This window comes from Micromonospora cremea (genome assembly GCF_900143515.1).
GTDB lineage: Bacteria > Actinomycetota > Actinomycetes > Mycobacteriales > Micromonosporaceae > Micromonospora > Micromonospora cremea.
Window position 1 is genome coordinate 1,655,084 of sequence record NZ_FSQT01000002.1, and the last position, 55,635, is coordinate 1,710,718.

The window sequence follows — 55,635 nt, forward strand, 5'->3', positions numbered from 1 at the left end:
GACCTCGGCTTCCACCACCGGGAGGTGCTGGGCCGGCTGGGCACCACCATCTCGCTGGGAGTGCTGCTCGGCGGGCCGGCCGGCTCCGGAAAGTCGGCGCTGGTCCGGGCGGTCGCGGCCCGGGTCGGTGCCCGCGTCCACCCGCTCTGGGCACCCGAGGTGGCCGCGCTGGCCAACCAGGCCGCCGCCGACCGGCTGCGTGCCGTGGCGGCGGCGGTCCGCGCCGACGGGCCGGCGGTGCTGCTGGTCACCGATGTGGAGGCGATCGCCCCGGCGGATGAGCCCGGCCCGGTGGCGACGGTGTTCCGCCAGGTGCTCGCGGAGACCGTCCGGTCGGGTGCCGCCGTGGTGTGCACCACCGGCCGGCCGGAGGCGGTCGACCCGGCGCTGCGCGCGCCGGACCTGCTGTCGCTGCGGATCAGCATCCCGCTACCCGACCCGGCGCTGCGCCGCGAGCAGCTCACCGTGCTGACCCGGCAGGTGCCGCTGGCCGACGACGTCCGGCTCGACGAGGTGGCCGGGCGTACCCCCGGGTTCGTCGCGGCGGACCTGGCGGCGCTGGTCCGGGAGGCTGGGGTACGCGCCGCGCTGCGCCAGAAGTCGGCCGAGACGCCGACCGTGTCGATGGCCGACTTCACCGCCGCCCTGGAGGTGGTCCGGCCGACCACGATGGCCGCCTCCACGCTGGAGCTGGCCTCGGTGACGCTGGACGACGTGGGTGACCTGGTCGAGGTCAAGCAGACGCTGAGCGAGTCGGTGCTCTGGCCGCTGACCTACCCGGACACCTTCGCCCGGCTCGGCGTGCAGCCGCCGCGCGGTGTGCTGCTCTACGGGCCGCCGGGCTGCGGCAAGACGTATCTGGTCACCGCGCTGGCCGGCTCGGGTCGGGCGAACGTGCTCTCGGTGAAGGGCGCGGAGCTGCTCTCCAAGTGGGTGGGTGAGAGCGAACGCGCGGTCCGTGAGCTGTTCCGCCGGGCCCGGGAGGCAGCCCCGACGTTGATCTTCCTGGACGAGGTGGACGCGCTGGCGCCGGTCCGTGGCCAGACCAGCGACGGCGGGACCACGGACCGGGTGGTCGCCGCGCTGCTCACCGAGCTGGACGGGGTGGAGACGCTGCGCAACGTGGTGGTGGTCGGCGCGACGAACCGACCGGACCTGGTCGACCCGGCGCTGCTGCGGCCGGGACGGCTGGAGCGGCTGGTCTACGTGCCGCCGCCGGACGGAGCGGCCCGCGCGGACATCCTGCGGGCCGCGTCCCGGCACGTGCCGCTCGCGCCGGACGTCGACCTGGCCGCACTCGGCGAGGAGTTGGACCGGTTCTCCGCGGCCGACTGCGCGGCGCTGCTCCGGGAGGCGGCGCTGGCCGCGATGCGTGAGTCGTTGGCCGCGGCCACGGTCACCGCCGCGCACATCGCCACAGCGCGGCGCCGGGTCCGTCCGTCGTTGGACCCGGCTCAGGTCGCCTGGCTGGCCCGGTACGCCGCCGATCGAGGGTGATCAGATCAAACTGACCCGGGAGTCAACCTTTCGTCGTACCCAGGGTGTTCCTAGGACGTCACATCCTCAGTGGAGACATCCACGACGAGTCAGGCGGTGTTCCTTGCGCAAGCTGCTCTCGCTTCTCTTCGTTCCCCTGGTGGCGGCGGCCACCCTCACCACGGTCGGTGCACCGGCAACCGCCCATCCGGCAAAGCCGTTTCCGGCCCGGATCGCCCTGCCCAACGGGTTCACCCCCGAGGGTTTGACGATCGGCCGGGGCACCACCGTGTACGTGACCTCCATTTTGGACGGAGCGGTGTGGCGCGGTGACTTACGTACCGGGCGTGGTTCGGTGCTGATCCCGGCCGTGCCGGGCAAGGACAAGGCCGGCCTGAAGCTCGACCCGCAGGGCCGGCTGTGGACCGCCGACTTCTCCGGTGGCGGCGCCAGCGTCTACGACGCCGAGACCGGCGCCCAACTGGCCCACTACCAGTTCACCGACGAGCCGGGCAGCTACGTCAACGACCTCGTGATCACCAAGCGCGCGGTCTACTTCACCGACTCGGGCCGGCAGGTGCTGTACGTGGTGCCGCTGGGCCACGGTGGCCGGCTGCCAGCCGCCACGGCCTTCCGGGTGCTGCCGCTCAGCGGACCGGCTGCGACGCTGGACGCCTACCACAACGGGATCGTGGCACTGCCCGACGGCGACCTGCTGGTCGCACAGATGCTGCCCGGCCGGCTGGTACGCATCGACCCGCGCACCGGCGGCAGCCGCCTCGTCGACCTCGGTGGCTACTCCGTGGAGCGGGCCGACGGTCTGGTGCTGCGCGGCCACACCCTCTACGTGATCCGCAACCTCACCAATGTCATCGCGGTGGTCCGGATGAACAGCGGCTACACCGCCGGGGTGGTGCAGCGGGAGATCACCGGCCCGCAGCTGCGGTCGCCGGCCACCGGTGACCTGCTCGGCTCGGCGTTGTACGTGGTGAACGGTCGCTTCGACGTGGAGTCCACGCCGGACACCGACTACGACATCGTCCGCGTGCCGGCCTGATCCCAGCGGCCGGCGGCAGCCCCCTTCCGGGGTTGCCGCCGGCCGTCAGTCGGTGGGGAGCAGCGGACCGAGTGGGCCGAGGTCCAGATTGAGGTCCTCGGGTGCCAGGCCGAAGTGCTCGCGCAGCCCGACCATCTGCTCCTCCAGCGCCATCAGCGTCACCCCGATCCGCTCGATCTGCTCCTCGGTCAGGTCACCGAGGTCGACCCGGCGCAGCGCCTGCCGCTCCATCAACTGCCGCAGCAACTCCACGATCGTGAGCACCAGGCTGGCCAGCCCTCGCTCGACCGAGTCGCGGTCCACCGCGATCCGGCGGTCCAGCGGGGTGACCCGGGGCGGCCGCCACGACTCCGCGCCCAGCGCAGCGGCCAGCTCCGTCGCCTCGTCCCGCCCGGTCATCCGGCGTCCTCCGGCGGGGCCAGCGCGCCGACCGAGGCGACCAGCGCGCGCAGCGAGATCCGGACGAGGTCCACGTCGGCGATGGCCAGGGTGAGGTCGCCGCTGATCACGACCCCGGTGGCGAGCACCCTGTCGAGCAGGTCCACCAGGGCCACCGGCCGGTAGGCCAGCGGATCGTCCGCGCTGCTCGGCGCGAGCGCGGTGGTCACCAGGGCTCCCGTACGGTGTGCGCCGGCTCCGGCCGTTCCGTGACGAAGGAGTACGCCGGCCACGGCCCGGTCAGCTCCAGCCGGATCTCCGGATGCCGGCTGCCCAACGCGGCGACCAGGTCGGTGAAGCCGGGCAGCGCCGCGAGGTCCACCAGGTACGCCCCGTTGAGCACCATCGGGGTGGACGCCCCGGAGAGCCGCCGGTCCTGCGGCGCGTGCCGCCGGCCGGCCACGGCCAGCTCGCACAACGCGGCGTGCACCGTGTCCGCCGCCGCGCTCGCCGCCTGCTGGCCCTCCTCCCGGGCGGTCAACTGTGCCCGGCGCCGCCGCAGGTACGCCGTCCCCACGCCGCCCGCCCCGACCGGCTCGGCGCTCGTACGGGCCGCGCCCGGCACCAGGAAGCCCTTCACGCCCCACTCGCCGCGTCCGGTGAGGCGGTCCAGGGTGGCGACCAGCTCGCCCCGGCACGCGGCGAGGGACCCGGCCACCCGCTCGTCGTCGGTGTGCACGGTGGCGAGCCGGGCCGGCACCACCGGTCCCCGACGGGCCAGCGCCTCGACCACGCCGTGGTGCGCCCGGGCCGCCCGCTCCAACCACGCCAGGTCCTCCAGGTTGCGGCGCAGCGGCTGCTCGCCGTACTCGTCCAGCGGCGCGGTGCTGACCACGGCGACCAGGCCGGAGGCGGACACCGCCCGGACCGGGGCGCCGTCCATCCCGGCGATCGCCGCCAGCGCCGCCGGATCGGCGTCCCGGACCACGCCGTGCAGCCAGGCCCCGGCCGTCGGGGCGGGCCGGTCAGCGGCTACCTCAGCCGTCGAACTCATTCCACTCCTCCAGTTCGGCGTCCCGGCGACGCGCCCGGGCCGCCACCCGGGGCCGGCGCTCCGCCTCGACCTGCTCCGGGTCACGCGGTCCCGGCTCCACCGGGGGCCGGGCCCGCGAGCTGAGCCACGGGTCGTGCTCCCACCAGTCGATGCCGATCTGCCGCGCGGTGTCGACCGACGCGATGACCAGCCGCAGTTTCAGCGTCAGCAGCTCGATGTCGAGCAGGCTGACCCGGATGTCACCGGCGATCACGATGCCCCGGTCGAGGACCCGCTCCAGGATGTCGCCCAGGTTGGCCGGCTCGTGGCCGGCGGGCAGAACCTGGCCGGAGTTCTGCACGACCGACGGAGCCTGCGGTCTGGTCATCTCAGCCCACCTCGCCCTTTCCGCGCTGGTAGCGACGCACCCGCCGGTAGCCCAGCAGTCCCCCCTCGATGTCGAGTTCGACCTCGTAGAGGCCGAGCAGATCGGTCGAGGCGGGAATCCGGTGGTCCTCGACCACCTCGACCCCGATCAGCCAGCCGTCGTCGGTGGCCTGAAGCGAGGTGGTCCCGACCGGGTCCCGACCGGTCAGCTCGACGACCTGGCGCAGTCCTTCCCGGGCCGCCTCCGCGGCCGACACCGGCTCGACGTACTCCTCCTCGTCGTACTGGTCTGCGTCGCCGCTCTCCGGCTCCCGCCGGCGGGCGCGTTCGTCGCCTTGGATTGCCACCCCGCTCACCTTCCCCGCCGCCGGTCCGGGTCACCCGGCCGGTCCGCACGCCGTCGCTGGCCGGTCTCCCGCAGCCTCCGGGCGCGGGCCGGGCGGTTCCCCGCCCGGCCCGCGTCCGGGGCAGCACTACGAGCGGCGCCGCCACCCGTGCCGGTCAACCGGTCCAGGACCTGCTGCTGTCTCAGGTCACGCTCCTGCGAGGTGATGTCGCCAGCGGCCGCCGCCGCGTCCAACTCCTCCAGCTCACGCCGAATGTTGGCCGGGTCGTACCGCTGTGCCTCCGCCTCCCGCGCGATCACCTTCACCACCGCGGTCAGCCCTCGCATCGGGGCGTACGGCAGCGTCAGCAGCCCCCAGAGGATGTCCATGCGTCACTCCACCAGCTGATGCGCGCTGACGAAGTCGTACGGGGCGAGCGGCCCGAGCAACCGCATTCGGATCACGTCCCGCCGCTGCTCGGCGAACTCCTCCACCGCCTCGACGAACTCCTCCTCGCGGTCGACGTCGACCAGGAAGGCGGCGTTCACCGCGTCCAGTTCGTTGCTCGGCGGGCGCGGTGCGTTCGAAACCGACAGCGGAACGAGCGTGTCGATCAGCTGCCGGCTCTCCGCCTCCCGGCGCAGCTCAACCGCCTGGCTGATCATCTCGCCAAGTCGGATCCGCTGCTCCCGGGTGGCCGCCTCGGACAGTCCCCGCACCTGGTCGGCGAGGTCCGCGGCGGCCGGGCTCCCGGCGAGAATCTCGGCGATCAACTCCTGCTCGTCGTAGCGGCCGTGCACCGTGTACTGGATCCGATCCTCCAACTCGTCGAGCGCCGCCGCGAACCGGTCATGGTGCGCGTCGAGCAGGTCGGCCACCGCGTCCGGCCCGGTGACGACCGTGCCGAACCGCACCGGGAGCACCGGCGCCACTGCCGCCGTCCCGTCCAGCAGTTGCTGGTACGCGGTCAGGTCCGCCGGCCGGCCCAACGCTTCCTCCAGCCCAACCTCGCTGACCAGCGCGGCGAGCCGGCCCTGCCGGACCACGTCCACCTCGCCCGGCGGGTCGCCGACACCGACGGCATCCGGGGTCGGCTCCACGTCGGAGGGGACGATGCCGTAGACGAAGAGCCCGATCTCGTCGGCCATCTCAGCGCTCCTCGTCCCGCCGTCGGCGCGGTCGAGGCCGGTCCCGGTCCCGGTCCGAGCCGAGCTCGCCGACCGCGTCCTTCACCGCACCACCGATCGCCCCGACGGTCTTGCCGAGACCGGCGGCGGCCTTGCCGGCGCCAACGGCTCCCGAGGCGCCGCCGACCAGGTCCGGGAGCCCCTTCTGCTTCTTGGGCGTGATGTCGAGCCGATCCACCGCCTCAGCGAACCGCAGGTACGTTTCGACGCTGGCGACGACGATCCGGGCGTTGATCTCCAGAAGTTGGATGCCGACCACGGCGACCGAAACCTGGGCGTCGATCACCACGCCCTTGTCCAGCACGGTCTCCACGACGTCGGCCAGCCCGGAGGACGAGCCACCTCGCTCCAAGGCGCTGCCGGCCTGGGCACCGCTCGTCGCGACGCTCATTCGCCCCGCTCCTCTCGCCGACGGCGGACCACCGGGCGCCGAGGCGCCTCCGGGGCACGCCGGGCGGCCGGGCTTGGACGCTGCGGCTCATCGCGCGGCTGCGAACGACGGGCGCGCTCGGGTGCCCGACGACGCGGCGGCGGCTGTTCCTCCTCCGGCTCCTCGTCCTCGTACTCCTCGTCGTACTCGTCCTCGTACTCGTCGTACTCCTGCTCCGGAGGGCGACGCCGTTCCGGCGGCCGGCGGCGGCCCCGCTCGGGCTGGCGGGCGCGCCGCTCCTGCTCGGGCTCCTCCTGCTCCTCCGGCGCCGGCCCTTCCCGCCCCCGCTGTTCCTGCTGCTCGCGCTGTTCCTGCTCCTCGCGCAGGGCGGTCTCGTGGTCCTTGACCACCTGGGAGTCGCGGATCTCGCCGCGCCAGCCTTCGACCGAGTCGGGGTCGAGCGCGGTCTGGGTCATCACGTGCCGGACGAAGTGCTTCAACTCCAGCCGCGCCCGGCGGCCCTGGGCCCGCCAGAGGTTGCCGGTGTGCTCGAAGAGCCCCTGCGGGTGGTACTCCAGCACCACCAGGATGCGGGTCAGGTCGGGGGTGATCTCGTGGAAGCTGACGGTGCCGTCGACCGAGCCCTTCTCACCCTTGGACCGCCAGTGGATGAGCCCGTCCGGCACCTGCCGGACGATGGTGGACTCCCAGGTGCGATGCGACCAGAAGACCCGCGCCTTCCAGGTCATCTTCTCGTCGGAGTCGTTCTCGGCCTGCTCGACCTTCTTCATGAAGCTCGGGAAGTCGCCGAACTGCGTCCACTGGTTGTACGCGGCCCGCACCGGCACGCCGACCTCGATCGTCTCGACGATGTTGGTGACCTTCAGCTTCTTGCCGCCCTTGCCGCCGCCCTTTCCGCTAACGCGGCCCAGAGCCGACATCACCTTCTCCTTACCGCCGGCCATCCCGGCATGAACCATCGCCTTCACCGGTGAGTGACCCTCGGCGAGCTTCTGCGCGCCGGTCGCGGCGGCGATCAGACCGGGTCCGCCGCCCTGGCGCGCGTACTCACTGAGCCGGCCGGTCGCGCCGGTGATCCGCTCGTTCACCACCGTCATCGCCCGCTCGCCGATCGCCTCGGCCAGGTTGCGAACCTCGTCGGCCAACTGGCCGCGGAGCTTGTCACCAAGTCCGCCCGGGTTGGTGTTTCCCGCCATGGTCACCGCCCCCGCCGCTGACCGGCCGCCGCGTCGTCCCGGCCGGTCTGGTTCGCCGTGTCGCGGTCGTCGTCGCGACCCGCGTCGTCCTCGCGGCCCGTGTCGTCGCCGGCACCGCTCTGGTCTCCGGAACGGCGGCGCAGCGCGTCGGCCGAGCCGCGCAGCCGACCGGTGAGCGCGTCGACGCTGCTGCCGGCCGCCGCGCTGGCGGCGGCCCGGCCCGCGTTCACCAGTGGCCCGCCGAGCTGGCTCAGGTTGCTCAGATGGGGGGACGAGTGCAGCACGTCGCTGCCGCGCTTCAGCAGCCCGCCGGGGGCCCGACTGGCCCGACCGGCGGCGACCGCGGCGGCCAGGGTGAGTGCGGTACGCAGCTTGCGGCGGCGGCCCAGCAGGTAGCCGAAGCCCACCGCCAGCCCGATTCGTGTTCCGGTCTTCATCAGTTCTCCTTCGTTCCCCGGAGGTCCGGACGCCTGGCGATGGGGCCAGAAGGGGCTACCGGGGAATAGCGCGAAGCATGCCTTCGGTCAGACGTCCCGTATCTGCGGACCCGGCGGGCAGTACCCGGCGGCATTCCGCCGAAACCATTCCGGCAATTTCCGGATGCGTCCGCGCACGCCAACAGGAAATGCGGGAATGGACGCCCCAATACGGACGTTCAGGCGGCAAACACCAGGCAGAACGACAGAGAAGGCGAAACTTCAGAATCGTTTCAGAGTGCTGGTGGCGTCGAATCGAGGCAGATTTCGGCACGCACCTTGCCGGCGTCCTCGCGCAGTTTCGCACCGCACTTCTTCAGTACGCCGACCGCGGCGACGTTGTCCGCGGTCGTGTCCGCCACCACGGCCCGCATGCCCGCCCGGGCGGCGGCGTTCAGCAACTCGCGCAGGGCGGTCACGCCGATCCCCTGCCCGCGTGCCGACCGGCCGAGCCACATGCCGGCCTCGACTGTGCCGGGCTCGTCACAGCGTGTCATCCGGACCATGCCCACCACCTCGCCGCCGACGAGGATCGCGTACATCTGGGAACGGGTCGGGCCGTCCAGGCCGCCGAAGCTCGCCCGGTGAAAGTCCCGGAACGCCTCCCGGCGGGCGAGCGACCAGCCGGCGGGAGCCTCGACCGGAGGCATCACATCACCCGGCTCGGCCTCGGCAGCCGCTACGGAGAGCAATGGCTCCAAGTTCTGCTCGTCCACCGGCTCCAACCGGACCGCACCCGCCACGTGCCGCAGTCTGCCGCCCTCATCGGTCGAAGTCCACCCCATTGGGCATCCACTGGCGGTCCGGCTACCGGTACCGACCGGTCGGACCGCCCCCAGCGTTCCACCTCACGCTCTGTTGCCACCCGGCCGAATCGCGGGGGCCTCAGGTCGCCGGTTCGAACTCGCAGAACACCACCGAGGCGTCGTCGGTGGGCTTGTGCCGGCGCAGCCGGTCGGGATGGTCGCGCTCGGCCTCCCGGACCCGGTCGAGCAACGCGCCCGGCCCGTCGGCGCCCAGCATGTCCAGCAGGCCCGCCCAGTCGGTCAGCCCGAACTGGTCGACAGCACTGGATGCGCCGTCGCTGAGCAGCGCCGCCCGGCGCAGCGCCCCCGGCCCCCGCCGGGGCAACGTCCCGGTCACCGCGTGGAAGGCCGCGTCCGGATCAGCCGCCGCCACCCAGTAGCCGTGCGTGCGGTTCATCCGTTCCCGCTGGACGCCCACGGCGTGCCGGAAGCGGGTCACCGGGTCCCCGCCGGCCGGCACCGTGGCGACCGTCCGGCGCAGCTCGGCCACCGCCGCCTCCAGCCGGTCGTCGGTCACCACGCTGACCTGGCCGGTGTCCAACACCAGCGGGCTGTCGCAGAGCACCAGATAGTCCACCTTGTCGCCGCACTCACGCAGCAGGCAGACGGTGCTGGACGGCGTACCGGGATGATCAAGGTCGCACTGCTCGCCATGGTCGGCGCGGACGGCGAGAATGGCCGCGGCCAGGTTGCTGGTCAGCCTGGCGGACGGACGTGCCGCCTCGGCCACGCCGATCCGGGCGGCCAGGTGCCGGACGTACCACTCCGGCCCGTGCACACAGCCGGTGTCGAAGCCCTCCGGCACGGTGGCGCCGTCCAGAACGCCGACCAGCGGGCCGAACCGGAAGACCATGTCCTCGTTGACCAGCCGGCCCGGGGCTGGCGCGGACGCGGAGCGTACCCGCATCATCGGCGCCTGCCCCGCCCGGCCGGCTCAGCGCTGCCGGAGATCGTCAGCGGCCGCATGCGCCTGCCCCTGCATCTGCCCGGCGGCCGAACGGCCCTGGTCGCGTACCGCGGACACCCCCTGCCCGGCGGTGGACCGCACCGACTGCGCCGCCTGCTGCGCGGGCTCCCGCAGGTTGTCCTGCATCTGGTGGCCGATCTGGCTCGCCTGCCCGCGCAGCTGGTCGGAGTGCTCGCTCACCATGCCCCGAGCGCGGCCGGCGAGTTGCCTCTCCCGCCCGCTCGGCGGGAGCAGCGAGGCGGCCAGCAACCCGACACCGAAAGCGACCAGACCGGCGGCCAGCGGGTTGCCCTGCGCCTGCTCCCGGGACTGCCGCCCCAGTGAGCGAGCCTCGTCCCGCACGGAGCCCACGGCCCCCCGGGACTGCTGTCCGAACGACCGGCTCTCGTCGCGCACCGAGCCGGCGACGTGCGACATCCGCTGGCTGGCCTCCTGCCCCATGTGGCTCGTGCTGCCCATCACCTTCTCCTTCGCTCGGGCGAACGCGCCGCGGGCCTGCCCGACGCGCTCACCCGCGATCCGACGCGGGTTGACCTTGTCGGTCAGTGCGTCGACGTCACTGCTCAACTCGTTGCGGGTGGTCTCGATCTCCCGCCGGATCCGATCCGGATCACTGGACATGATCTCTTCCCTCCCGACTCGTTCACCGACCGCGCAGCGCGTTTGGCACTTCCCGGGCGGTCTGCTTCGACCGGGGCAGCACCGCACGCGCCCGCTGCAGCTGGTTCCGGGCGTTGATGAAGAGGCCACCGGCCACGACCGCCCAGATCACCGCGACGATCAGCGCCGCCCAGCCCTGGTCCATCGTGTTGGACAGCCCCCACCACACCGCGTACGACACGAACAGGACGGCCAGGAACCCGGCCAGACCCGCCCCGCCGAACATGCCGCCGGCCTTGCCGGCCTGGCTCGCCTCCTCGCGGAGCTCGGCCTTGGCCAGCTCGACCTCCTTGCGCATCAGCGTGGAGAGGTCCCGGGTGACGTCACCCAGCAGGTCGCCGACCGAGGCCTGGGCCCGCTCCTTCTCCGGGGCGCTCACGGTGCCACCCCGCCTGGCAGGTCCGGCTCCGGCCGACCGGCCGGCGAGATGTTCTGCGCCCGAGCCGCACCGGTGTACGGCTGTTCGGGCTGGTAGGGCGCGTTGAACCCCCGGTCGTAGGGCTCCGGTCCGCCCCCGTCCGGATGCCCGTATTCGGCCGCCTGGCCGCCTGGCATCCCTGCGCCGCCAGCGCTGGTCAGACCACGGGTGAGTCGCCCGACCAGCAGTCCGGCCAACGCCGCGCCGGCCAGGAACATCCCGGGGTTGCGTCGGGCGTACGTGCGTACCTCGTCCAGTACGTCCCCCGGCTCCCGTCCGTCCAGCCAGCCGGCGGCCCGTTGCGCGGCGTCCCCCGCTCGGCGGACCGCCTGGCCGGCCAGCCCGGAGTCACCGTCCCGCTCGGCCATCGAGTTGAGCCCCTGGCCTAGGTCGCGCAGCCCGTCGACAGCCCGCTGCTGTTGCGACCGTGCCTGCTCACGCAGCTGGCCGGTGGCCTCCCCGGTCAGGTTCCGGGCCTGCTGGCGCGCTTCCGCGGCCACCTGGCCGCCCTGCTCGGCGGCGGCGTGGGCCACCTGTCCACCGGCCTGCGTGGCCTGCTGTCCGACCCGGGACGCCTCCTGCCGAGCCTGCTGTGCGGTGCCGGTCGCACCCTGTGGTGGCCGGCTCGGGTTGTTACCCGTCATAGCCCGCTCCCTCCGTCGGCCCGGAGCCGCATGGCAGCGACCCGGGACGCACCCCGCCTACCCGCCGAATCTGGCGCCATGCTTCTGCCGGCCTGGACGGACCGGGCACCGGGGACGCCGCTCCCGGCGGTTGGCGGCCCGGCGGCCGACAACCCGACAATCAGGAGTCGGGGCAGGGTGGGCGGGCGATGGCGTCAGCGGCGGCGATTGCGGGCGCGCGACGAGCGGAGCCGGCGGAGCCGACCGATCAGCACGGGGTCGGCGGCGAGCGCCGCCGGGTTGTCGAGCAGCGCGTTGAGCAGTTGGTAGTACCGGGTCGAGGAGACCCCGAAGGTGTCCCGAACGGCCTGCTCCTTGGCACCCGCGTGCCGCCACCACTGCTGCTCGAAGGCGAGGATGGCCCGTTCCCGTTCGGTCAGCCCCGCCGCCGGCGCGGTGGCTTCGGCATCGGCCCCGGCGGCCGGCGCGGGGTCAGCGGTGCTCTCCACGGGCGGCACCGGTCGGGGTGTCGGGACCGTCGGCCCGCCACCGACCGCCACGTCGCCCGGACGAGCGTCGGTGGACGGCTCGGGGGAGGCCGGGGTGGCGTCGGCGGGCATGGCGCTCAGCCTAGCCAGGGTCGGCCCGGGTCGCAGCAGCCGGCGCAGCCGGCCCCGCACCGCCGGGAAACCCGACGGCCGGACCGGCCGCACCGCGCCGCGTCGGTCAGGAGATGTCCCGCCGTCGCATCGCCCAGAGTGCCGCGCCGAGGATCACCACCAGCCCGACGGAGAGCAGCACAGAGGACTGCTGCCAGGTGATGTCCAGCGTGTCCGGCTTGCACTCGCCGTAGTAGGTGGCGTTGTTGCAGGAGTTCCAGTCCTGCAGGGTGATCTTCTTCTGCATCCAGGCCGCCACGTACGTGGGCAGCAGCCATGCCTCGGCGAACCGCACGCTCGCCATCGACAGCAGGATGCCGAGGCCGAACTGCCCGACCACCATCACCGCCACCACGCCGCCGAGGGCCATCGCGGTGTGCCGACCCAGCGAGGCCAGCGCGAAACCGATGGCTGTGACCACCAGTACCAGCGCCACGCCGCGCAGCCCGGTGAGGGCGAACGACTGCCATGCGCCGGACGTCATCTTCTCGGTGCTGCCCCGGAAGGTGGCGATCGCCCAGAACCCGGCGAACCAGAGCACCGCCGCGGGCAGCGTCACCGCCAGAATGCCGGTGAGCAGCGCGGCCAGTTTGGTGAGCAGGACGGTGAGCCGCTTCGGCCGCCAGAGCAGCAGGTTCATCATGCCGCCGGTGCTCCACTCGGCGCCGACGAAGGACGCGCCGACCACGAACCCGACCAGGGCGAGGATCGCCGCGAACGGGATCAGCGTCTCGTCGAACGTCTGCCGGAAGTTGAACGTCGAGGGCAGGAACCACTCCGCCTGGATCGACTCCCGGGGCGGCGCCGTGATCATTGAGCAGTCGTCGGGGTAGCGGCCGTCGTTCGGCGTACCGGCGGCCTTGGCCTGCTCGCAGTTGACGCGTTCCTGCTCGCTCCAGCGCACCTGCTCCTGGTACTGCTGGTCGGCCTGGCGCTCGGCCCGGGCCAGCTGGCTCGCGTCGATCTTCTGGTTGGTGAAGAACACCCCGACCACCACCGCGGCCAGCACCAGCAGGCCGAGCAGTGACATGTAGCGGGTGAAGCGCCGCTTGGCCAGCCGGCGCAGCTCCGTACGATAGAGGCTCACGCGCCCCACCCTCCCCCGGTGGCGCCGGGCTGCCCCGTCCCACCGACCTTCGTGGACTCGTCGACCTGCCGGTGCTGGCCGGGGACCGGCGCGGTGGCGGTCAGTTCGAGGAAGACGCTCTCCAGGTCGACGGCGACCGGGGCCAGCTCGCTGACGTAGAGGTCGTTCTCGGCGAGCAGCCGGGTCACCGTGGCCGGCTTGTCGACACCGGCCAGCATCAGGTGGTCCGGGTGGCCGGTGACCCGGATCCCGGCCCGGGTGAGCGCGTCGGTGGCCGCGGGCAGGTCGCTGACCGCCTCCAGCCGGACCCGGACCGCGCCGGACGAGTGCTGGGCGAGCACCTCGTCGACCGGGCCGAAGGCGACCCGCCGGCCCAGCGAGATGATCGTGACCGAGTCGCAGATCAGCTGGATCTCGCCGAGGATGTGGCTGGACAGCACCACGGTCATCCCCGATTCGGCGAGCGTCCGCATCAGCGTGCGCATCTCCCGGATGCCGCCCGGGTCGAGGCCGTTGGCCGGCTCGTCGAGGATGAGCAGCTTCGGGTTCTTCAGCAGGGCGGAGGCGACGGCCAGCCGCTGCTTCATGCCCAGCGAGTACGTCTTCACCCGCTCGCCGGCCCGGTCGCGTAGACCGACCAGCTCCAGCACCTCGTCGACCCGACCGGCCGGCACCTCGCCCGCCCCGGCCAGCAGGGACAGCGTGTCCCGGGCGGAGAAGTGCGGGAAGAACTGCGGGCTCTCCACGATCGCGCCGACCTGACCGGCGACGGTGGGCAGCGCGCCGGGCACCTCGTGCCCGAGCAGCGCCATCCGGCCGCCATCGGGCCGGATCAGGCCGAGCAGCGTGCGCAGCGTGGTGGTCTTGCCGGACCCGTTGGGGCCCAGGAAGCCGTGCACCTGCCCGGCGTCGACCCGCATGTCGAAGCCGTCGAGCGCGTTGCGGGTGCCGCGTCGACGACTCTTGTACGTCTTACGTAGACCTTCGATCTCCAGGACAGCTGGCAAGCTGCACCTCCCCCGATGGTGGGCGTGACAGCCGACACCATACGCGGTATGCAGGCACGCGCAATACGCGGTATGCATCGACGCGCCGGGCGATGCGTTTCATCGACCGAGAGTGACGGGTCAGGCGCAGACGACCTGCACACCGGCGGCGCGGAAGGCCTCCACGACCTCGGGGGCGGCGCCGGAGTCCGTCACCAGCGTCTCGACCCGGTCGACGGGGCAGATCCGGGCGAACGCGTGACCGCCCAACTTGGACGAGTCCGCGATGATCACCACCCGCTTGGCGCGAGCCACCATCAGGTTGTTCATCGCCGCCTCTCCCTCGTGGTGGGCGGCGGCACCGAGCTGCGGGTCGATCGCGTCCACGCCGAGCAGCGCGACGTCCAGGGTCACCTCACGCAGCAGCGCCCCGCCCAGGGGACCGACCAGCTCGAACGACTTCGGGCGCACCACGCCGCCGGCCACCACGACCTTCATCCGTGATCGGACCAGCAGCTCGTTCGCGATGTTCAGCGCGTTGGTCACCACGGTGAGCTGGGCACCCTCGGCACTGGTGTTCAGGTCCGGCCGGACGGCCAGGGCGCGGGCCACCTCGGTGCTGGTGGTGCCGCCGTTCAGGCCCACCACCGTGCCGGGCGTGACGAGCGCCGCGGCGGCGGCGCCGATCCGCTGCTTCTCCGCCGAGTGCTTGGCCGTCTTGTAGCGCAGCGGCAGGTCGTAGGAGACCCCGTTGGCGACCGCGCCACCCCGGGTCCTGGTGATCATCTGCTGCTGGGCGAGCTGGTCGAAGTCGCGTCGGATGGTGGCCTGGGAGACGTCCAGCCGCTCAGCGGCCGCCTCGACGCTGACCCGGCCGTTGTCGGTCAGCATCTCGAGCAGGGCGTTCCATCTGGCGTACCGGTCCACCGCGGGGGCCCCTCCCAGTGACTGCACGGACGGTGATTGATTGCGTGCACACTAGTGCGCGAAACTAGGGTGGCGCAAAAGACCGGCCTGCGCGATCGGCCGGTCGGTTGCCACGACCACCCGGGTTCACGCAGAATGACGCGCGAAATACGGGTGTAACGAGCCGTATTGCGCACCGGCCGGCCCTGCGAGGAGTTCCCATGGCGTACGTGGACGCGGAGATCGCGAGTCAACCCGACTGCTGGCGGGAGGCAGCCGAGCTGGCCGGCGCCGTGCGCGGTGACCTGCCGCGCCCCGGTGAGCGGGTCGCCGTCGTCGGTTGCGGCACGTCGTGGTTCATGGCGATGGCGTACGCCGCCCGCCGCGAGCAGGCCGGCCAGGGCGAAACCGACGCGTTCCAGGCGTCCGAGTTCCCCACCGGCCGCCACTACGACCGGCTGATCGCCATCACCCGCTCCGGCACGACCACCGAGGTGCTGGAGCTGCTCATCGCGCTACGCGGGCGGGTGCCCAGCACCGTCATCGTCGGCGACCCGGCGTCCCCGGCGGTCGACCTCGCCACCGCCGCGGTGACCATGCCCTTCGCCGACGAGCGCTCGGTGGTGCAGACCCGCTTCGCGACCACCGCTCTGGCCCTGCTCCGGGCCCACCTCGGCGACCCGGTGACCGCGCTCGCCGCCGACGCCGAGGTGGCGGTGCGCGCCCCGCTGCCGATCGACCCCGCAACCATCGGGCAGGTCACCTTCCTCGGTCGGGGGTGGACGGTCGGGCTGGCCCAGGAGGCCGCGCTGAAGTGCCGCGAGGCGGCCACCTTCTGGGCCGAGGCGTACCCGGCGATGGACTACCGGCACGGGCCCATCTCGATCGCCGCGCCCGGCCGGCTGGTCTGGGCGTTCGGCGAGCTGCCCGACGGGCTGCCCGAGGACGTGGCCGCCACCGGTGCGGCCTTCGTACACAGCCGCACCCACGGCTGCCGCACGGTGCTGGGCAGTTGGGCCGCCGGTCGTACCCCGGTCGACCCGATGGCCGACCTGATCCTGGCCCAGCGCTTCGCGGTCGCGCTGGCCACCAGCCGGGGCCTCGACCCGGACGCACCCCGACACCTGACCCGGTCGGTGGTGCTGGCGTGAGCGACGCCGTGCCCGTCGACCAGGTGGTCGTCGCGCTGGACGTCGGCGGCACCGGCATGAAGTGCGCCCTGGTCCGGCCGGACGGCGTCGCGGTACGCACCGAGCGGCACCCCACCAACGCCGCGCGCGGCCCGGCCGCCGTGGTCGGCACCATCCTGGACGTCGCCGAAGGGCTGGCCGACAAGGCCCGCGCCGACGGGCTCACCCCCGTCGCGCTCGGCATCGCCGTGCCCGGAGTGGTGGACGAGGCGCGCGGGGTCGCGGTCTGGTCGGCGAACGTGGGCTTCCGGGACGTACCGCTGCGGGACCTGGCGGTGGCGCGGCTCGGCCTGCCCACGGCGCTCGGCCACGACGTGCGGGTCGGCGGTCTCGCCGAGGCCCGACTCGGTGCCGGGCGCGGCACCGGGCACGTCCTCTTCGTGGCGATCGGCACCGGCATCGCCGCCGCGCACGTTGTCGACGGCACGGCCGCCGTCGGCGCACACGGCGCCGCCGGGGAGATCGGCCACATCCTGGTCCGTCCCGGCGGGCCACGCTGCGGCTGCGGCCGGCCCGGCTGCCTGGAGGCGGTCGCCTCGGCCGCCGCAATCGGCCGCCGCTATGCCGAGCTGGCCGACGAGTCACCCGACGGGCCGGTGACGGCGGCCGAGGTGGCCGAGCGGGCCGCAGCCGGCGAGCCGCTCGCCGGCCGCGTCTGGCAGGAGGCGGTCGAGGCACTCGCCGACGGCCTGGCCTCCGGGCAGGCGCTGTTCGACGTGGCGACGATCGTGCTCGGCGGCGGACTGGCCCAGGCCGGGGACCGGCTGCTCGTCCCCCTGCGGGCAGCGCTGCACGAGCGGATGACCTTCCACCGGGAGCCGCGGCTGGTCGCGGCGGCCCTCGGCGACGAGGCCGGTTGCCTCGGCGCCGCCCTGCTCGCCCTGGACGCCGCGCGCGTCCCTGACCATCAGGAGAAGCAATGACCGTACGGGTGAACGGCCGAGTGGTGACCCCGAACGGTGTCATCCGGCAGGGCTGCGTCGAGTGGGACGGCGACCGGATCACCGCGGTGGCGGAGTATCCGTCGGTCCGCGACGGGCACTGGATCCTGCCCGGCTTCGTCGACATGCACACGCACGGCGGTGGCGGGCACACCTTCACCACCGGAGACGCCGACCAGGCCCGGGCTGCCGCCGGCTTCCACCTGGCGCACGGCACCACGACCCTGCTGGCCAGCCTGGTCAGCGCGCCCTTCGCGCTGATGCGCGCCGCCACCGAGGCGTTCGCCCCGCTGGTCGATGAGGGCGTGCTGGCGGGCATCCACTTCGAGGGTCCCTATCTCTCCGCCGTCCGCTGTGGGGCGCAGAACCCGGAGTACCTGCGCGACCCGTCCACCGACGAACTGGCCGAGCTGATCGAGCTGGGTGGGGGCGCGATCCGGATGGTCACCCTCGCCCCGGAGCGCGACGGCGCGCTGGAAGCGATCAAGCTGCTCACCGCCCAGCGGGTGGTGGCCGCGGTCGGCCACACCGACGCCACGTACGACCAGACCCGCGCCGCGGTCGCCGCGGGTGCGAGCGTCGGCACGCACCTGTTCAACGGCATGCGCCCGGTGCACCACCGTGAGCCCGGCCCGGTGATCGCCCTGCTCGACGCGCCCACCGTGGTCTGTGAGCTGGTCGCCGACGGGGTGCACCTGCACGACGGCATGCTCACCTTCGCCACCGCGACCGCCGGCCCGGACCGCGCCGCCCTGATCACCGACGCGATGGCTGCCGCCGGAATGGCCGACGGCGAGTACGAGTTGGGCGGCCAGGCCGTCACGGTGGCCGACGGGGTGGCCCGGCTGGCCCGTGACGGCTCGATCGCCGGTAGCACCCTGACCATGGACGCCGCACTGCGGCACGCCGTGGACGCCGGCATCCCCATGGCGGACGCGGCCCGGATGGTAGCCACCACCCCGGCCCGCGCCATCGGGCTGGGCGATCGGGTCGGCGCCCTCCAGGTCGGCCTCCGCGCCGACCTGGTGGTGCTGGACGAGGACCTGAACGTGGTCCGGGTGCTCCGCGGCGGCTCCTGGATCGAGTAACGGCGGCCGCTCGGGCGGCCGCCAACCCGGCTGTGCTGTTGCGGGCTGTCGTGTTCGGCTGTCGGCTGCGGCGGCGGGTCGTCCGGCACCGGCGGGGTCTGTTCCGCGCCCTGTAGAGCTGCCCCAGATGTGGGCAGGCTCGGCCGAGGCGGGGCAGGCGGGCCGAGGCGGTGGGGCAGGCGGGGCCGACAGACGCCCCATATCTGGGGCAGCTCTACAGCCTCGGCAACCACTGACAGGCGAACCCTCGCATCACCGCGAGTCCGATCGCCCCATATTCGGGGCAGCTCGACAGGTTGCGAACACCAGCGCGGCAACGGACAGGGGCACGCCGACGAGCGCGGGTCAGCCGGCGGTGGGAACCTCGACGCCGAGCACGGCCTGCTCGTCGGGGCGGTGCACCAGCACGTCGACCAGGTACGACTGAACCGCGTGGCGCATCCCCACGTCCCGGCCGGCCCGCTCGGAGAGGAGCCACTTGTGCTCGATGATCTGCGCGAACAGCTCCTGCGGCTCCAGCTTGCGGCGCAGGTGCGCGGGCACGGCCCGGACCACCGGCTCGAATACCTCGGTGACCCAGCGGTGCGCGGCCTGCTGCTCGTCGGTCAGGTCGCTCTCCGCCCGGTAGGCGTCCAGGTCGTTGAGCAGCTTGCGGGCCTGGTTCTCCTCGGCGTCCAGACCGGTCAGCCGCAGCAGCCGCCGGGTGTGGTAGCCGGCGTCGACCACCTTCGGCCGGACCAGGTAACGCCCGTCGTCGATGGTCGACATGGCCACCTCGGCCACGTCGAAGCCCAGCTCGTTGAGGCGGCGGATCCGGCCCTCGATGTCGTGTCGGGCCTCCCGCTCGACCGCCTGCTCGTAGGTGATCTCGTGCCAGAGCCGCTCGTACCGCTGCACGACTTCCTCGCAGACCACCTCCGGGTCGATGGACTCGTGCAGCAGGCCGGCGGCCTGGAGGTCCAGCGCCTCGCCGAAGATGTTCACCCGGGCGATCTCCAGGTCCTCGCCGCGCTGGCCGTTGGAGAGCGAGGTGTGCAGTGCGCCCGTCTCCGCGTCCACCAGGTACGCGGCGAACGCGCCCGCGTCCCGCCGGAACAGGGTGTTGGAGAGCGAGCAGTCGCCCCAGAAGAAGCCGGTCAGGTGCATTCGCACGATCAGCGCGGCGAGCGCGTCGAGCAGCCGGCTCATCGTCTCGGGCCGCAGCGTGTGCGAGAAGAGCGCCCGGTAGGGCAGCGAGAACTGCAGGTGCCGGGTGATCAGCACCGACTCGAGGGGCTCCCCGTCCTCGGTCTGCCGGTCGGCGACGACCGCCACCGCCTCGACCGACGGGAAGTCGATCCGCTCGAGTGCCCGGAGCAGGTCGTACTCCCGCTCAGCGATCCGCTCGCGAGTCTCCTTGAACGCGTAGACGTAGTCGCCGAGCCGGACGAACCGGACGATGTGCCGGGAAATGCCCTGCGGCAGAGCCACCAGGTGCTGGGCAGGCCACTCCTCCAGCGGAGTCGACCAGGGAAGGTCGAGCAGCGCCGGGTCCACGAGGGCAGAGGTGATCCGCACGGGCACAAGCATGACGCGTCGCCCCCCGCATTCGCCTCCCAGCGTGGCTGGGCCCACAGCGCGGGATGCCGCGGCCTCGCCCGGGGCCGGTAGCGTGGTCCCGTGCTCAAACCCACGGCGGTACGACGTGACCTGCGGCTACGGCCCGTCAGCCCGGCCGGCTGGTGGTTCGACGTGCTGCTGCTGGTCGGGTTCGGCGCGTTGACCCTGGCCCTTGCCAGGGGGGCGCTGCTCGGGTTGGACCTCGACGTCCGGGAATGGGCCTACGCCCATCACCCCGCGCCGATCTACTGGACGGCGCGGGTGCTCAACTACCTCGGGCAGGGTGGCTGGCTGCTGATGCCGCTCTCCGGGGCGCTCGCCGTGGCAGTGGCCTGGCGGGCCCGCACGGTTCGACCGCTGCTGCTGGTAGCGGGGGCTTTCGTGCTGCTGTACCTGACAGTGGGGCCGCTCAAGCTCCTGACCGACCGGGCCGCGCCCAGCTCGGATCTGCCGCCGACCCAGTCCGTCCGGATCTTCAACGACCTGCCGCCCACCGAGTACGACCTCTCCTACCCGTCCGGGCACGTCGCCAACGCGATCGTCTGGTACGGGGTGATCGCCGCACTGCTGACCGCGCTGACGGCCGGGCGGCTGCACCCGAGGGTGCACCGGCTGGTCCGATTCGCCCCGCCGGCGATCCTGCTGGTCACCACCACATACCTGAACTTCCACTGGCTCACCGACGGGGTGGCGGCGCTGCTGCTCGGGCTGTTCCTGGACCGGCTGCTGCACCGGGTGCCCTGGGACGACGTGCCGCTACCCGGCCGGCTACGCGAATGGGACCGTCCGTTCACCTCGTACCCGTAGGTTTCGGTCCGTGGACCAACTGGCGCGCAGGCTGGGCGTACCCGATGCGGTGGTCATCGGGCTGGGGTCGATGCTCGGCGCGGGCGTCTTCGTGGTGTTCGCCCCGGCCACGGCGGCGGCCGGGGGCGCCGGGCTGCTGCCCGCGCTGGTGCTCGCCGGGGTGATCGCCTTTTGCAACGCCACCAGCTCGGCGCGGCTGGCGGCGCGCTACCCGGAGTCCGGCGGCACCTACGTGTACGGCCGGGAACGCCTCGGCCCGCTGGCCGGCTTCGTGGCCGGCTGGGGTTTCGTGGTGGGCAAGACGGCGAGCTGCGCGGCGATGGCGCTGACCATCGGCGCGTACCTGTGGCCGGGGCAGGCCCGGCTGGTCGCGGCCGGCGCGGTCGTCGCGGTGACCGCGGTGAACGTGCGCGGCATCGGCAAGACGGCCGCCGCCACGAAGGCGCTGGTCGCCGTGGTGCTCGCCGTGCTGGCCCTGGTCGCGGTCGTCGGCGTCACCGGCGGCGGCCTGGCGCTGGACCGGCTCGGCGAGACCGGCGGGTCGAGCCGTGGCGTGCTCACCGCCGCCGGGCTGCTCTTCTTCGCGTTCGCCGGGTACGCGCGCATCGCCACCCTCGGCGAGGAGGTCCGTGACCCGGAGCGGACCATCCCCCGCGCGGTGCCGCTGGCGCTCGGCGCGGTGCTCGCGATCTACCTGGTGCTGGCCGTGATCACGCTCGGCGTGCTCGGCGCCGACCGGCTGGCCGGATCCGCAGCGCCCCTGGTCGACGTGGTGACCGCCGCCGGGCTACCCGGCCTCGCCTGGGTGGTCCGCGCCGGTGCCACGATCGCGGTCACCGGGGTGCTGCTGTCGCTCGTCGCCGGGGTCGGCCGCACCACGCTGGCCATGGCCCGTCGCCGAGACCTGCCCGGCGCGCTGGCCGCGGTGCACCCGGTACGTCAGGTGCCGCACCGCGCCGAACTGGCGGTGGCCGTCGTGGTGATCCTGGTGGTCGCGATCGGCGACGTACGGGATGCGATCGGCTTCTCCAGTTGCACGGTGCTGGTGTACTACGCGATCACGAACGCGGCGGCGCTCACCCTGGGCCGGGACCCGGACCGGCGGCTACCGGTTCAGGTGCTCGCCGGGCTGGGGTTGGTCGGCTGCCTGTTGCTGGCGGTCAACCTGCCACTGGGCAGCGTGCTGGCCGGCTTCGGAGTGCTCGCCGTCGGCGCCGCCTGGCACCTCGTGCGGCAGCGGAGTCGCTGACCGGTCAGGCACCGGATGGGCCGCGCCGGGGGCCGAGGCAGCGACCTGCCAGTCGGCCGGCGCGGGCGCCGAGCGGGGGGCGGCCGGCGAGGTCGGCTCTCTGCCGAGGACGGGCCCGGCCGGCCGGGGAACCGGGCCGGTGCGGGTCGGCGGGGCGCACTGCCTGGTCAGCCAGTCCAGCCCACGTCGACGGGCGACCACGGTGAGCCGGTCGCCCGCGAAGATCACCTGCCGGGGGTCGAGGTCCTTCCACCAGATGGTCCTGGCGCCTCCGGCCGGGGTCCGGGCGATCAGCCGGACCTGCCCGTCCCGGTTGACCATGTCCAGTGGACGGCCGTCCAGCTCGGAGCCGGGGGCGACCGGCACCTCGGCGACCGGCAGCGCGTGCCGCTCGACCGGGATGGTGGTGATTACCGCTCGTTCGGTGAGGGCCCCGATGAAGGCCGGCGCCGCCAGGTACGAGACCGAACGGGACACCCCGAGGGCGAAGGTCTCCTCCACCCGTTCGGCGAAGTCACCGTCGAAGAGCCGCAGCACCACCCGCAGGTCGTCGCGGAGGTCCCGGGCGGCCAACGCCGCCTCCAGGTTGGCCACGTCATCGGTGGACGCCACCACCAGCGCCTGGCAGTCGGCGACCGACGCGGCGGCGAGGGTCTCCGGCAGCGCGGCGTCCCCCACGATCAGCGGCACCTCCAACTGCCGGGCCAGGGTGGCGCCGCGCGGCTCCGGGTCCTTGTCGATCGCCACCACCTCGACGTCGTACTCGCGGAGCTGCGCCATCACCCGGGTGCCGACGTTGCCGAGGCCGATCACCACCACGTGCCCGGCCCGGGCCGGTTGCAGCCGCCCGGTGTGCAGGGCCAGCCGTGCGTTGACGATGCCGTCCACCACCACCGCGGTGATCAACGGGATCAGCGCCAACCCGGCGAGGTTGAGCACCACCTGCATGATCTGCGCGTCGGCCGCCTTGTCGGTGTCCGGGTCCGCGCCGCTGAGTGTGGTGACCAGCGTCAGGTACAGCGCCTCCACCGGGGAGACGTCCTCGGCCCGGGAGATCAACGCGCCGAGCACCGCGATCACCGCGAGCACCAGCATCACCGCGACACCGATCTTGCGGGTGGCGAAGCCGCGTACGGCCCGCAGCAGCACCGCCATCGGGCGTCGGCGACGGCGGGCCCGGACCAGCCGGCGGGCGGCGACCTCGGTGCCCGGTGGCTGTCCGGTCGCCTCGGCGAGCACCAGGTCGGCGCCGGCCTGCTCGGCCGGCAGCAGCTCCACCCCCTGCTCCTCACTGAAGTCGGCCAACGCGCAGACCACGTCCTGCGGGCGGACGTCGGCGCGGCGAGCCACCCGCAGCGTCTTGTCCCGGTGCTGAAAGGAGTTCGGGTCGACCTCGCCGAGCGCGGCGGCCACGAACGCCGGCGCGGCCATCTCGGCGTCGGAGAGCACCTCGACCGGCGCCTTGAGCAGCTTGCGCACGCCGTCGGCGAGGGTGCCGTTGAACATCCGCAAGACCTGACGGACCCGCTGGTCGACGGCCTGGGCGCAGAGCGCGGCGTGCAGGTTGCCCACGTCGTCCTGGTGCAGCAGGGCCAGACCGGTCGCCCCGGCCAGACCGGCGGCCTCGAAGGTGGCCACATCCAGCCGTTCCGAGCGGACCACCCGGACCCCACGCAGCCCGGCCACGTCCGGCCCGTTGCTGCGGTAGCGCTCCGGCACCACCACGGTCACCCGGGCCCCGCCGGCCGGCAGCTCCGATTCGAGCATCGCCCGGGCCACGTAGTAGGCGAGCGCGTCCCGCCCGCAGATGACGTAGTGCGGTCGCGGATCGCCGGCGGACCGCAGCCGCCAGTTCCATTCGACCGCCCGTCGCGCCCGGTCCCGCCACGGCTCCGCCATGCCCGGATCGTAGTCAGCACGACCACGGTGGGCGACCCCATCCGGATCATCCCGATCAGGCATGCCGACCCGGGCGGCGGGTAGAGCAGCGGCATGCAGACCTTCCTCCCGTACCCGGACTTCCTGGCCAGCGCCCGCACGCTGGACCAGAAGCGGCTGGGCAAGCAGCGGGTGGAGGCCATCCAGGTGCTGCGCGGGCTCACCCGTCCCGGGTACGGCTGGCGGAATCACCCGGCGGTGAAGATGTGGGCCGGGTACGAGGAGGCGCTCACGCGCTACGGCCTGGACATGTGCGCGGTCTGGTCGGAGCCGGGGAGGGCCGACACCTGCGCCAGCACGCTGACCGTCGACCTCGCCGCCGCCTGTGGTGCCGGCGTCGTGCGTACCCAGGACGAGCTGGCCCGGGCCGATGAGCTGCCTCCCTGGCTGGGCCGCGACGACCTGCACCTGAGCCACCGTTCGTCCCTGCTGCGCAAGGACCCCACGCACTACCGCCCGATCTTCGGCGACGACGTTCCCCCGGACCTGGAGTACGTCTGGCCCGCCTCGGACCGTCCCCGCCGCTGCCTACCGCCCGACTGACCGGTTGGTGCGGCAGACTGGAGGCTCCGCCGGCCCGGGGAGATGCTCATGGCGCTGTCGCAAGTGGTGGGTCGGCTCATCGGCGTACGCCAGCACCAGGTTGAACCCGGGGGCGGTGGCGCCGACCGAGTGCCGGGACCGGTCGCGGCGGTGGTGGTGGGTGGCGGCATCGCCGGCATGTCGGCGGCCGTGGTGCTGGCCGAGCGCGGTGTGGCGGTGACGGTGCTGGAGGCGGCACCCACCATCGGTGGGCGGCTGGGGGCCTGGCCGGAGGCGCTCGCCGACGGCGGCCAGCAGAACGAGCACGGCTTCCACGCGTTCTTCCGGCAGTACTACAACTGGCGGTCGATCCTTCGCCGCGTCGACCCCGACCTGGGCTTTCTGAAGCCGATCCCGGGTTATCCGATCCTGAGTGCGCAGTGGCCGACCGAGGAGTTCGGCAAGCTGCCGCCCGCATCGCCGGCGAACCTGCTCGCGCTGCTGCTGCGCAGCCCCAGCCTGCGCCTGGCCGACCTCCGGTTGATGGACCGGGACGCCGCGCTGCCGCTGCTCAGCTACGACCCGGTCCGCACCTACGCCGAACTGGACGACACCACGGCCGACCAGCTGCTGGCCTCGCTGCGGCTGCCGGACCGGGCCCGGGCGATGCTGTTCGAGGTCTTCTCACACTCGTTCTTCAACCACGAGGCGGAGATGTCCGCCGCCGAGATGGTCGCCCAGTTCCACTTCTACCTGCTCGGCAACCCGGAAGGGCTGGCCTTCGACTGCCCGGACGAGGATTACGGCACCGCGATCTGGGAGCCGCTGACCCGGCACGTGGAGAAGCACGGCGGTCGGGTGCTCACCGGGGCCGCCGCGACCGGGGTGCACCGCGACGCCGACGGCTGGCGGGTGACGACCGCCGACGGCGGCAGCCATTTGGCGGGCCATGTGGTGCTCGCCGTCGACCCGCCGGCGCTGGCCGCGCTGGTCACGGCCTCTCCGGACCTGGCCGAACAGGCACCGGAGCTGGTGGCGCGGATGCCCGCGTTCGGCACGCCCGGCCCGCCGTACGCGGTGGCCCGGTACTGGTGCGACGGGGACGTGGCCGCCGGTCGGGCGGTGTTCAGCGGGGTGTCCCGGCAGCCCACGTTGGACTCGGTGACGCTCTACCACCGGCTGGAGACCGAGTCGCGGCGCTGGGCACGGCGGACCGGCGGGTCGGTGATCGAGCTGCACGCGTACGCCTGCGAGCCGGGAGTGCCGGCCGAGGAGCTGGCCGAGCGGATGCGCCGTGAGCTGGTGGCGCTCTGGCCGGAGGCCGCCGGCCTGCGGGTCCGTGAGCTCCGTGCCCGGGTCGAGGCGCAGGCGCCGGCGTTCAGTCCGGGCAGCCACGCCTGGCGACCGGGGGTACGCACCGACGCGAGCGGCCTCTACCTGGCCGGAGACGGGATCGCCACGGACTTCCCGAGTGCGCTGATGGAACGCTCCGCGGCGACCGGGATCGTCGCCGCGAACCACATCCTGCGCGCGGAGGGCGGCGCAGCCGAGCCGGTGCGGTCGATCCGGCCCCGGGGCCTGCTGGCCGGGCGAGGCACGGCAACCTAACAAAGCGGGCATATGCCGCGCCGCGCTGCCGTAATCTGGGTTGATCATCCGTCGATCGACCGGGCGGGAGGGCAGCGGGGATGTCGCCACTGCACCGCGCCGACACGCAGAGCGGAGCACCGGTCGAGGAGTTCGGCCGGGACGACGCGTACCCGCTGATCCGCGACGAGCGGGCCTGCATCGTCACCGCCCTGCGGCTGGGCTGGTGGATGGCGGACGCGTACCACCAGGCACAGCACGCCGAGCCCGGCCCGGCCGCCGAGGACCGTTCTCCCGGCCCACCGGCCAAGCTCTCCAACTTCACCGAGATGTCCGCGCCCCGACGGATGCGGATGTACCTCGACGGAGTGGACGTTGCCCTCGGCCAGATCGCCGAGCTCACCCGGCACACCGGGCCACTACCGGACACCTCGGCCACCCGGGCCCGGCTACCCGACCTGGACCGATCCGGCCCGGTCGACCCGGGGCCGCTGCTGCTCGCCCTCGACGAGCTCAACATGGAGGTGCTGCGCTGGGCGATGGCCACCAACCACCGGGTCGGGCTCGCCTACCGGGTGGGTCGGTCGCTGGCCGACACCGTCCGGTCCGGCGACGCCGCCCAGCTGGCACAGCGCTTCGGCGGCCGGCAGATCCAGATCAGCCGGTGGCTGGAGGAGTTGGCCACCGTGCTGCCGCCGTACTCGGCCGCTGTGGTGCGCCGCTCGCTGGCGACCTGGGCGACCGCGGTGGACCAGGCCGGCCGGGCCGACCTGACCGCGCCGACCCTCGCCGAGCTGGCCGGAGAGCTGCGCAACCAGGGCGACCTGTGGCGCGGCGTGCTCACCGGCGGGCTGCACCCGCGTGACCTGCTCGACGAGGAGGACTACGCGGTGGTCGCCCGGAACCTGATCATTCGGGACCGCCGGCTGGTGGCGCAGGCGGCACGGGGCATCTTCTGGCCGGTGCTGGTGCCCCTGCTGGCGGTGCTCTTCGCGGTGGTCGGGGTGAGCGCCGCCGCAGCGGCCGGCTCGCCGACCACCCGGGCCGCGGTCGCCCTGCTGGGCCTCGGTGCCGGGCTGGCAGCTATCTGGCGGTCGGTCTCCGGGCCCGCGCTGGCGGTCGCCGGCGAGGTCAACCGGCCACTGCTGGACAGCGAACTCGCCGCGCGGATGGCCGTGCGGGTGGACCGCCCGCTGGCCACCGCCCGGCAGACGGCGGCGGCCACCGCCCGCAGGAGGCGGCAGCGCCGCCCGGAGGAGCCGGACAGCCGATCGAAATACGTTGCCCCTCTCTCCCGTGCCGACCTACCGTGAGCGCGCAAGGTCAACCACCGCCACGGGAGCAGCTCATGACGATGTCGCACGTCACCACCGTGCCATCAGTGCTGCCCGGCGACGGTTGCCGAGCGGAAGGTCCCCGGGCGGGCCGGCCCGACTGACGCGTACCCGTACGCGCCGAGCCGCCCGTCCGACAGCCGGACCCGGCGGCTCTTTGCTGTCCGGCGCAGTTCGTCCGTCACCACCATGGAGGGAGATCCCGGTGGACGCCGTCCTCGTCATCAACGCCGACCTCGGCCCGCTGCACCGGGTCACCGTCCAGCACGCCGTCCGGATGCTCTGTCGTCGGGTGGCCGAGATCCACGAGGCCGAGCCGGACCAGGTGATCGGGGTCTTCCCGATGCCCCGGGTGGTGCGGCTCGTCCGGTACGTGGTCACCCGCTGGCGCTTCAGTTCCGGACCGGCCTGGTCCCGGGCCGGCGTCCTGCGCCGCGACGACCGCTGCTGCGCGTACTGCGGCGGCCCGGCGTCGACCATTGACCACATCCTGCCCCGCTCACGCGGCGGCCGGAACACCTGGCGGAACACCACCGCCGCCTGCTACGGCTGCAACCAGCGCAAGGGTGACCGGACGCCGGCGGAGGCGGGCATGCCGCTGCGCTGGGAGCCGGTGAACCCGGGCTGGGCGGCGCTGGCCGGGCGGTGACGGACCGGCCGGCGGGAACGGGGGGCCGCGTCGGGGGTACGCCTCCGGCGTGGCACCCGCCGGCCCCCGGTCAGGCGGCACGCTCCTTGACCTTCGGCATCGGGCGGCCGTTGGCGCAGTGCAAACGGATCTCGCTGCGGTGCTCGCCGGAGGTCAGCGCGACCTCGATCCGCTTCGCCGGGCCCGGGTCGTACGCCTCCGCCCGGTAGCCGGGCGCGGGCGTCACCGCGAGCACCTCGGCCAACGCCCCCAGGCAGCGGACGGTGACCGTCCCGCCCCGGGCGTCCACCGGCACCCCCGCCTGCGGAGTCGGCGTGGGCGCGGCGGCGGTCGGAGTCGGGCCGGAGGTCGTGGCGGCCGGGCTCGGGGTACGCGTGCCGCCCGGACTGGTCCGGGCGGCGGACGGCGCTGCGCTGGCCGGCGGGGCAGCGGGCGGGGCTGCGGGTGGGCGGGGATCGGCCGGGCCGGGTGGCTCGGTGGTCCTCGGCATCCCCACGGTGGTGGCGCCGCCCGGCCCGATACCCGTCCGCGGCCGGTCCGCTTCCGGCCGCCGCGTGCCCGGGTCGCCGAGTGACCCGCCCATCGCCAGCGCGGCGACCACCGCGCCGCCGACCGCCAGCACTGCCCGCCGCCAACGCCACGATCGGCGCCGCGCGGCACCGGTCGTCCCGGCTGCCGCACTGCCAACCGGCTCGGCCGGCCGGGTCGACGGAATGTCCACCACCTCGGATGGTCGCACCTCCGAATCCGGTCCGCCCGCGACGACAACAACCGTCCCCCCGGTGGCGGCCGGTTCGCCGCCTGCCTCCGGTCCGGCCAGGACGGCGGCCGATTCGCGGCGGACGGCGGGGTCGCCGGCAGTGAGCAGGATTCGGGCCGCCTCGGCGGCCGGCGGCCGGTCGGCGGGGTCGCGGGCCAGGCACCAGCGGTACAGCCGGTGGATCTCGGCCGGCACTCCGACGATCTCGGGCAGCGGGTCGGGCTCGACATGCGCCGGTACCCCGAGCGTCCCGGTCCGCGTCTCGGGGCGCCGGGGCGGCCGGCCGGTGAGCACTCGGTGCATGAGCAGGCCGAGGGCGTACACGTCGCAGGCCGGCAGCACCTCACCGGCCTCCAGCCGTTCCGGAGCGAGGTAGGCCGGTGTGCCCAGCAGCCGCCCCTCGAAGTCGATCTCCGGATCGCCGACGGCCGCCGCGATGCCGAAGTCGAGCACCTTCGCACCGGTGGGGGTGAGCATCACGTTGCCCGGCTTGATGTCGCGGTGCACCAACTCCTCGGCGTGCGCGGCCGCGAGCGCGGCCGCCACCTCCGCGCAGACCCGCAGGCCCGCGCGGGGTGGCAGCGGCCCGGCGTCCAACCGCTGTTCGAGGGTGTGGCCGCCGAGCAGCTCCATCACCACGAAAGGGACGTGGGCACCGCCGATCCTCGACTCGCCGTAGTCGTAGACGCTGGTGACGTGCGGGTGCGACAGCCTGGCCGCCGCCTTGGCCTCGGCCCGGATCCGCTGCCGGGCGTTGGCGTCCGAGGCGACGAGCACCTTCACCGCCACGTCCCGTTCGAGCACCTCGTCGTACGCCCGGTGCACCGCGGACATGCCGCCACTGCCGAGGCGCTCCAGGAGCCGGTAGCGGCCCGCAAGCAACTGATCACGCTGCACGACGGACAGCCTGCCGTACCACCGCGGCGGGGCGCCAGCCGGGATCGAGATCGTCGAATGGCCGGAGCCGGCCGGCCGCGACCGGTCCGTCAGTCGCCGGCCGGCGGACGCCAGGCGAAGCGGGGCGTACGGCGCTCGGCGACCGCCGCCACCCCCTCCCGGGCCTCGCCGCTGGTCGCCACCTTCCGGTGCCACCAGGCGATCCGCGCCGGCCCGGCCCGGTCGTCCACAATCTCCTTAGCGGCGGCGACGCTCAACGCCGACCGCTGGGCGATCGCCGCGGTGAGGTCGTCCACCCGCGCGGCGAGCCGATCAACCGGTAGCACCTCGTCCGCCAGTCCGATCCGCAGGGCGCGCTCGGCGTCGATCAGTTCGGCGGTGAACAGCAGGTGTTTGGCGGCGGACGGGCCGACCAGCCGGGTCAGCCGGCGGGTGGTCGGCGCCGGGTAGACCAGGCCCAGCCGGGCCGGCGGTACGCCGAACCGGGCGTCATCCGCGGCGATCCGCAGGTCGCAGGCGACCGCGAGCTGGCAGCCACCTCCGACACAGGCGCCCCGGATCGCCGCCACGGTGGGCTTGGCGAAGCGGGCCAGCCGCTCCTCGGCGGCCACCGCGATGCTGGCGTCACCGGCGTCCAGCAACTCGGCGAGGTCACCGAGGTCGGCACCGGCGCAGAAGGCGTCGCCCGCGCCGGTGAGCACCAGCGCCCGTACGCCGGGGTCGGGTTCCAGTCGGTCCAGCAGCTCGGGGAGCTGTCGCCACATGGCCGCGGTCATCGCGTTGCGGCGGGCCGGGTTGTGGATCACCACGGTCGCCACCGGTCCGGTCACCTCGACGGTCAACTCCGCGTCCGACACGTCCGCCCCTTCCCGCGCCACCCGTCCGACGCCGCCGATCCAGCCCTCCGGCGATGTGCGCCGTGCGGCGACCTTAACGACGCGGACCCGGCGACCACCCTTGAGGGTTGGCCGCCGGACCCTCGCGTCGGTCAGGTCAGGAGACGGTGACCGCGGTGTGTGGAAGAAAAGAGAAGGCTCGGGCCGCTCCCAGACATCGACAATGACCGTTAGGGTGAGGGCGGTGACGAGGGAACCGGCGGCCGCGGCCGTGCGTCCGAGCGGCATGAGACCCGCCTCGACGACCGGCGTCACCGTCGCGCTCCTGGCCGCCCTCCTGGCCGGCTGCACCAGCGCCGACCGAGCCCGCACCACCCCGGACCAGCCCCCCGCCACCAGCGGCCCGACCACGACCGGCCCGGCCACCGGCACCCCGCCACCGACCGCCGTCCCCACCACTCCGGGCGCCCCCGCGCCGACCGGCCCCGAGGCCACCGGCAGCGCGTTCACGCGGGTCATGCTGTTCCGATCCGGCGGTTTCGCCGGGCGCGGCGACGCCGTGACCGTCGAATCCGACGGCCGGTGGACGCTGGTGGACCGGGCCGGCGGACGGCGTACCGGCCGGCTCGACCCCGCCAACCTCGGCCGGCTGCGCGGGCTCGCCGCCGACCCCCGACTGGCCGCCGAGGCCGGCCGCCCGACCACGCCCACCGGCTGTGCCGACGCGTTCAGCTACCGGCTGACCGTCGGCACCATCGAGACCGGGTACGTCGACTGCCCCGCCGACCCCGCCCCGCCACCGGCCACCCGGGCGCTGGTCGAACTGCTCCTCCGGGCCACCGGCTGACCGCCGGGCACGACTCGGGCGCTCAGACCAGGTAGTCCGCCGGCAGGCCCGTTCCGCGCAGCTCGGGCGGCAGGTGCGCCACGTCGTTGAAGGCAACCAGGTTCGGCGGTGCGGCCGGGCCGTACCGGATGACGGTCAGTCCCGCGTTGTGCTGATTCAAGCCCAACCACCGTCGCTCCGGCGCGTTCAGGGCGTGCCGGACCAGCCAGGCGATCAGAAAGTTGTGCGTCACGACCAGCTCACGGATCGGCTCGATGCCATCCGCGCCCTCGGTGCCACCGGCGACCGGGCCAGTGAACCGCCGTACCGCCGCCGCCGTCACCCGCGGCCCGTCGACCCGTTCGGCCGCCGAGAACTGGCCCAGGAAGTCGGCGTACGCCGACGGCAGGTCGGCAGGATCGGTGTCGTGCGGGAGGTGGTCGCCGGCAAGCTCGGTCGCGTACACCGGAACCCCGGGCAGCGACGCGGCGACCAGCTCGGCCGTCTCCGCGGCCCGGCGCAGCGGCCCGTGGTGCACGGCGGCGAACGGCCGGCCCCGCAGTCGCTCGCCGAGCAGCCTGGCCTGCCGCCGGCCCCGCTCCGACAGGCCGGCCTCCGACGACTCGGCCGCCGCGTCCTCCTGCTCGCCGTGCCGGGCGAGGTACAGCAGTCGGGTGATCATGTTCCACACCTCAGCACACCGGAAGGCGCGGCTTCCACCCCGCGACTCCCGGTGTACCGACAACCAGCTCAGTCCACCCGGCCGGACGCCGCCCGAGCGAAAGTGACCGACACCCAGAGCCAGCCGGCCGTCACCGCCAGGCCGAAGGCCACCATCACGGCCGGAGCCGGCGGGACTATCAGCGCGACCCAGGCCACCGCGAAGAAGGCCCCGGTCGCCAGGCTGTATCCGGCCCGGCCCCGCGCCCCGCGCCGCGCCGCCCGTCGGCCGACCACCACCGTCGCCGCGATCAGCGACACGAAGGCGACCGCCGCCACCAGGAAGTGCAGGCCGCCGTGCCAGCTGATCTGGCCGGCGCCCCGGGGCGTGCCGGCGGGAAACCCGTCGGCCGGGTCGGCGCTGAAGATGCCCGCGCCCACCAGGCCCAGCCCGTACAGGGCGAGCAGCCGGGGCGGCCACACCGACCCGGTGCCGGCGGAGCGCCGGAGCGCCCCGGCGGCCGCCATGCACAGCACCCCGGTGGCCAGGAACGTGGCGATCTGGATCCAGCCCAGCTCACCGGTGCTCAACACACTGACCGGGTGCCGCCGGACGTCGAAGCCGTCCCGGGTGATCGCCTGGAGCAGCGCCGAACCGGCGAAGATCGGACCGGCGACGACACCACCGACCAGCAACGCGCGGTCCCGGCCGACGGTGGCCGGTCGGACCCCGGACAGCGGAACCGGCTGGCTCATCGGTCCGCCTCTCAGGCCCGGGGGAACATCTGGCCGATGCGGATCCGGTTGCCGAACGGGTCCCGGATGCCGAAGTCGATCCCGTACGGGCGCTCGGTCGGCTCGTCGGTGATCTCGACGCCCTTGGCCACCAGTTCCTCGTACGTCTTGTGGGCGTCGTCAGTGGTCATGAAGAGGGAGCCGCCCAGCGCCCCCTTGGTGAGCAGTTCCCGGACCTGCTCGGCGGTGGCCGGGTCCATCGCCGGAGGGCCCGGCTTCTCCAGCAGGATCTCGCGCTCTGGGTCGCCCGGCAGGTTGACCGTCAGCCAGCGCATGAAGCCGAGGTCCTGATCGGTGTTGAGCTCCATGCCGAGCTTGCCCACGTAGAAGTCGAGCGCCTCGTCCTGGTCGAGGACGTAGATCTGGGAGCGGCTGATCGCGTTCATCGTCATGGGAATCACGCTAGACGTACTCCCTGACCTGCTGCTTATCCAAAACTGCTGGGTCGGGTCCAGGCCTTGGTGAAGCAGGACGGCACGTTGATCGGCACCGAACGGCGGCGGCGGAAGTCCGTGGGCGACTCCCCGACGATCTGCCGGAACGTCCGGCTGAACGTGCCCAGGCTGCCGAAGCCGACGGCGTAGCAGATGTCGGTCACGTCCCGGTCGGTCTCCACCAGCAGCGCCATCGCCCGCTCGACCCGCCGGCGTTGCAGGTAGCGGTGCGGGGTCTCACCGAAGGTGGCCCGGAAGGTCCGGATGAAGTGCGCCTCGGAGACGTACGCGATCCGGGCCAGCGCGGGGATGTCCAGCGGCTGGGCGTACGCCCGATCCATCGCGTCCCGGGCACGCAGCATCGCCCGGTTCGACTCCTCTACCGCACGACTCATCGGCTCGCGTGCACACCCCTTTGGTTGGACGACATCAGCGCGGGCCGGCCACCCGCGTCATGCTGCTGCCACCCAGAATACGGCCGGTGGTGATCCGTCGGGCGGAGCGTCGGTCCGATGTGTGGTCGCGCCCACCCGGCGATCCGCCGGCATGATGAGCAGGTCCGAGCGGCACGAGCAACGGCAGCGGTGATGGTACGTCCACCGAAAAGCGTCGAGGTACAGCTCGACCTGACCCGGGAGCACCTGTCCGCGCACGCCGGCCTGCTGGCCACCGCCTGCGGTGTGCCCGACCTGCGCGCCGCCGTCCCCAGCCCACCGACGGCCTGACCAGGGCCCGCGTCGACGGCTGTCTGCGCTGCGGCTCGTGCTGTCGACGGCGTCCCCGAATGGGACGGTGTGCGCGTGGGGCTGGACAAGAAGACCGCTGCGCGGCTGGCTGAGACACGCCTACGCGAGTGGCGATCCTCGACGACAAGGACGTGCGCCTGGTCGTCGGCAATGACGGCAAGCCGTACACCGTCGTCAGCTACGCCACCGATGACGGCATGGGCCCGATCCGCATGTCCGTCGCCGTGGACGATGGTGGCTTGTCGGCATTGGTGCCGCTGATGCGCGACGAGATCATGAATCCGGGCGGCACCTTCGACACGTGACGTCTTCGTCTCGCTCACACCGGCCTCGACATGGTCGATCGGGCGCTTGGCAAGCCCGATGGGCTGCTGTCGTAACCCGATCACTGTCACGCAGTCGGCCCGCGGCAACGCCAGGTGCGATTCCCTGGCGGAATTGGAGCCCCCGGCCGGGATCGAACCGGCGACATCTCGCTTACAAGGCGAGTGCTCTGGCCAGCTGAGCTACAGGGGCGCGTGCGTCGAGGTCAGCATAGCGACTGACGTCTGGATATCCCGCTGGCGAGGCCTCCCGAGCACGGGAAACGTCAGCAACCCGACGTTCGTACGCCCTCGCCCGGCCGGGCCGCGCGTCGATTGATGTCCGAACGTGCCGGACTGCCCGGATTGCGTAGGCCGTGCGCCACTTCCGGCGCTCCCCCGCCTTGGCAGCGCGGAGAAACCCGTTTACGGTGCAGTGACACGGACGACAGGCCCGGCCGCCCCGCGACCGGCCCGCCGTCCGTTGACCGGCACGGACACGTGCCGGTCGCTCCTTCACTCGGATCGTCCGGCACGTTCCTGCCGGTGAAAGGAAGCGCTTCACCATGGCTACGGTCACTTATTCCAAGGCGTCCCGGATCTACCCGGGCACCGAGCGTCCCGCCGTCAACGAGCTCGACCTCGAGATCGGCGACGGCGAGTTCCTCGTCCTGGTCGGCCCCTCCGGTTGTGGCAAGTCCACCAGCCTGCGGATGCTCGCCGGGCTGGAGGACGTCGACGCCGGCTCGATTTACATCGACCAGCGTGACGTGACCCACCTGCCCCCCAAGGCCCGCGACATCGCGATGGTCTTCCAGAACTACGCCCTCTACCCGCACATGACGGTGTACGAGAACATGGCGTTCGCCCTCAAGCTGCGCAAGACCTCCAAGTCGGAGATCGACCGGCGGGTGAAGGAGGCGGCCGGCCTGCTCCAGCTGGAGGAGTACCTCAGCCGCAAGCCGAAGGCGCTCTCCGGTGGTCAGCGTCAGCGCGTCGCGATGGGCCGGGCGATCGTCCGCGAGCCGCAGGTCTTCCTCATGGACGAGCCGCTGTCGAACCTCGACGCCAAGCTGCGCGTGCAGACCCGTACCCAGATCGCGTCGCTGCAGGCCAAGCTGGGCGTCACCACGGTCTATGTCACGCACGATCAGGTCGAGGCCATGACCATGGGTCACCGGGTCGCGGTGCTGCTCGATGGCGTCCTCCAGCAGGTGGACACCCCGCGGGCGCTCTACGACACCCCGGCCAACGTCTTCGTCGCCGGGTTCATGGGCTCCCCCGCCATGAACATCAAGACCGTGCCGCTGAACGAGCAGGGCGCCGAGTTCGCCGAGCTGCACATCCCGCTGACGCGCGAGCAGGTCGAGGCGGCCCGCGCCGAGGGCGGCGACGGCAAGGTGACCGTCGGCTTCCGCCCGGAGGACTGCGACCTGGTCAGCCCGACCGAGGGCGGCATGCCGGTCGTGGTCGAGCTGGTCGAGGACCTCGGCTCGGACGCCAACGTCTACGGCCACGCCGCGCTGGGTGGCAACTCGGAGCGCTTCGTCGTTCGCACCGACCGGCGCACGATGCCGAACATGGGTGACACCGTGTTCGTCAAGCCGCGCACCGGCCGCAGCCACGTCTTCCACGCCACCACCGGCAGCCGGATCTGACGTAACGCCGTACCGACAGGGGCGGTCCGCTTCGGCGGGCCGCCCCTGTCGCCTGTCCGGACCCAGCCGATCCCGCGGCCGGACACGACGAGGCCCCACCCCCCGGCAAGCGGGGAACGGGGCCTCGACGACGCTTGTCTACTGCTCGGCGGCGCGCCGGCGGGCGACCTCGGCCAGGGTGACCGCGGCGGCGACGCTGGCGTTGAGCGACTCGACCTCGGAGATCATCGGGATGCTGACGGTCAGGTCGCAGGTCTCCCCGACCAGCCGGGACAGCCCGCGTCCCTCGGAGCCGACCACGACCACCAGCGGGCCGACGGCGGCCTCCAGGTCGTAGAGGTCGGTGTCACCGTCGGCGTCCAGACCGACGACCGTGAAGCCGGCGTCGCGGCACGCCTTCAGCGATCGGGTCAGGTTGGTGACCTGCGCCACCGGCACCCGCGCGGCCGCGCCGGCACTGGTCCGCCAGGCGGTCGCGGTGATCCCGGCGGCACGACGCTCGGGTACGAAGACACCCTGCGCGCCGAACGCGGCGGCCGAGCGGATCACCGCGCCCAGGTTGCGCGGGTCGGTGACCCCATCCAGCGCGACCAGCAGCGGAGCCTGCTGCTCCAGGGCCGCGGCCACCAGGTCCTCGAACGGCTGGTACGCGAACGGTGGCACCTGCAGCCCGACGCCCTGGTGCAGCACCCCGCCGGTCATCCGGTCCAGCTCGGCCCGGCTGATCTCCAGATTGGCGATGCCCCGGTCGGCGGCGGTCCGGATGATCTCGTTGATCCGGTCGTCCATGTCGATGCCCTGGGCGGTGTAGAGCGCCGTCGCCGGCACCTGGGCGCGCAGCGCCTCCAGCACCGGGTTGCGCCCGACCAGCAGCTCCGGGCTGTCCTTGGCCGGGTTGGACTTGCGCCCGGGCGTGACCCGGGGGCCGGACCGACCGCCGGGCTTGCCGCCGCGGCCGCCGGTGCCGCCCCGGTTGACCGGAACGCCCCGGCCGCCGCCCTTGCCCCAGGTGGTGTCCTTGGTGCCAGGCTGACCGATCTTGGGGGCACGCCCCTCCTCGGCCGCCGCGCGGCGCTCCTTGTCCTGCTTCCAGGCGGTGCGCTGGGGCAGCTTCTCGGTGCCCGAGTACCCCTTGTGCCACGGCCGCTCGTCGGCGGGCAGGGTGCGCCCCCGCCCGGCCAGGGAGTCCTTGTTCTTGCCGCCGGTGCCCTTGGGGGCGCCCGCCTTCGGCGTCAGTCGCCGGCCACGGCGCTGCGAGTTGCCGGCCATCAGTCCTGCTCTCCAATAGTCCAACGGGGCCCCTGGGGGGTGTCCTCGACCACCACGCCGGCCAGCTTGAGCTGGTCGCGTACCGCGTCGGCGGCAGCCCAGTCCTTGCGGCCCCGGGCCTGTGCGCGCTGCTCCAGGGCCAGCGCGATCAGGGAGTCCACCACGGCACGCAGATCATCCGAGCGGCCGCCACCGGTCCAGGCCGGGTCGAGGGGGTCAACCCCGAGGATATCCAGCATCGCCCGTACCGCGGCCAGGGTGGTGCGGACGGTCACATCGTCGCCGGTGCTCAGCGCGGTGTTTCCGTCCCGGAGCTGCTGTTGCAGCACGGCCAGCGCGGCGGAGGTGTTGAGGTCTTCGTCCATCGCCGCGACGAAGCCGCTCGGCAACTCGCCGAGCTGCCCGGCGCCGACCCGCTCGACGGCCCGCTGCACGAAACCCTCGATCCGGCGGTACGCGGTGGCCGCGTCGTGCAGCGCGTCCTCCGAGTAGTCGATCACGGAGCGGTAGTGCGCGGCGGCGTAGTAGTAGCGCAGCTCGACCGGCCGCACCCCGAGCGAGTCCACGTACGCCAGGTCCAGGGCGTTGCCGGCGGACTTGCCCATCTTGGCTCCGCCGATGCTGAGCAACCCGTGGTGCACCCAGTAGCGGGCGAACGGCAGCCCGGCCGCGTGGGACTGGGCGACCTCGTTCTCGTGGTGCGGGAAGGTGAGGTCGAGCCCGCCGCCGTGGATGTCGAACTCCGGGCCCAGGTATCGCCAGCACATCGCCGAGCACTCGATGTGCCAGCCCGGGCGGCCCAGCCCCCACGGCGACGGCCAGTAGGCGTCCGCCGGCTCCTCGGGTTTGGCGCCCTTCCAGAGCGCGAAGTCGCGCGGGTCCCGCTTGCCCCGGTCGGGGGCGTCCCCGGCCGACTGCATCGCGTCCGGGGACTGACCCGACAGTGACCCGTACGCCGGCCAGGAGGCCACGTCGAAGTAGACGTCGCCGGAGCCGTCGGTGGCCGGGTAGGCGTGCCCGTCGGCGATCAACTTCGTGATCAGCTCGTGCATCTCGGGGATGTGCCCGGTGGCGCGCGGCTCGTAGGTGGGTGCCAGCACGTTCAACGCCCGGTACGACTCGGCGAGGATCAGCTCGTTGGCGTACGCGATGGACCAGAACGGCCGGCCCTGCTCCCCCGCCTTGACCAGGATCTTGTCGTCGATGTCGGTCAGGTTGCGGACGAAAGTGACCTCGTAGCCCGCGGCCAGCAGCCAGCGGCGCAACACGTCATAGTTGACGCCGGAGCGAAGGTGACCGATGTGCGGCGGGGACTGGAGGGTGAGACCACACAGGTAGATCCCCACCTTGCCGGCTTCCCGCGGGACGAAGTCCCGCACCGATCGGGTGGCGGTGTCATACAGGCGTAGCGTCACCGTACAAGGGTAGCCGTCCGCGCCTGTCCGGGTCCGCCGGTGCCGGGTCGTACGCTGCCAGGCGTGGATGCGACCGCACGCCCCGGTGAGCCGCCGGCCAGCCCCAGCGCCCCCGCCGGCCGTGCCGACGCGGTTGGCGGGCGGGCCGGGGAGACGGCACAGACCCTGGACCGGGGATTACGGCTGCTGCACCTGGTCGCCGAGGCGCCGGGCGGGCTGACCGTCACCGAGGCGGCGAACCAGCTGGGCATCGGGCGAGCGGCCGTCTACCGGCTTGTCGGCCCGTTGACCGGGCACGGGATGCTGCGCCGCGACGGCGACGGCCGGCTCCGCCTCGGCGCGGGAGTGCTGCACCTGGCCCGGCGCGCCCAGCCGTTGCTCGCCGAGGGAGCGCTGCCCGCCCTGCGCCGGCTCGCCGAGCAGGCCGGCGCCACCGCGCACCTGACCGTGGTCGAGGGTGGCGAGGGCGTCGCCCTGGCCGTGGTCGAGCCGAGCTGGACGTCGTTCCACGTCGCGTACCGGACCGGGTCGCGGCATCCGCTGGACCGGGGCGCGGCGGGTCGGGCCATCCTGGCCGGCCGAGCCGGGGCGGCTGGACCGGTGAGCAGCAGCGGGGAGTTGCAGTCCGGGGCGTACGGGGTGGCGGCGCCGGTGCTCGGCGTACCCGGATTGGAGGCGAGTGTCGGCGTGGTCGCGCTCGCCCCGCTGGACGTCGACACGGTCGGCACCCAGGTCCTGGCCGCCGCCACAGCCATCACCACCGCCCTCCGCTGACCCACCAGCCGTCCGCCCAGCCCGGCGCGACAGCTTGATCAACTCGGGATCACAGACATCGCGGTAACGCGGTGCCGACGACGACCCGATTTCCAGGAACCCGAGTGGATCACCGTCCTTGCCATACCACGATGGGGAGGCGGACCCGCGGTTGTCCACAGGGACCGACGGGGTGCGCGGGCCAGGTTGTCCACAGGGGTTTCGGCGGTGGATCGGCGGCCGGCACGCTGCTCGGCATGCCACCACGTCCGCACCGTCCCGACGCCCTGACCTGGCAGGTATTCCGCGGCTCCGACGCTGTCCGGGTTGGCCTGCTCACCGAGCATCAACTACGCAGCGCCGCCTGGGTGCGGCTGCGCCACGACATCTACGCCGACGCGCGGCTCGACCGGGACCACACCCTGGCCTGCCGCGCCGCCCTCCTCCGGCTACCGCCCGGGGTGGCGGTCGGAGGCCCGTCGGCCGCATACCTGCACGGTGTCGAACACGCCGCCACCTTCACCGACGACGTTCACGTCCTCGTGCCCAGACCGCTCCGGATCGGCCCACAGCGCGGTCTCCGCGTGCACGTCAACGCCATCACCCCGCCCCTCGACGTCCGGACGCGACGGCTGGCCGCGACCTTTCCGGACACAAGGCGTCCAGCGAGAGGGGGACGTCCACCGGGAGCAGGGCGTCCACCGGGAGCAGGGCGTCCACCGGGAGCAGGGCGTCCACCGGCGGCGGGGCGTCCACCGGGCGTCGGAATGTCACCACGCCCGACACGGCAATCGCCCCGGCAGCGTGCAGTGGGGGCCAGACCGGGCAGCGCGGTGGCGGCCAGACCGGCCGATGAGCGGGAGGCGGCCCTCGCGCCGAGGCCCGTCTGGGACCCGGGCGGCCCGATCCCCCGCTCCGACCCTGGACGGGCCGCCTGGGAGACGGCCGTCTGGCTCGATCCGGTCCGTGCGATCGCCATCGTCGACGCGCTGCTCAGGCAGGGGGTGACCGATCGCGACACGTTGGCCGACGTGGCCGCTCGCAACGCGGACCGGCCGGGTGGGCGACGGGCACGGTGGCTCTTCGATCTGGCTGACGGCGGGGCAGAGTCCCCGCCGGAGTCGCACCTGCGTGTGCGGCTGGTGCTCGGCGGTCTGCCACGCCCGGTCGTTCAACACCCGGTCCGCCTGCCCAACGGCGTCGTCCTGCATCCCGACCTGGCGTGGCCGGAATACCGGGTAGCGGTCGAGTACGACGGGCATTGGCACGCCGACGCAGATCAGCTGCACCGCGACCGCCAGCGGCTGAACCTGCTCGTCGGCGCGGGTTGGCTGGTGCTGCATGTGACCAGCCGACGACTGCACGCCGAGTTCCCGGCGGTGCTCCGTGAGGTGCGCGCGGCGCTCGTCAACCGCGGATGGCGACGGGGATCCCCCGACCCGCCCTGGCAGGATCAGCTCGGGTTCCTGGAAGCCGTGCTGTCCGCCGGACGGTGATACCCCGCCATCAAGGAATTCGAGTCGATCAAGTCCTGGGAACGCCAGCGGGGCCCGGCCGACCAGGGTCGACCGGGCCCCGACGTGTTGCCCTACGGCCGGGCGTTCGGCTTGAGCGGGGTCTTCACCGCCGCGTAGGCGTCGACGATCCCGTACCCGTAGAAGCCGTTGAAGTTGACCCCACCGGCGCAGTAGGCGTCGTAGGTCTCGTCCCGGCCCTCATTGCGGTACTGCTGCAGCCGCGGCTCCGGGCAGGCGTGCTCGGCCGCCGTCCGGTAGAGGTGCTGCTCGACCAGGTCCGGCGACATGCCGAAGCCACCCCGGCGCTCCGCCTTGCCGTACCGGCTGACGATCAGCGCGGCGACGCCGGCGGCGTGCGGGGACGCCATCGAGGTGCCCTGGAGGTAGGTGTAGTAGCCACACTCACCGTTGGCCTTGCACTGCTTGAAGACCAGCGTGGCCACCCGCGGGTCGATGTTGCCGTTGGCGTCCACCCGCGGATCCGGGATGGTGGGGGAGATCGGCTCCTCCTGGAGCACCTTCAGCGGGTAGGTGGAGAGGATGCGGTTCCCCGGGCTGTTGTACGTCGGGGTTCCAAAACCGTCCCGGGCGAAGCCACCCGGAGCGGCGACCGAGGTCTGCTCGGTGCCGTAGTTGGAGTAGTCCGCCTTCTTGCCGGACGGGCCGACGGCCGACACGCCGATCACGTGCGGCCCCTCGGCGGGCAGGTCCCAGCAGCTGTTGTTGTCGATCGGCCGGTCGTACGGCGCAGCGCCGTAGTCCGGGCTGCTGATGTCCGTGCGGGGTGCGCCCAGGTCCTCGTTGTTGTTGCCGAGCGCGCCGACCAGGGTGACGCCCTTGTTGTGGGCGAAGGTCAGCGCCCGCTTCATCGCCTTGATGATGGCCCGCTGCTCGGCCTGGCTCGCCGGGGAGTCGGCCGGGTTGGCGGTGCAGTTGTAGAGCCACGGGTCGACGTAGAACGACATGTTGACCACGTCGATCCCGGACCGGCCGGCGTAGAGCAGGGCGTTGACCACCGGGTTGAGGAAGAAGTAGCCGGAGTCCTGGCCACCCTTCAGCTCCACCAGCGAGACCTTCGGGGCGACGCCGGAGAGGCCGAAGCCGTTGGCGGCGGCACCGATCGTGCCCGCCACGTGGGTGCCGTGCCCGCCGTCGTCGGTGCCCACGGCGTCGAGGCAGCTCGGCACCTCGCAGGGACCGTCCACGTCGGTCAGGTCCGGCGCGAAGTTGCGCGACAGCGCCCAGTTGAAGTTCGGCGCGATGTCCGGGTTGCTCGCGTCGACGCCCGTGTCCAGCACGCCGACGGTCACCCGGCGATCACCCGGCTCGACCTTGCGGGCCTCATCGGCCCGAATCATCTCCAGACCCCAGAGCTTGTCGTCGAGCGGGTCCAGCTTGGCGCCCTTCCTGGCGGCGCCGGCGGCGGCCGCGGTGGGCGGCACCTGCTCCTGCTCGACCCGGTCCAGCATCGGCTTGCGGCCGATGGCCTTCTGCTCGGCGGCGCCGATCAGCGTGGGGGCGGCGGTCGCCCTGGCGGCGAAGTCAGCCCGCTCGCTGGTCACCTGGAACATGCCGACCTCGTCGGACCGGGACACGACCGTGCCGCCGGCCGCGCGGATCGCCGCGATCGCCGTGTCGGCGGCGACGCCATCCTCGGCGACGACCGTGAACGTCCGGGAGTTGGTCGGCGCGGCGCTGGCCGGTACGCCCAACCCCGTCGCCGTAAGTGCCAGCACTGCCGCGGTCGCGACGGCACCGGCGGTGAAGCGCTTGCTCACCACATCGGATCCTCTCGTTGAGGGACGTGGCAGCCATCACACAACACCCACCGGGTTTACGCCAGACGAGCGCCCGTTATGGCGGTGAATCTCTCCTTCATCCACCCAGGTCGACGCGCGACCCACCCAGGTCGAGACGCGCCCTGGGCAGATCGGCCCGCACCGGCGGCCGGTCGGACGACACCGCGCGCAGGTCATCCCCCATCGTCAGCAGGTCGGACAGCATCGCCGGCAGGTCGGCCAGCGCTGCCGGCAGATCGGCCATGGTGGACACTTCGGCGTCGGGCTCGTCCCCCGGCGGGGCGGGGCAGGCCGTGCCGGTTCAACCACACCGATCGCGGGCCGGCACGCCGGGGAGCCACCACGTCGTGCTCCCACGAGTCACCGACGTACCCGATCTGGCGGGTCTCGCCGGCGTCGAACACCACGGTGGTCAGCGCGGCGCCCACTGTCTCATCGACCGTCGGCCGCCAGCAGGGGCTCGGGCGACACCGGGGTGGATTCCGCTGCCGGCCCGCGCAGCTCGTCGAGACGCACCAGGGCCACCCCGGCGACGATCAGCCCGCCACCGAACAGCTGCCAGGCGGTGGGCAGTTCGTCCAGGAAGAGCCAGGCGATCAGCACCGCGAAGAGCACCTCGGTCAGCCCGACGAACGACGAGAGCCGGGGGCCGAGGATGCGGGTGCCGGCGATCCCGGCCAGGTACGCGATCACGGCAGCCACCAGGGAGAGCCCCACGATCGGCAGCAGCCAGCTGGTGCGCTGCCCGGCGAAGGTGACCTCGCCGAAGGTGGCACGCAGCGGCAGCAGACCGGTCAGCCCGATGAGGAGCAGCACGGCGGCGCCGACGGCCATCCCCCCGCTGGCCATGGCGACCGAGGGCAGCCGGGGGTCGACCCGGCCGGCGAGCACGAAGTAGCCGGCCAGGCCGACCGCGGCGCCCAACCCCCAGAGCACGCCCACCGGGTGGAATCCGGCGGTGCCGGTGAGGTCCAGCACGAACGCCAGCCCGGCCAGGGCTGCCGCCGAACCGGCCACGGTGAGCCGGCGCGGCTGCTGCCCGTGCCGCAGCCACATCCAGCCCACGACGAGGATGATGCCCAGGTACTCCAGCAGCAGCGCGATGCCGACCGGCAGGTAGCGCACGGCGTTGAAGAAGCAGACCTGGGCCAGCGCCACGCCGAGCAGCCCGAACATCCCGATCGCCGTGACGTTCCGCCGCAGCACATCCCACCTGCCCCGCAGCGACAGCAGCGCGGGGAGAGCCAGCACCAGGGCGGCCACGCCGACCCGGGCGATCACCGCTGACTCGGCGGACCAGCCGGCCTCGATGAGCGAGCGCGCGAAGGTGCCCGAGGTGGCGAAGGTGACCGCGGAGAGCAGCGCCAACGCGGCGCCGGCGGCGGGTCGTGACTGCATCCTGCACTCCTCGGAACGGCGATGGTGTCATGGGCAAACTATCCTTGTGCCCATGACGCTAGGCGGCCCCTGTGACAGGAGTCAAGTTGCTATTCGCTCATGACACCGAATGTTCTCTGATCGCCGCTGCCGCGCTGGTCAACACGGCGGGCCGAGACGGCGAGCTACTGCCCGACGTCGCCGCGCTGGACGCGTTCTTCACCCGGCACTCCTACAGCGGACGGCACGAGCACACCGACGCCGAGCTACGCGCTGTCCGGGAGTTGCGGCCTCGGCTGCGCCGCATCTGGCACGCCGAGCCGGCCGAGATCGTCGCCGTGGTCAACGGCCTGCTGCTGGAGCACCGGGCGCTGCCGCAGCTGATCGAGCACGACGACGAGCCGTACCACCTGCACGCCGTGCCCCGCGACGCGCCGCTGGCGACCCGCATCGCCGTGGAGGCGGCGATGGCGATCGCCGACCTGGTCCGCGCCGGCGAGCTGAGCCGGCTGCGGATCTGCGAGTACCCCGACTGCGAGAACGTGGTCGTGGACCTGTCCCGCAACCGGTCGCGGCGGTTCTGCGAGGCCGGCTGCGGCAACCGCGCCGCGGTGACCGCCTACCGCGCCCGCCGGGCCGCCGGCCGCTCCTGAGCGGTGTCCGCCCATTCCTCGACCCGGAGTTCGTACTCCACCTCACCGTGCTCGGCACCCGGAATCGGGTCGCCCCACTGGAGGTGGAAGGTGCGCACGTAGCGCAACCCGGCCTTCGCCATCACCCGCCGGGAGCGGTCGTTGACCGTCATCGTCTCGGCCCACACCCGCCGCACGCCCACGGTGTCGAAGGCGTACCGGACCAGCGCCCGGGAACCCTCGGTGGCCAGGCCGCGCCCCCAGGTCGAGCGGCGCAGCCGGTAGCCCAGCTCGGCCTCGGTGCCGTCCGCCGACGGATCGAGCGCGAACCAGCCCAGAAACCCGCCGGTCTCCCCGTCCAGCGCCGCCCAGCGGCCCAGGCCGGGATGCTGGTCGTACCGGGCCAGCAGCGTCGGCAACTGCTCGTCGCGGATCGTGGCGGGCGGGGTGGCCACGCCGCCGGTGAGGAAGCGCATCACCTCGGGATCGCTGTCCAACTCGACCAGCGCGTCGACATCGCCCATGGTGAGCCGCCGCCACCGCAGCCGCTCGGTCGCCGGAGGCAGGCCCGCGTCATCTCCGCCCATTGCGGGATCATCCCGTCCGCCCCGCGACACCGTCGAGCTGTTTTGCCGCGGCCACCGCCGCGGCGGGCCGGGAGTCAGGGGTGGGTCATCCGGAGCAGGTCGAGCACCTCGTCGAGCTGGGTCTCGCTGAGCTTGCCGGAGTCCACGTGCCCCCGGGAGATCACCACCTCACGGATCGAGGTCTGCTTGGCCAGCGCCTCCTTGGCGATCGACGCGGCCTCGTCGTACCCGAGGTAGCGGTTGAGCGGGGTGACGATCGACGGCGAGCCCTCGGCGTACGCCAGGCAGACCTCGGCGTCCGCGACCACGCCGGCCACCAGGCGGTCGGCGAACAGTCGGCTCGCTGCGGCCAGCAGCCGGATCGACTCCAGCAGGTTGCGGCCCATCACCGGGAGCATCACGTTCAACTCGAAGTCGCCTTGCGAGCCGGCAAAGCCGACCGTCGCGTCGTTGCCGATCACCTGGGCGCAGACCTGCCGCATCGCCTCGGCGACGACCGGGTTGACCTTGCCCGGCATGATCGACGAACCGGGCTGGAGGTCAGGGATGCGCAACTCGCGCAGGCCCGCCCGGGGGCCGGAGCCCATCCACCGGATGTCATTGGCGATCTTGTAGAGGCCCACCGCGACGGTACGCAGCTGGCCGGAGGTCTCCACCAGCGCGTCCCGGGCGCCCTGCGCCTCGAAGTGGTTGCGGGCCTCGGTCAGCGGCAACCCGGTCGACTCCCGCAACCTGCCGATGACGGCGGCGGCGAAGCCGAGCGGGGTGTTGATTCCGGTGCCCACGGCGGTGCCACCCAACGGCAGCTCGGCCAGCCGGGGCAGCGCCCCCTCCAGCCGTTCCATGCCGTAGCGCACCTGGGCGGCGTACCCGCCGAACTCCTGCCCGAGGGTGACGGGCGTGGCGTCCATCAGGTGGGTACGCCCGGCCTTCACCACCGTCTCGAACTCGGCCGCCTTGCCCTCCAGCGCCTCCGCGAGGTGGTTGAGCGACGGCAGCAGGTCCTCCGCGATGAACTGGGTGGCGGCCAGGTGGATTGAGGACGGGAAGACGTCGTTGCTGGACTGGGAGGCGTTCACGTGGTCGTTCGGGTGCACGTCCCGGCCCAGCTCCCGGGTGGCCAGGGTGGCGATCACCTCGTTGGCGTTCATGTTCGACGACGTCCCGGACCCGGTCTGGAACACGTCGACCGGAAACTGGTCGTCGTAGCCGCCGGCGGCCACGTGCGCGGCGGCGGCCGCGATGGCGGCGGCCACGTTCTCGTCGATCACGCCCAGCTCACCGTTGACCTCGGCTGCCGCGCCCTTGATCTGGGCCAGCGCCTTGATCTGGGCCGGTTCGAGACCCCGGCCAGAGATCGGGAAGTTCTGCACCGCACGCTGCGTCTGCGCCCGCCACAACGCTTCGGCGGGCACCTCCACCTCGCCCATCGAGTCGCGTTCGATCCGGTAACCGGTCGCCTCTGGAGTCGTCACGCGTACCATCCTGCCGCGCCCGTCGCCGACTCGCAGATGAACCCTCAGTCCAACTCGGTCAGCAGCCGTTCCACCTCGTGCTGGTCCGGGGACTCGATCTGTCGGAACAGGGGCAGGGCTCGGATCAGATGCGCGCGGGCCGCCGCCGGGTCGGTGTCCCGTAGGCAGCGGGCGATGCCCTCCAGCGCGCGGGCCTGCTCGTATCGGACACGCAACCGGGTCGCGTCGGCGAGCACCCGGCGGTGCAGGTCGAGCGCGCTGGCGACGTCCCCCTGGTCCCGGATCGCCCGGGCCATCAGGTTGCGCGAAGCGCACTGCCCCACCCGGTCGCCCACCTCCATCATCGCCACCAGCGCGTCCCGGTGCAGAGCGGTGGCGCGTTCCGGCCGCCCGGCGACGCGCTCCATCACACCGATCTCGTTGAGCACCTCCCCCTCGCCGAATCGGTTGCCCCCGTGGCGCTTGAGGTGCAACGCGATCCGCAGGATCCGACGGGCCGGGCCCAGGTCACCCATCCGGTGCCGGATCATGCCGAGGTGCCCGATCGCGTTCCCGGTCTGCCGCATGTCCTTCGTCTGGCGGGCCAGCATGAGGTGCTGCCGGGCGGTGCGCAGCGCCTCGTCGTACCGGCCCCACCCGATCAGCGCAAAGCACAGGTTGTTCTGCAGGTTCGTCAGCTCGTGTGCGTCACCCAGCCCGGTGACCATGCCCAGCGCCTCGTCGAACTTCGCCTTGCCCTGCCGGAAGTCACCGTTCGCGGCGTACGAGATTCCGAGGTTCCACAGCGTGCTGAGCACGTCGCCCCGCAGCCCGAGACGGCGGCGCAGGTCGAGCGCCACCTCCATCGAGCTGATCGCCTCCGGAAAACGGGCCAGCCGGAAGTACGCCGAGGAGAGGTAGTTCAGCATCACGGCGACCGCCGCCTCGTCGCCGAGCCGCTCGGCGACCCGAAGCCCGATCGTGTGGGTCTCGATCAGCTCGTCGAGGTGCCCGCTGTCGAAGTTGAACCGCCAGCAGGCCCGGGCCAACTGCCAGCACTGGGTCGGAAAGCCCTCCTCCTCGGCCAGCCGGACCAGGGCGGTGAGCGCGGCCAGATTCTCCTCGAACCACGCCACCCCCTCGGCTGCCGGGGCGGCCACCAGATCGGGCCGGCTGGGCGTGCGGACCGGAATGGTGCGGCGACTGCCCGCCGCCTCGATCGCCCGGGCGATCGCGACCGCGACCGAAAGTTGATGGTCCAGCAACCGCTCAAGGGCGGCGTGGCGTTCGTTCGGCCGCTCCCCGGCATCCAGCAGTAGCCGGGCGTACTCCCGGAGCAGATCGTGCAACCGGTACCGGCCCGGCTGCACCTCCTCCGCCAGGTGCGCGTCGACCAGCTCGTCCAGCAGGTCCTGCGTTTCGGTCCGGGGCAGCTCCGCCAGGGCGGCGGCCACTTCGCTGTCCAGCCGTCCGCCGGGGTACAGACCGAGCAGCCGGAACAGCCGTTGCGCCGGCGGAGAGACCTGCGCGTACGACAGCGCGAACGCCTGCCCCACCGAGCGCTGCCCGGCGGCCAGCTCGGCCAGCGGGCCCGCCCCGGCGACCAGCCGCTCGGCGAGGTCGGCGACGCGCCAGTGCGGTCGGTGCGCCAGGCGGGCGCCGGCCAACCGGATGGCGAGCGGCAGGTGGCCGCAGCGACGCGCCACCTCGGCGGCCGCCTCCGGTTCGGCGGCGACCCGCTCCGCGCCGGCCACCCGACCGAGCAGCTCGACCGCCTCGTCGGCGTCGAGCACGGGCAGGGACGACGGTCGCCCCTCGTCCACCCCGACCAGCCGGCGGCGGCTGGTGATCAGGACCAGGCAGTGTGAGCCGTTGGGCAGCAGCGGCGCCACCTGATCGGCGGTGGCGGCGTTGTCCAGCACCACCAGAGCCCGCCGGCCGGCCAGCTCGGTCCGCCAGAGCGCCAGCCGGTCGTCCGGGTCCACCGGCATCCGCTCCGCCGGCACGCCGAGCTGGCGCAGCAGGGCGGCCACGGCCGTGGCCGGCGTCAACGGGCTGCGCTCGCTGTGCCCGTGCAGGTCGACGAAGAGCTGGGCATCCGGGTAACGGTCGGCGAGCGCGGTGGCGACGTGCACGGCGAGGGTGGTCTTGCCGCTGCCGGCCATTCCGTCGATCAGCTGGATTCGGGTGCCGTCCTCCTCGATCTCCTTGACCAGGCGGGCCACCGTCTCCTGCCGGCCGGTGAAGTCACCGATCGCCCGGGGTAGCGACCGGACCGGGGCGACCGGCCGGATCTCCCGGCCGGCCAGGGCCAGGTCCCCGGCGAGCACCCGCTGGTGCAGTTCCTGCAACTCGGCGCCCGGTTCGATGCCCAGCTCGTCGGCGTAGATCCGCCGGCCCTCCCGGTAGACCGCGAGCGCGTCGGCCTGCCGGCCGACCGAGGAGAGGGCGAGCATCAGTTGGCCGCGCAGGCGTTCCCGCAGCGGGTGCTGATCGACGCTCTCGGTCAGCTCCTCGAGCAGCTCGGCGGCCTGCCCGAGGCGCAGCTCGACGTCGACGCACTCCTCCAGCGCGGTGAGGCGCTGCTCGTCGAGCGCCTGGGCGCGGCGGCGGACGCTGCGGCTCGGGATACCGCCGAGCGCCGGCCCCCGCCAGAGCGCCAGGGCGGCCCGGAACCGCTCACGCGCGTCGGCCAACCGACCGGAGGCCACTGCGGCCCGGGCCGCCTCCACTCCGCGGGCGAAGATTTCCGCGTCCAGGTCGGTCGGCCCGGTACGGATGCCGTACCCCACGGGGTCGGTGACGATGGTCTCCGGTGTCAGCCCGAGTTCGGCGAACCGACGCCGCAGCCGCGACACGCACGTCTGCAACTGTGCGCGGGCGGTGGCCGGCGGGCGTTCCTCCCAGACCGCGTCGACCAACTCCTCGACCGGCACCAGCCGACCGGACCGCAGCAGCAGCATGGCGAGCACGATCCGGTCGCGACCGGCGGTGACGGTGGACTCGCCACCGCCGACCCGCAGGGGCCCCAGGATCCCGAACCGCATCTGCTCTCCCGCATTGATGGTGCAACTTTCAGCAGAGTAGCCCGACGGTCACGGATCGCCGCGATCCGTCGATAGTGATCTGAGAGCGGATCGACAGCGGCACGCCGAAGACTCGCCCCGGGTTGTCGGTGACGGCATCCGACGGGGGCGGTGCGCCCGTTCCCACCCCGGCGGGGGCGGGCGCACCGATGTCGGTGGAGCACGGACGACAGAAGGGGGGCGCCGGGCTGACCTGCCCGGCGCCCCCCTTCGCATACCCCCAGGTCAGCGGCGGCCGACGGTGAGCACCGGCTTGGTGACCTCGGCGAAGAAGTCGTTGCCCTTGTCGTCGACCACGATGAAGGCGGGGAAGTCCTCCACCTCGATCTTCCAGACCGCCTCCATGCCCAGCTCCGGATACTCCAGGACCTCGACATGCTTGATGCAGTCCTGGGCGAGGCGCGCCGCGGGGCCGCCGATCGAGCCGAGGTAGAAACCGCCGTGCTGCTGGCAGGAGCGGGTCACCTGACCCGACCGGTTCCCCTTGGCCAGCATCACCTGCGAACCGCCGGCCGCCTGGAACTTCTCCACATAGGCGTCCATCCGGCCGGCGGTGGTCGGCCCGAACGAGCCGGAGGCGTAACCCTCGGGGGTCTTGGCCGGGCCGGCGTAGTAGACCGCGTGGTCGCGGAGGTACTGCGGCATCGGCTCACCGGCGTCCAGCCGCTCGGCGATCTTGGCGTGCGCGATGTCGCGGGCCACCACCAGCGGGCCGGACAGCGACAGCCGCGTCTTCACCGGGTACTTGGACAGCTCGGCGCGAATCTCGTCCATCGGCCGGTTCAGGTCGACCCGGACGACCATCTCGGTGTCGAGCGAGTCGTCGGTGACGTCGGGCAGGAAGCGCGCCGGGTCGGTCTCCAGCCTCTCCAGCCAGACACCCGACGGGGTGATCTTGGCGACCGCCTGCCGGTCCGCCGAGCAGGAGACCGCGATCGCCACCGGGCAGGAGGCTCCGTGCCGGGGCAGCCGGACCACCCGCACGTCGTGGCAGAAGTACCGGCCGCCGAACTGCGCACCGATGCCGAAGTTGCGGGTCAACTCCAGCACCTCCGCCTCCAGCTCCAGGTCCCGGAAGCCGTGGGCGCTCATCGATCCGGCGGTGGGCAGCGCGTCCAGGTACTTGGCGCTGGCGTACTTCGCGGTCTTCAGGGCGTACTCGGCGGAGGTGCCGCCGATGACGATGGCCAGGTGGTACGGCGGGCAGGCGGCGGTGCCGATCAGCCGCAGCTTCTCCTCCAGGAACTGCATCATCCGCGTCGGGTTGAGCAGCGCCTTCGTCTCCTGGTAGAGGTACGACTTGTTGGCCGAGCCACCGCCCTTGGCCATGAACAGGAACTTGTACGCGTCGGGGTGCCCGTCCGGGTCCTCGGCGTACAGCTCGACCTGGGCCGGCAGGTTGCTGCCGGTGTTCCGCTCGTCCCACATGGTCAGCGGGGCGAGCTGGGAGTAGCGCAGGTTGAGCTTGGTGTACGCCTGGTAGACACCCCGGGAGATGGCCTCGGCGTCGGCCCCGTCGGTCAGGACGTGCCGGCCCCGCTTGCCCATCACGATGGCGGTGCCGGTGTCCTGGCACATCGGCAGCACCCCACCGGCGGCGATGTTGGCGTTGCGCAGCAGGTCCAGCGCCACGAACCGGTCGTTCGGCGAGGCGGCCGGGTCGTCGATGATCGCCCGGAGCTGCGCCAGGTGCGCCGGGCGCAGGAAGTGCGCGATGTCGTGCATCGCCTCGGCGGTCAGCGCGGTGAGCGCGGCCGGCTCGACGGTGAGGAACCGGCGGCCTCCCGGGCCGTGTACGACGTCCACGCCCTCGTCGGTGACCAGGCGGTAGTCGGTCTGGTCGGGGCCGGTCGGCAGCAGGGGGGCGTACGAGAATGCGGCGGCACTGCTCATGAGCGGCAAGCCTAGGGCAGACCGGTCGATCATTCGCACCCGCCGGGCAGGTCCTGGGACGCCGCTCTCATTCGCCGGGCCCGCCGCGCTCCGGTGGCCGCCGCTCGCTGTCCGGGACGACGTGCCGACCGCCTGCTCAGCCGTCCTTGCCGCCAGCGGGATCGGGGCAGAGTTCCCGCTTGGGCCCACAGTTGTCGTCGTCTCCGGTGCCGGGGCCGGTGCCGCCCGGGGCGGGGATGTCGCCGTCGCCGGGCGGTGGGGCGGGGGCGCCGCCGGTCGCGCCGAAGCGGACGTACCCGATCTCCCGTCCCTCGCCGACGATCATGCCCTGCGGCCCGACCGCGAGGGCGTTCGCCGGGGTCCGCAGGACGGCCAGCTCGCGGCCGCTGCGCGGGTCCAGGGCGACCAACCGGGACGGCTTCTCGTCGACGACCACCGCCGCGTACGGGGTGAGCGCGGCGCCGGCCTTGCCGCTGGCCGGTCGGGTCCACAGGACCCGGTCGGTGCCGAGTTCGCGGGTCACCACCGAGCGCTTGTCGGCGGCCCGGAACAGGGCGTACCGATCGTCGACCGCGATCAGCCGGGTGCCCGGCTCGCCGGCCCAGAGCAGCCGCCCGTCGTACCCGTCGATGACCGCCTCGCGGCCGTCCGGGCCGACCCCGATCAGGACGTTCCGCGCACCCTGCGGATCCTCCCGCTGCGCGCAGCCGGCGCTGTCGGCGGTCCGCAGGTTGACCCCGGCCCGCTGCCAGGCCTCCTGCCCGGTCGCCGGGTCCCGGGCGGAGATGGCGAAGTAGCAGGTGCCGTCCTGGGAGCGGGCGGCGATCCGCAGCATCCGGCCGCCCACCACGGAGAGCCGCTCGTCCCGGCCCGGCTCGACGTTCTGCAGCACCCGGCCGGTGGCGGTGTCGACCACGTGCACGCGACCGTCGACCGGGAAGCCGAGCAGTGGTGGCACCGGCTCCGGCCCGGCCACCCTGTCGTCGATCCGGGTGGCGGTGAGCCTCCGGGTGCCGCGCAGACCCGGGTTGTCGGCGAGCAGCCCACTGCTCACACCGGGCAGGAACGCCGTCCACAGTGGTGCGGTGCCTCGCGGGTCCCAGGCGCTCAGGGTGCAGTCGGTGGCATCCGTGCAGCGGGCGTCCAGCAGCAGGTTGCGGTACGTCCAGACGGCCACCGCGTCGTCGTCGCGCCGCCGCGTCGCGCCGGTGGCGGGATCGAGCAGCTCGTACCCCTTGACCAGGAGCTTGCCGACGGCGACCACCGGGTCCCGGTCGCCGCCGGCGACCGCGGACCAGTCCGCCTTGCGCTCCCAGAGCTGGGCGCCGGTGGCGAGGCTGCGGGCTTCGACCCGGGTGCGCTGCTCGACCACCACCGTGTCACCGGCGATGGTCACGCTGCGCGGGGTGCCGCCGATCCGCTCCTGCCAGACCACGTCCGGCTCGGAGATGGGTTCACTGCGGTCCACCCAGTCCCACAGGCCCGGGAAAGGGTTCCACACCCCGGTGGCGGCGAGGGCGACGACCACGGCGAGGCCAAGCAGCAGCCCACCGCGCACGCTCCCCTTCGCCACACCGCACACGGTAGCCACGATCACGGATCTTCCGTACGCCCGCGCCGCCGTGTCGCCGCGCTTTCTGCGGCCGGAGGTGTTAACAGGGGGCCCTATCCTCTACCGGAGGCGTCAGGAAGGTGCCCTTCCTTCGGTCCGGACGGCGCTGCGCACCAGCGGAAGCGTGCGATAGGAAATCTGCTCGGCCAGCGCGATGATCGTCGAAGCCCGCGTGATGCCCGCGGAGGAGACGATCTGGTCGATGACCCGCTGCAGGTCCGTGTTGGAGCGGGCCACGATCCGACAGAGCAGGTCACTGGAGCCGGTGATGGTGTGCGCCTCCAGCACCTCGGGGATGGCGGCCAGGTGCGCGGTGACCGGGTCGTGGCCGTGCCGTTGACTGATCTCCAGCGTGACGAAGCTGGTCACCCCGAACCCGATCGCGGCCGGGGAGATCTCCGGGCCGAACCCGCCGATGACCCCCCGGTCGACCAGCTTGTCCAGCCGGGCCTGCACGGTGCCCCGGGCCACTCCAAGCCGCCGCGAGCACTCCAGCACGCCGATCCGCGGTTCCTCGGCGAGCAGTTCGATCAAGCGCACGTCGAGTGTGTCGAGCTGTACAGCCTGCTCACCATTCATGGGTTCAGACCATACCGAATGTGCAACCTGACCAGCTTTTCCTCCGACAGTTGCCCAGTCGGGGCCCGCCCAGCGATCCTCGCCACAGGAACCAACCACGGCGGCCCACGAGGCCGGCCGGTACGCGAGGGAGGCCACCATGACCCAGGCGATCGACCGACCCCAGTCGACCGAGGACGTCGACGTCGACCAGCTCGTCGGCGCCGTCGACCACGACATCAGCCGCGACCCCTTCCCGGTCAAGGGTCTCGACCACGTGCACTTCCTGGTCGGCAACGCCAAGCAGGCCGCGCACTACTACTCCACCGCGTTCGGCATGACCTGCGTGGCGTACCGCGGCCCGGAGCAGGGCTACCGGGACCACGCCCAGTACGTACTGACCAGCGGCTCGGCCCGGTTCGTGCTGACCGGCGCGGTGCGCCCGGACGCCGACGGCGCCGAGCACGTGGCCCGGCACAGCGACGGGGTGAGCGACATCGCGCTCGAGGTGCCGGACGTGGACACCGCGTACGCGCACGCCATCGTCCAGGGCGCCACCAGCGTCGTGGAGCCGCACGAGGTGACCGACGAGCACGGCACGGTCCGGATGGCCGCCATCGCCGCGTACGGCGACACCCGGCACACGCTGGTCGACCGGTCCCGCTACACCGGCCCGTTCCTGCCCGGCTTCGTGGCCCGTGGCCCGATCGTGGACCGGCAGCCGATGATCGACGCCGGCATCCAGCCGAAGCGCTTCTTCCAGGCCGTCGACCACGTGGTCGGCAACGTGGAGCTGGGCCGGATGGACGAGTGGGTTGAGTTCTACAAGCGGGTGATGGGCTTCTCCAACATGGCGGAGTTCATCGGCGACGACATCGCCACCGACTACTCGGCGCTGATGAGCAAGGTCGTGGCGAACGGCACCCGCAAGGTGAAGTTCCCGCTCAACGAGCCGGCGATCGCCCGCAAGAAGTCGCAGATCGACGAGTACCTGGAGTTCTACCAGGGCCCGGGCGCCCAGCACATCGCGGTCGCCACCAACGACATCCTGGCCAGCGTCGACGCGATGCGGGCCGCCGGGGTGGAGTTCCTGGACACCCCCGACTCGTACTACGAGGACCCGGAACTGCGCGCCCGGATCGGCAACGTGCGGGTGCCGATCGAGGAGCTGAAGGCCCGCAGGATCCTGGTCGACCGGGACGAGGACGGCTACCTGCTCCAGATCTTCACCAAGCCGGTGCAGGACCGCCCGACCGTCTTCTTCGAGCTGATCGAGCGGCACGGCTCGCTCGGCTTCGGCAAGGGCAACTTCAAGGCGCTCTTCCAGGCCATCGAGCGGGAGCAGGAAGCCCGCGGCAACCTGTAACACTTGCGAGCGTGACGCAGCCTCCGTCGTACCCGACGCCGCCGGTCGGTGGGCCTCCGCCCGCCGCCGGCGGCGTCGCGCCGCCGCCCGGACCACACCCGCAGGGGTACGCGGTGCCGCCGCAGTACGCCCCACCCGGCTGGCCCCCGCCGGGGTACGCCGGACCGCCCCGTCCACTGCCCCCGACGCTGAGCCCGGGTGGTCAGCCGCTGGCCAGCTTCAGCGACCGGCTGCTCGCCTGGCTGATCGACATGGTGCTGGCCAGCGCCGTCTCGCTGGTGCTGTTCATGCCGGTCTTCTTCATCCTCTGTTGGCGGATGATCACCGAGATGAACCGGACCAACCCGGACGGAACCCTCGTCGAGCCCGACCCGGGCACCTTGTTCGTCACCTTCTTCATTCCGATCCTGCTGCTCGAGCTCGGGCTGCTCGTCCTGATGCTCGGGCTCTACTGGCTCTACCACGTGGAGTACCTCAAGC

At 72.9% G+C, this 55,635-nt stretch carries 55 protein-coding genes, 1 tRNA gene and 4 pseudogenes (2 of these 60 only partly in view); 20 read left to right on the forward strand and 40 right to left on the reverse strand.

Annotation, left to right across the window (positions count from 1 at the left end; genetic code table 11):
• Both BUS84_RS21080 and BUS84_RS21085 read left to right on the forward strand, forming a co-directional pair.
• Positions 1 to 1,497, forward strand: a pseudogene (locus BUS84_RS21080) (AAA family ATPase) (its annotated part extends 63 nt beyond the left edge of the window); the annotation flags it as partial.
• Between the two features lie 103 nt (positions 1,498 to 1,600).
• The gene (locus BUS84_RS21085; protein WP_074314963.1) at positions 1,601 to 2,533 is read left to right on the forward strand and encodes an SMP-30/gluconolactonase/LRE family protein; all 933 of its coding nucleotides are present in this window, start codon (positions 1,601 to 1,603) and stop codon (positions 2,531 to 2,533) included.
• Between the two features lie 45 nt (positions 2,534 to 2,578).
• Here BUS84_RS21085 and BUS84_RS21090 read toward each other — a convergent pair whose 3' ends face one another.
• From BUS84_RS21090 to BUS84_RS21180, 19 genes are all read right to left on the reverse strand, one after another.
• Positions 2,579 to 2,932, reverse strand: coding sequence for a gas vesicle protein K (locus BUS84_RS21090; RefSeq protein WP_084757541.1), 354 nt, complete (start codon positions 2,930 to 2,932; stop codon positions 2,579 to 2,581).
• Complete coding sequence (locus BUS84_RS21095; RefSeq protein ID WP_074314965.1) at positions 2,929 to 3,141, reverse strand: gas vesicle protein; 213 nt, start codon at positions 3,139 to 3,141, stop codon at positions 2,929 to 2,931. Before BUS84_RS21095 ends, BUS84_RS21090 begins: the two co-directional genes overlap by 4 nt.
• A complete protein-coding gene (locus BUS84_RS21100) occupies positions 3,138 to 3,965 on the reverse strand; it encodes a GvpL/GvpF family gas vesicle protein (protein ID WP_074314966.1) in 828 nt (275 codons plus the stop codon). Before BUS84_RS21100 ends, BUS84_RS21095 begins: the two co-directional genes overlap by 4 nt.
• A complete protein-coding gene (locus BUS84_RS21105; RefSeq protein WP_074314968.1) occupies positions 3,949 to 4,332 on the reverse strand; it encodes a gas vesicle protein in 384 nt (127 codons plus the stop codon). Before BUS84_RS21105 ends, BUS84_RS21100 begins: the two co-directional genes overlap by 17 nt.
• Position 4,333: 1 nt before the next feature.
• Positions 4,334 to 4,678 carry a gas vesicle protein GvpO gene (locus BUS84_RS21110; RefSeq protein ID WP_208869710.1) on the reverse strand — a complete coding sequence of 115 codons (345 nt, stop codon included), beginning with the start codon at positions 4,676 to 4,678 and terminating at the stop codon, positions 4,334 to 4,336.
• A 5-nt stretch (positions 4,679 to 4,683) separates the two neighbouring features.
• Positions 4,684 to 5,046, reverse strand: a complete 363-nt coding sequence (locus tag BUS84_RS21115; protein ID WP_074314969.1) for a gas vesicle protein GvpG — start codon at positions 5,044 to 5,046, stop codon at positions 4,684 to 4,686.
• 3 nt (positions 5,047 to 5,049) lie between these two features.
• A complete protein-coding gene (locus BUS84_RS21120) occupies positions 5,050 to 5,805 on the reverse strand; it encodes a GvpL/GvpF family gas vesicle protein (RefSeq protein ID WP_074314971.1) in 756 nt (251 codons plus the stop codon).
• Position 5,806: 1 nt separating this feature from the next.
• Complete coding sequence (gene gvpJ, locus BUS84_RS21125; RefSeq protein ID WP_074314974.1) at positions 5,807 to 6,235, reverse strand: gas vesicle protein GvpJ; 429 nt, start codon at positions 6,233 to 6,235, stop codon at positions 5,807 to 5,809.
• Positions 6,232 to 7,431 (reverse strand): SRPBCC family protein, encoded by a 1,200-nt coding sequence (locus BUS84_RS21130; protein WP_074314975.1) that lies wholly within the window; start codon positions 7,429 to 7,431, stop codon positions 6,232 to 6,234. Before BUS84_RS21130 ends, gvpJ begins: the two co-directional genes overlap by 4 nt.
• 2 nt (positions 7,432 to 7,433) lie before the next feature.
• Positions 7,434 to 7,868: a hypothetical protein gene (locus tag BUS84_RS21135; protein ID WP_074314977.1), complete on the reverse strand. Its 435-nt coding sequence runs from the start codon at positions 7,866 to 7,868 to the stop codon at positions 7,434 to 7,436.
• Between the two features lie 272 nt (positions 7,869 to 8,140).
• A complete protein-coding gene (locus BUS84_RS21140) occupies positions 8,141 to 8,650 on the reverse strand; it encodes a GNAT family N-acetyltransferase (RefSeq protein WP_074314978.1) in 510 nt (169 codons plus the stop codon).
• Positions 8,651 to 8,792: 142 nt separating this feature from the next.
• Complete coding sequence (locus tag BUS84_RS21145) at positions 8,793 to 9,620, reverse strand: hypothetical protein (protein ID WP_074314980.1); 828 nt, start codon at positions 9,618 to 9,620, stop codon at positions 8,793 to 8,795.
• Between the two features lie 27 nt (positions 9,621 to 9,647).
• Positions 9,648 to 10,301 (reverse strand): DUF3618 domain-containing protein, encoded by a 654-nt coding sequence (locus BUS84_RS21150; protein WP_074314982.1) that lies wholly within the window; start codon positions 10,299 to 10,301, stop codon positions 9,648 to 9,650.
• A 22-nt stretch (positions 10,302 to 10,323) separates the two neighbouring features.
• The gene (locus tag BUS84_RS21155; RefSeq protein WP_074314984.1) at positions 10,324 to 10,719 is read right to left on the reverse strand and encodes a phage holin family protein; all 396 of its coding nucleotides are present in this window, start codon (positions 10,717 to 10,719) and stop codon (positions 10,324 to 10,326) included.
• Entirely contained in the window at positions 10,716 to 11,402 is a 687-nt protein-coding gene (locus tag BUS84_RS21160; RefSeq protein WP_084757542.1) for a hypothetical protein, read from the reverse strand. Before BUS84_RS21160 ends, BUS84_RS21155 begins: the two co-directional genes overlap by 4 nt.
• Positions 11,403 to 11,596: 194 nt before the next feature.
• Positions 11,597 to 12,001: a DUF3263 domain-containing protein gene (locus BUS84_RS21165; protein WP_074318975.1), complete on the reverse strand. Its 405-nt coding sequence runs from the start codon at positions 11,999 to 12,001 to the stop codon at positions 11,597 to 11,599.
• 106 nt (positions 12,002 to 12,107) lie between these two features.
• Complete coding sequence (locus BUS84_RS21170) at positions 12,108 to 13,127, reverse strand: ABC transporter permease subunit (RefSeq protein WP_074318976.1); 1,020 nt, start codon at positions 13,125 to 13,127, stop codon at positions 12,108 to 12,110.
• Positions 13,124 to 14,134, reverse strand: a complete 1,011-nt coding sequence (locus BUS84_RS21175; protein ID WP_074314985.1) for an ABC transporter ATP-binding protein — start codon at positions 14,132 to 14,134, stop codon at positions 13,124 to 13,126. Before BUS84_RS21175 ends, BUS84_RS21170 begins: the two co-directional genes overlap by 4 nt.
• A gap of 120 nt (positions 14,135 to 14,254) precedes the next feature.
• Positions 14,255 to 15,040: a DeoR/GlpR family DNA-binding transcription regulator gene (locus BUS84_RS21180; RefSeq protein ID WP_074314987.1), complete on the reverse strand. Its 786-nt coding sequence runs from the start codon at positions 15,038 to 15,040 to the stop codon at positions 14,255 to 14,257.
• 200 nt (positions 15,041 to 15,240) lie between these two features.
• Here BUS84_RS21180 and BUS84_RS21185 point away from each other — a divergent pair, with 200 nt between their 5' ends.
• The 3 genes from BUS84_RS21185 to nagA are packed head-to-tail and all read left to right on the forward strand — an operon-like array spanning position 15,241 to position 18,238.
• Entirely contained in the window at positions 15,241 to 16,170 is a 930-nt protein-coding gene (locus BUS84_RS21185; protein ID WP_074314988.1) for an SIS domain-containing protein, read from the forward strand.
• On the forward strand, positions 16,167 to 17,132 hold the full coding sequence (locus BUS84_RS21190; RefSeq protein WP_074314990.1) for an ROK family protein: 966 nt from the start codon (positions 16,167 to 16,169) through the stop codon (positions 17,130 to 17,132). The genes BUS84_RS21185 and BUS84_RS21190 overlap by 4 nt, the downstream gene beginning before the upstream one ends.
• Entirely contained in the window at positions 17,129 to 18,238 is a 1,110-nt protein-coding gene (gene nagA, locus BUS84_RS21195; protein ID WP_074314992.1) for an N-acetylglucosamine-6-phosphate deacetylase, read from the forward strand. Before BUS84_RS21190 ends, nagA begins: the two co-directional genes overlap by 4 nt.
• Before the next feature lie 345 nt (positions 18,239 to 18,583).
• Here nagA and BUS84_RS21200 read toward each other — a convergent pair whose 3' ends face one another.
• Positions 18,584 to 19,795 (reverse strand): DUF4032 domain-containing protein, encoded by a 1,212-nt coding sequence (locus BUS84_RS21200; RefSeq protein WP_143728470.1) that lies wholly within the window; start codon positions 19,793 to 19,795, stop codon positions 18,584 to 18,586.
• 102 nt (positions 19,796 to 19,897) lie between these two features.
• On the opposite strand from BUS84_RS21200, the gene BUS84_RS21205 reads away from it, so the two are divergent.
• Positions 19,898 to 20,644, forward strand: a complete 747-nt coding sequence (locus BUS84_RS21205) for a phosphatase PAP2 family protein (RefSeq protein ID WP_074314996.1) — start codon at positions 19,898 to 19,900, stop codon at positions 20,642 to 20,644.
• A 10-nt stretch (positions 20,645 to 20,654) separates the two neighbouring features.
• Positions 20,655 to 21,893, forward strand: coding sequence for an APC family permease (locus tag BUS84_RS21210; protein WP_074314998.1), 1,239 nt, complete (start codon positions 20,655 to 20,657; stop codon positions 21,891 to 21,893).
• Here the strand turns inward: BUS84_RS21210 and BUS84_RS21215 are convergent.
• A pseudogene (locus BUS84_RS21215) lies at positions 21,882 to 23,792 on the reverse strand (potassium channel family protein); the annotation flags it as partial. The gene BUS84_RS21210 and the pseudogene BUS84_RS21215 overlap by 12 nt on opposite strands.
• Positions 23,793 to 23,885: 93 nt before the next feature.
• On the opposite strand from BUS84_RS21215, the gene BUS84_RS21220 reads away from it, so the two are divergent.
• The 3 genes from BUS84_RS21220 to BUS84_RS21230 all read left to right on the forward strand — a co-directional run bounded on the left by BUS84_RS21220 (position 23,886) and on the right by BUS84_RS21230 (position 27,253).
• Positions 23,886 to 24,374, forward strand: coding sequence for an MSMEG_6728 family protein (locus BUS84_RS21220; protein ID WP_074315000.1), 489 nt, complete (start codon positions 23,886 to 23,888; stop codon positions 24,372 to 24,374).
• Between the two features lie 48 nt (positions 24,375 to 24,422).
• Complete coding sequence (locus BUS84_RS21225) at positions 24,423 to 25,961, forward strand: FAD-dependent oxidoreductase (RefSeq protein WP_074318977.1); 1,539 nt, start codon at positions 24,423 to 24,425, stop codon at positions 25,959 to 25,961.
• Between the two features lie 80 nt (positions 25,962 to 26,041).
• Entirely contained in the window at positions 26,042 to 27,253 is a 1,212-nt protein-coding gene (locus BUS84_RS21230) for a hypothetical protein (protein ID WP_074315002.1), read from the forward strand.
• 65 nt (positions 27,254 to 27,318) lie between these two features.
• On the opposite strand, the gene BUS84_RS38315 is transcribed toward BUS84_RS21230, so the two are convergent.
• Positions 27,319 to 27,465: a hypothetical protein gene (locus BUS84_RS38315; RefSeq protein WP_159451055.1), complete on the reverse strand. Its 147-nt coding sequence runs from the start codon at positions 27,463 to 27,465 to the stop codon at positions 27,319 to 27,321.
• A gap of 14 nt (positions 27,466 to 27,479) precedes the next feature.
• Between BUS84_RS38315 and BUS84_RS21235 the strand changes: the two genes are divergently transcribed.
• Positions 27,480 to 27,923: an HNH endonuclease gene (locus BUS84_RS21235; RefSeq protein ID WP_074315004.1), complete on the forward strand. Its 444-nt coding sequence runs from the start codon at positions 27,480 to 27,482 to the stop codon at positions 27,921 to 27,923.
• A gap of 70 nt (positions 27,924 to 27,993) precedes the next feature.
• Here the strand turns inward: BUS84_RS21235 and BUS84_RS40070 are convergent, their stop codons facing one another.
• A complete protein-coding gene (locus BUS84_RS40070; protein ID WP_244298662.1) occupies positions 27,994 to 29,580 on the reverse strand; it encodes a serine/threonine-protein kinase in 1,587 nt (528 codons plus the stop codon).
• Between the two features lie 89 nt (positions 29,581 to 29,669).
• On the reverse strand, positions 29,670 to 30,437 hold the full coding sequence (locus BUS84_RS21245; RefSeq protein ID WP_074318978.1) for an enoyl-CoA hydratase/isomerase family protein: 768 nt from the start codon (positions 30,435 to 30,437) through the stop codon (positions 29,670 to 29,672).
• A 223-nt stretch (positions 30,438 to 30,660) separates the two neighbouring features.
• Between BUS84_RS21245 and BUS84_RS21250 the strand changes: the two genes are divergently transcribed.
• Positions 30,661 to 31,263: a protealysin inhibitor emfourin gene (locus BUS84_RS21250; protein ID WP_074315007.1), complete on the forward strand. Its 603-nt coding sequence runs from the start codon at positions 30,661 to 30,663 to the stop codon at positions 31,261 to 31,263.
• A 22-nt stretch (positions 31,264 to 31,285) separates the two neighbouring features.
• On the opposite strand, the gene BUS84_RS21255 is transcribed toward BUS84_RS21250, so the two are convergent.
• The 4 genes from BUS84_RS21255 to BUS84_RS21270 form a co-directional block, all read right to left on the reverse strand.
• Positions 31,286 to 31,924, reverse strand: a complete 639-nt coding sequence (locus tag BUS84_RS21255) for a histidine phosphatase family protein (RefSeq protein WP_074315009.1) — start codon at positions 31,922 to 31,924, stop codon at positions 31,286 to 31,288.
• Positions 31,925 to 31,992: 68 nt separating this feature from the next.
• Positions 31,993 to 32,658: a DUF998 domain-containing protein gene (locus BUS84_RS21260; protein WP_074315011.1), complete on the reverse strand. Its 666-nt coding sequence runs from the start codon at positions 32,656 to 32,658 to the stop codon at positions 31,993 to 31,995.
• Positions 32,659 to 32,669: 11 nt separating this feature from the next.
• Positions 32,670 to 33,089, reverse strand: coding sequence for a VOC family protein (locus tag BUS84_RS21265; RefSeq protein WP_074315013.1), 420 nt, complete (start codon positions 33,087 to 33,089; stop codon positions 32,670 to 32,672).
• Between the two features lie 35 nt (positions 33,090 to 33,124).
• Positions 33,125 to 33,526 carry a helix-turn-helix domain-containing protein gene (locus BUS84_RS21270; protein ID WP_074315014.1) on the reverse strand — a complete coding sequence of 134 codons (402 nt, stop codon included), beginning with the start codon at positions 33,524 to 33,526 and terminating at the stop codon, positions 33,125 to 33,127.
• A 192-nt stretch (positions 33,527 to 33,718) separates the two neighbouring features.
• On the opposite strand from BUS84_RS21270, the gene BUS84_RS38320 reads away from it, so the two are divergent.
• Both BUS84_RS38320 and BUS84_RS21275 read left to right on the forward strand, forming a co-directional pair.
• Positions 33,719 to 33,856: a hypothetical protein gene (locus tag BUS84_RS38320; protein WP_159451056.1), complete on the forward strand. Its 138-nt coding sequence runs from the start codon at positions 33,719 to 33,721 to the stop codon at positions 33,854 to 33,856.
• A gap of 75 nt (positions 33,857 to 33,931) precedes the next feature.
• Positions 33,932 to 34,182: pseudogene (locus BUS84_RS21275) on the forward strand (hypothetical protein).
• A 134-nt stretch (positions 34,183 to 34,316) separates the two neighbouring features.
• Here BUS84_RS21275 and BUS84_RS21280 read toward each other — a convergent pair.
• A tRNA-Thr gene (locus BUS84_RS21280) sits at positions 34,317 to 34,393 on the reverse strand.
• Between the two features lie 352 nt (positions 34,394 to 34,745).
• Here BUS84_RS21280 and BUS84_RS21285 point away from each other — a divergent pair.
• Complete coding sequence (locus BUS84_RS21285; protein ID WP_074315016.1) at positions 34,746 to 35,837, forward strand: ABC transporter ATP-binding protein; 1,092 nt, start codon at positions 34,746 to 34,748, stop codon at positions 35,835 to 35,837.
• 138 nt (positions 35,838 to 35,975) lie between these two features.
• Here BUS84_RS21285 and rlmB read toward each other — a convergent pair whose 3' ends face one another.
• Positions 35,976 to 37,106: a 23S rRNA (guanosine(2251)-2'-O)-methyltransferase RlmB gene (gene rlmB / locus BUS84_RS21290; protein WP_074315018.1), complete on the reverse strand. Its 1,131-nt coding sequence runs from the start codon at positions 37,104 to 37,106 to the stop codon at positions 35,976 to 35,978.
• On the reverse strand, positions 37,106 to 38,521 hold the full coding sequence (gene cysS, locus BUS84_RS21295; protein ID WP_074315020.1) for a cysteine--tRNA ligase: 1,416 nt from the start codon (positions 38,519 to 38,521) through the stop codon (positions 37,106 to 37,108). The genes rlmB and cysS overlap by 1 nt, the downstream gene beginning before the upstream one ends.
• Positions 38,522 to 38,584: 63 nt before the next feature.
• Here cysS and BUS84_RS21300 point away from each other — a divergent pair, with 63 nt between their 5' ends.
• Complete coding sequence (locus BUS84_RS21300; protein WP_074315022.1) at positions 38,585 to 39,295, forward strand: IclR family transcriptional regulator; 711 nt, start codon at positions 38,585 to 38,587, stop codon at positions 39,293 to 39,295.
• Between the two features lie 812 nt (positions 39,296 to 40,107).
• Positions 40,108 to 40,770: an endonuclease domain-containing protein gene (locus BUS84_RS40075; RefSeq protein WP_244298665.1), complete on the forward strand. Its 663-nt coding sequence runs from the start codon at positions 40,108 to 40,110 to the stop codon at positions 40,768 to 40,770.
• Positions 40,771 to 40,862: 92 nt separating this feature from the next.
• Here BUS84_RS40075 and BUS84_RS21315 read toward each other — a convergent pair whose 3' ends face one another.
• The 3 genes and pseudogenes from BUS84_RS21315 to BUS84_RS21325 form a co-directional block, all read right to left on the reverse strand.
• Positions 40,863 to 42,569 (reverse strand): S8 family serine peptidase, encoded by a 1,707-nt coding sequence (locus BUS84_RS21315; RefSeq protein WP_074318979.1) that lies wholly within the window; start codon positions 42,567 to 42,569, stop codon positions 40,863 to 40,865.
• Positions 42,570 to 42,801: 232 nt separating this feature from the next.
• A pseudogene (locus tag BUS84_RS21320) lies at positions 42,802 to 42,970 on the reverse strand (HAD family hydrolase); the annotation flags it as partial.
• Positions 42,971 to 43,022: 52 nt separating this feature from the next.
• Positions 43,023 to 43,988 carry an EamA family transporter gene (locus BUS84_RS21325; protein ID WP_074315024.1) on the reverse strand — a complete coding sequence of 322 codons (966 nt, stop codon included), beginning with the start codon at positions 43,986 to 43,988 and terminating at the stop codon, positions 43,023 to 43,025.
• An 86-nt stretch (positions 43,989 to 44,074) separates the two neighbouring features.
• On the opposite strand from BUS84_RS21325, the gene BUS84_RS21330 reads away from it, so the two are divergent.
• Positions 44,075 to 44,620: a CGNR zinc finger domain-containing protein gene (locus tag BUS84_RS21330; protein WP_074318980.1), complete on the forward strand. Its 546-nt coding sequence runs from the start codon at positions 44,075 to 44,077 to the stop codon at positions 44,618 to 44,620.
• On the opposite strand, the gene BUS84_RS21335 is transcribed toward BUS84_RS21330, so the two are convergent.
• The 6 genes from BUS84_RS21335 to BUS84_RS21360 form a co-directional block, all read right to left on the reverse strand.
• Positions 44,587 to 45,186 carry a GNAT family N-acetyltransferase gene (locus tag BUS84_RS21335; protein ID WP_074315026.1) on the reverse strand — a complete coding sequence of 200 codons (600 nt, stop codon included), beginning with the start codon at positions 45,184 to 45,186 and terminating at the stop codon, positions 44,587 to 44,589. The two genes, BUS84_RS21330 and BUS84_RS21335, sit on opposite strands and share 34 nt — an antisense overlap.
• A gap of 74 nt (positions 45,187 to 45,260) precedes the next feature.
• The gene (locus tag BUS84_RS21340) at positions 45,261 to 46,670 is read right to left on the reverse strand and encodes a class II fumarate hydratase (RefSeq protein WP_208869711.1); all 1,410 of its coding nucleotides are present in this window, start codon (positions 46,668 to 46,670) and stop codon (positions 45,261 to 45,263) included.
• Between the two features lie 35 nt (positions 46,671 to 46,705).
• Positions 46,706 to 49,687, reverse strand: a complete 2,982-nt coding sequence (locus tag BUS84_RS21345; RefSeq protein WP_074315028.1) for an AfsR/SARP family transcriptional regulator — start codon at positions 49,685 to 49,687, stop codon at positions 46,706 to 46,708.
• Positions 49,688 to 49,951: 264 nt separating this feature from the next.
• The gene (locus tag BUS84_RS21350; protein WP_074315030.1) at positions 49,952 to 51,619 is read right to left on the reverse strand and encodes a fumarate hydratase; all 1,668 of its coding nucleotides are present in this window, start codon (positions 51,617 to 51,619) and stop codon (positions 49,952 to 49,954) included.
• Positions 51,620 to 51,755: 136 nt separating this feature from the next.
• Positions 51,756 to 53,201, reverse strand: coding sequence for an outer membrane protein assembly factor BamB family protein (locus BUS84_RS21355; protein ID WP_084757817.1), 1,446 nt, complete (start codon positions 53,199 to 53,201; stop codon positions 51,756 to 51,758).
• A 102-nt stretch (positions 53,202 to 53,303) separates the two neighbouring features.
• Positions 53,304 to 53,810 carry an Lrp/AsnC family transcriptional regulator gene (locus BUS84_RS21360; protein WP_074315031.1) on the reverse strand — a complete coding sequence of 169 codons (507 nt, stop codon included), beginning with the start codon at positions 53,808 to 53,810 and terminating at the stop codon, positions 53,304 to 53,306.
• Positions 53,811 to 53,949: 139 nt separating this feature from the next.
• On the opposite strand from BUS84_RS21360, the gene hppD reads away from it, so the two are divergent.
• Positions 53,950 to 55,155 carry a 4-hydroxyphenylpyruvate dioxygenase gene (hppD, locus tag BUS84_RS21365; protein ID WP_074315033.1) on the forward strand — a complete coding sequence of 402 codons (1,206 nt, stop codon included), beginning with the start codon at positions 53,950 to 53,952 and terminating at the stop codon, positions 55,153 to 55,155.
• An 11-nt stretch (positions 55,156 to 55,166) separates the two neighbouring features.
• Positions 55,167 to 55,635 carry the 5' portion of an RDD family protein gene (locus BUS84_RS21370; RefSeq protein ID WP_074315035.1) on the forward strand. It continues 236 nt past the right edge of the window, so only the first 469 of its 705 coding nucleotides appear in the window; it begins with the start codon at positions 55,167 to 55,169; its stop codon lies off the right edge, out of view.

Excerpts from the sequence above, each read along its gene's own strand:
- BUS84_RS21090 (WP_084757541.1), bottom strand. The coding sequence starts at position 2,932 with ATGACCGGGCGGGACGAGGCGACGGAGCTGGCCGCTGCGCTGGGCGCG.
- BUS84_RS21100 (WP_074314966.1), bottom strand. The coding sequence starts at position 3,965 with ATGAGTTCGACGGCTGAGGTAGCCGCTGACCGGCCCGCCCCGACGGCC.
- BUS84_RS21105 (WP_074314968.1), bottom strand. The coding sequence starts at position 4,332 with ATGACCAGACCGCAGGCTCCGTCGGTCGTGCAGAACTCCGGCCAGGTT.
- BUS84_RS21115 (WP_074314969.1), bottom strand. The coding sequence starts at position 5,046 with ATGGACATCCTCTGGGGGCTGCTGACGCTGCCGTACGCCCCGATGCGA.
- BUS84_RS21120 (WP_074314971.1), bottom strand. The coding sequence starts at position 5,805 with ATGGCCGACGAGATCGGGCTCTTCGTCTACGGCATCGTCCCCTCCGAC.
- gvpJ (WP_074314974.1), bottom strand. The coding sequence starts at position 6,235 with ATGAGCGTCGCGACGAGCGGTGCCCAGGCCGGCAGCGCCTTGGAGCGA.
- BUS84_RS21130 (WP_074314975.1), bottom strand. The coding sequence starts at position 7,431 with ATGGCGGGAAACACCAACCCGGGCGGACTTGGTGACAAGCTCCGCGGC.
- BUS84_RS21135 (WP_074314977.1), bottom strand. The coding sequence starts at position 7,868 with ATGAAGACCGGAACACGAATCGGGCTGGCGGTGGGCTTCGGCTACCTG.
- BUS84_RS21145 (WP_074314980.1), bottom strand. The coding sequence starts at position 9,620 with ATGCGGGTACGCTCCGCGTCCGCGCCAGCCCCGGGCCGGCTGGTCAAC.
- BUS84_RS21150 (WP_074314982.1), bottom strand. The coding sequence starts at position 10,301 with ATGTCCAGTGATCCGGATCGGATCCGGCGGGAGATCGAGACCACCCGC.
- BUS84_RS21160 (WP_084757542.1), bottom strand. The coding sequence starts at position 11,402 with ATGACGGGTAACAACCCGAGCCGGCCACCACAGGGTGCGACCGGCACC.
- BUS84_RS21165 (WP_074318975.1), bottom strand. The coding sequence starts at position 12,001 with ATGCCCGCCGACGCCACCCCGGCCTCCCCCGAGCCGTCCACCGACGCT.
- BUS84_RS21185 (WP_074314988.1), top strand. The coding sequence starts at position 15,241 with ATGGCGTACGTGGACGCGGAGATCGCGAGTCAACCCGACTGCTGGCGG.
- nagA (WP_074314992.1), top strand. The coding sequence starts at position 17,129 with ATGACCGTACGGGTGAACGGCCGAGTGGTGACCCCGAACGGTGTCATC.
- BUS84_RS21220 (WP_074315000.1), top strand. The coding sequence starts at position 23,886 with ATGCAGACCTTCCTCCCGTACCCGGACTTCCTGGCCAGCGCCCGCACG.
- BUS84_RS21225 (WP_074318977.1), top strand. The coding sequence starts at position 24,423 with ATGGCGCTGTCGCAAGTGGTGGGTCGGCTCATCGGCGTACGCCAGCAC.
- BUS84_RS21230 (WP_074315002.1), top strand. The coding sequence starts at position 26,042 with ATGTCGCCACTGCACCGCGCCGACACGCAGAGCGGAGCACCGGTCGAG.
- BUS84_RS38315 (WP_159451055.1), bottom strand. The coding sequence starts at position 27,465 with ATGGTGGTGACGGACGAACTGCGCCGGACAGCAAAGAGCCGCCGGGTC.
- BUS84_RS21255 (WP_074315009.1), bottom strand. The coding sequence starts at position 31,924 with ATGATCACCCGACTGCTGTACCTCGCCCGGCACGGCGAGCAGGAGGAC.
- BUS84_RS21260 (WP_074315011.1), bottom strand. The coding sequence starts at position 32,658 with ATGAGCCAGCCGGTTCCGCTGTCCGGGGTCCGACCGGCCACCGTCGGC.
- BUS84_RS21265 (WP_074315013.1), bottom strand. The coding sequence starts at position 33,089 with ATGACGATGAACGCGATCAGCCGCTCCCAGATCTACGTCCTCGACCAG.
- BUS84_RS21270 (WP_074315014.1), bottom strand. The coding sequence starts at position 33,526 with ATGAGTCGTGCGGTAGAGGAGTCGAACCGGGCGATGCTGCGTGCCCGG.
- BUS84_RS38320 (WP_159451056.1), top strand. The coding sequence starts at position 33,719 with ATGGTACGTCCACCGAAAAGCGTCGAGGTACAGCTCGACCTGACCCGG.
- BUS84_RS21285 (WP_074315016.1), top strand. The coding sequence starts at position 34,746 with ATGGCTACGGTCACTTATTCCAAGGCGTCCCGGATCTACCCGGGCACC.
- rlmB (WP_074315018.1), bottom strand. The coding sequence starts at position 37,106 with ATGGCCGGCAACTCGCAGCGCCGTGGCCGGCGACTGACGCCGAAGGCG.
- BUS84_RS21325 (WP_074315024.1), bottom strand. The coding sequence starts at position 43,988 with ATGCAGTCACGACCCGCCGCCGGCGCCGCGTTGGCGCTGCTCTCCGCG.
- BUS84_RS21335 (WP_074315026.1), bottom strand. The coding sequence starts at position 45,186 with ATGGGCGGAGATGACGCGGGCCTGCCTCCGGCGACCGAGCGGCTGCGG.
- BUS84_RS21340 (WP_208869711.1), bottom strand. The coding sequence starts at position 46,670 with ATGGTACGCGTGACGACTCCAGAGGCGACCGGTTACCGGATCGAACGC.
- BUS84_RS21345 (WP_074315028.1), bottom strand. The coding sequence starts at position 49,687 with ATGCGGTTCGGGATCCTGGGGCCCCTGCGGGTCGGCGGTGGCGAGTCC.
- BUS84_RS21350 (WP_074315030.1), bottom strand. The coding sequence starts at position 51,619 with ATGAGCAGTGCCGCCGCATTCTCGTACGCCCCCCTGCTGCCGACCGGC.
- BUS84_RS21360 (WP_074315031.1), bottom strand. The coding sequence starts at position 53,810 with ATGAATGGTGAGCAGGCTGTACAGCTCGACACACTCGACGTGCGCTTG.
- hppD (WP_074315033.1), top strand. The coding sequence starts at position 53,950 with ATGACCCAGGCGATCGACCGACCCCAGTCGACCGAGGACGTCGACGTC.